The sequence below is a fragment of the Lutibacter sp. B1 genome, from assembly GCF_012524075.1.
Classification (GTDB): domain Bacteria; phylum Bacteroidota; class Bacteroidia; order Flavobacteriales; family Flavobacteriaceae; genus Lutibacter.
This window is the reverse complement of record NZ_JAAZUI010000002.1, coordinates 1-57,671: the sequence shown is the minus strand read 5'-3', so window position 1 is coordinate 57,671 and position 57,671 is coordinate 1. Positions and strand designations below refer to the sequence as shown.

Sequence of the window (57,671 nt, the reverse complement as noted above, 5' to 3'; positions counted from 1 at the left end):
GATAATATTTGAAACACTTGCCCCTAATACTTTACGCACTCCAATTTCCTTACTGCGTTGTTCAGCAGTATAGGCTGTTAACCCAAATAGCCCAAAACAAGAAATAAGTATCGCTAATATGGCAAACAGCTGTGATAATTTTTTTACCAGCATTTCATTGCTGAATTTATTGTTAAAAGTATCTTCGACAAAATTATATTCAAATGGAAATGCAGGATTGTTACTTTTTATAATTGCAGACAGTTTATCAATAGCTTTAGTAACAGGAGTGTTTTCCTTTATTTTGGTATAAATTAATTGTGCGTTTTCGGGAGCATTAAAAAACATCACCGGACCGCTTTTTCTGTACATACTTCCATATTGAAAGTCGTTTACAACTCCTATCACTTCATATTCTCTGTTTTCATTTCGTATTATACTTCCTATAATGTTTTCATTATTAATCATTTCAGCGAATGTTTGTGTAATAATCACTTTGTTTTTATCTGCCTCTGGATTCTTATAAAAATTTCTACCTTCTATTATATTAATTCCAACAGTAGGGAGGAAGTTATTATCAATCCATCTAAAAGAAATAAGTGGGTCAAAACCATCCTCTTTTCCTTTCCAGCTATAACCAGATCCATTATAACCTCCGTGTAAAATATTGTAACTATTTACACCTACATTTTCAATAAGGCCTGTGTTTAATATTTCTTGTTTAACAGCATCCATATTTTGTGCAAGATCGCCTTGTATTTTAATTGCTATTAAATTTGATTTATTAAAGCCTAAGTCTCTGTTTTTTACATATGCTATTTGTTGATAGATAATTACAGTGCTGATAATGAGTATGATTGATGCAGTAAATTGAGTGATTACCAACCCGTTTCTTATAAACTTTGAGCTACCTTTTTTGCTCTTTAATCCTTTTAAAATATTTACAGGTCTGAATGAAGATAAATACAGTGCCGGATAAAAGCCCGATAATAAACTGCACACTAGAATGATTATCAAAATTGCTAAATTATGTGAAGGCTTTAGTAGATCTATTGTTAATTCCTTATTTATAATTGAATTAAATTGAGGTAATAAAAAATAGACAAATAGAACACTTAGAGCAACAGCAATACAAGTGATGATAAATGCCTCTGAAAAGAATTGAAAAATTAAACTTTTTCTTTTAGAACCCAGTACTTTACGAACCCCCACTTCTTTAGCACGTTTTTCACTTTGTGCAGTTGTTAGGTTCATATAATTGATACTAGCAATAAGTAATATTATTATTGCAATAATGCTGAATAAGCGAACATAAACAATTCTGCCGTCTTGTTTTACACCTTCTTTAAACGAACTGTACAAACGCCAGTCATTCATACTGTGTAATATGCCATAAATTTTGCCATCGTTGTCGGTTTTAGAAGGAATTATTTTTTTGACAGCCTCATTTACAATAGTTGCATTTGCATTGCTTTGTAATTGTACAATAGTGCTGGTAGAATTATTTCCCCAGTATTTTAAATATTCTTTACCAAACTCGTATGCTTTAAAAGAAGCTAGCCAATTGTATTTTAATGTTACATTATTGGGTAAATTGGCAATCACACCGGTAATTATATGATTTGTAGTGTTATCAAATTTTAGAGTTTTTCCAACAATATTTTTGTCAGAACCAAAAAAATCTTTTGCTGTTTTTTGATCAATTACAATACCGTTTATGTTGCTCAATACATTTTTAAGATTTCCTTCAATAAAGTGAATATCAAACATTTTAAAAAAATCATCATCAACATAAGCTCCGTATTTATAGATTGATTTGTCTTCAAAAGCAACCAATTTTCTTTCTTCGTTAAAGCGACTTGAATAGTGTATACCTGGTATTTCTTCTTTTAATGTTGGAGCTAAAAGTCCCGGAGTTGCATCGAACGTAAAAATTTCACCGTTGTATTCCTGATTGGTATATACCTTATAAATATAGTCTTTGTTTGCATATATACTATTAAAATTTACTTCATCTTCCACCCATAAAAAAATAAAAGCAGCGCAGGTTATACCAATGGCAAGCCCAAAAATATTGAGTATACTATAGCCTTTGTTTTTTAATAAACTCCGAAATATGATTTTAAAATAATTTTGTATCATAATTTTTTATTTTTATTATCTACTGATATAGTATTATTGACATTTAAGGCTGAAGTAGAGGAATATCAAAAAGATGTGATATTTTTCTATTTTACTTAGTTTCTCTCAAAATAATATTACGAATTCGTTAATACTTTATTCTTACTTTCAGTAACTATTTGTCCGTCAAATAAGTTTACAATTCTGTGTGCATATTGAGAGTCTCTGTCAGAGTGAGTTACCATTACTATGGTAGTTCCTTCTTGATTGAGTTCAGTTAAAAGATTCATTACTTCAATACCGTTTTTTGAATCGAGATTTCCGGTTGGCTCATCGGCCAATATTAATTTAGGGTTTGTAACTACGGCTCTGGCAATTGCCACACGTTGCTGTTGTCCTCCGGAAAGTTGATGAGGGAAATGTTTTTTTCTGTGACCAATTTTCATTCGTTCCAACACGCTGGTTACTTTTTCTCTTCGCTCACTCTTATTCATTTTAAGATAGATTAAAGGTAATTCAACATTTTCAAAAACAGTTAATTCATCAATCAGGTTAAAGCTTTGAAATACAAAACCAATATTTCCTTTTCTAAGTTGAGTACGCTGACTTTCTTTTAGACCACTCACTTCATTATTAGCAAATTTGTAACTGCCATTGTTAGGATTGTCTAACATTCCTATAATATTTAGGAGTGTTGATTTTCCGCAACCTGAAGGTCCCATAATAGCAACAAATTCACCTTCGGTTACATTTAAGTTTACATTGTTTAAAGCAAGAGTTTCTACTTCTTCTGTTTTAAAACTCTTTTTTAGGTTTTGTATTTGTATCATTTTTAATGTTTTTACTTGTTTATTTTAATACTATTCTTTCTGCGTTACCAAAGTTATCATAATTGCTGGTGATTATTTTTTCACCGGGTTCTAAGCCTTCTAATACTTCATAAAACCTTGAATTTTGTTTTCCTATACGTATGGATCTTTTTAGAGCCTCTTTTTCATTACTGTTAACTACAAAAACCCATTGCCCTCCGGTACTTTGAAAAAAGCCTCCTTTAGGTAAAAGTAATGCATCAGATGATTCTCCTAACTGTAATTTAATGGTATAGCTTTGTCCTGTTCTAATAGTTGTAGGTTTTTCAGCGGTAAAAACTAAATCAACTTTAAAACTTCCATTGCGAACTTCAGGATACACTTTTCGCAAACGTAACGTATATTCTTTCCCATTTCGTTCTAAAATAGCTGTTAAATTTCGTTGTACACGGTCAATATAATGTTCATCAATGGTTGCTTCAATTTTATAATCAGTTAACACATTTATTTGCCCAATTCGCTGTCCTTGTGCAATATTTTGTCCTATTTCTGCATCTAAAAAACCTAATTGACCATCTGCAGGCGCTTTAACATTTAAATGATCTAAACGTTGGTACACCATAGTTAACGTTTTTTTCATACGTTCTAAATCGGTATCTAATCCTGCCAGAGAAGTTTTACGTAAAGCATCATCTTGTTCGGTTTGCAGTTTTACAATTTTATACTGTTTTTGAGACAGCTCATAATCTTCTTTTGATTTTAAATAATCCTCTTTTGAAATGAGTTCATCATTAAATAAAGCCTCATTTTGCTCAAAATTTCTTTTGAAACGTTGCAATTCGTATTCAGCGGTTGCTAACGATTTTTTACCATCAACTTGGCGTGAATCAAACGTTAGTTTTGTTGAACGTAAGTCGTTTTGTTTTAAAGCTAAATTACTTTCACTGGCTAAAATCTGTTCATATAAAGCTTGATTTTCTAATTTAAGAATGATATCACCTTTTTTTACTGTTGAACCTTCTTCAATTAATTTTTCAGTAACACGCCCACCTTCATAAGCATCCATATAAATAGTGGTAATTGGCGCAACATTACCATTTATACTTATATAGTCATCAAATTTACCTTCAAAAACTTCATTTATGGATAGTTTTTCTTTTTCTGTTCTGTAGGTAGAAACAGAATTGCCAAAAACTATTTTCCAACCTAAAAACAGTAATAAAATTCCTATAGCTAAATACCCATAGTGTTTTGGTTGTAACCCTTTTTTCTTTTCTAATTGTATATCCATTATAAGGTTTTAGTTTGCATTATTTATATTAAAAACAGGTAAACCATTGTAAAAATCTAATGTTTTTTTCTGTACTTTCATTTTTAATTTTGCCTGTAAATTTTTATTTTGAGAATTGGCATATAAATTTTTAGCCTGATATAATTCTAAAAGACTTATCATTCCTTTATCATACTTTTTTTGTGCTATTTTAAATGAAAGCTGATGTGATTCTTCACTTTTTTTAGTTTGATTGTATTCCATTTTTGAGGCTTCATAATTTTGAACTAATTCTTGTATTAATTGATGGAGTTCTTGTTTTTGAATATTTAAATTATTTTTAGCTTGTAACAATGCAATTTTTTGTTGTTTAATTTGTGAACGATTGCTCCAGCGTTCACTAATAGGAATTGTTAAATAAAAACCGATATATTGAGAAGCATTGTCTTTTATTTGCGTGTTAAACGGAATTACTTTACCTATTTCATTTATATTGGTTTCGTAATAACCGGTTCCGTAACCTGCAGAAAATGAAAGTGAAGGGTACAAGTTACTTTTGGCAATTGAAATATCTTTTTTGGCAGCATCCGTTTTAAATTCTTGTGCTTTAATACTTGGAATAAAAGTGAGTGCTTTTTGATATACAGAATCGGAATTTATGGTATTAAAATCAGATTCATTTAAAAAAGTAGTTTCATCTAACGTGTTTATTTTAATATCTTCAATAGCATTCAAATTCATTTCTTGCTTTAATTTTAGGAGTGCTGCATTCAAATTATTTTTACTTTGTATTACGGATAATTCGTCGTTAGTTAAAACAGACTCAGCCTCATAAAGATCAGATCCGGCTTTTAAACCCAGCTCAATTTGTTTTTTTACCAAATTTAAATTTAATGAAGAAATATGTAATTGTTCTAAAGCAATTTGTAATTGCTCTTCATAAAATTTCACATCATAAAAAGCCGTCATTATACTAAATGCCAATAAATATTTTTCTTGTAAACGTTCTTCTTTTACAGCTTTATACAAAAATTTAGCAGAAGCAATGGAATTTAATTTTTGAAAACCTTTAAAAATAGAAATACTTGCATCTATTGAATAATTATTAGAAAAAAAATCTGAACTAACAATTTCATTTGTATTTGGATCTACAGAACGTCCATATAAAATACTGTAACTTGAATTAGCTGAGATATTTGGAAGTAGTTCTCTATAAGATTGTTTGTATTTTTCTTGATTGGATTTAATAGTGTAATTTAAATCATTTAGTTTTAAATTATGTTCTAAAGCATAAGTTATACATTCATTTAACGACCAACTTTCCTGTCCGTAAGCAACAGTAGTTATAAATAAAAATAACACAATCAACTTTTTTAAAAATTTATCCATTTATTCAAATTATAATATAGTGGTTACTAATCTTGTGCCATAATTTTAAATTACTGATTTATAGTTTTTTAGTTCTAAATTTCAATGTGTTGTTTATCTGTTTTGTAAAAATAATTAACAATAACTGTAAAAATATTTTACAGTTTCTTTATAAGAAGAAATTGAATTAGTAGCTTTATATTTTAAATAAAATTTTGTAATGATAGATTGTAGTATCTTAATAATTGATGATAGCAAAAGTGTATTAAGTGCCTTAGAAATTTTACTTCAATTTACCTATAAAAGTGTAGATACCATAAGTAATCCAAATCAAATTTCTTCATACCCTAATTTAAAGGATATTGATATTATTTTACTTGATATGAATTTTTCTGCCGGAGTAAATTCCGGTAATGAAGGTTTATTTTGGTTGAAAGAAATTAAAAAGAAGGCTCCAAATACTTCTATAATTACAATGACTGCCTATGGAGGTGTTGATCTTGCAGTAAAAGCTTTAAAAGAAGGTGCTGATGATTTTATTTTAAAACCGTGGAATAACGAAAAATTATTACTTACCATAAAATCAGCGTATTCATTACGAAAGTCAAAAGCAGAAATCAATCAGTTAAAACAAAAGGAGAATAATCTTAAGCAGCTTATCAATCAAAAGAAAAATTTAATAATTGGTAATTCTAAAGCATTAGAACAGGTACTTAAATTAACAAGAAAAGTAGCTAAAACCAATGTGAATGTATTAATAACCGGTGAAAATGGAACGGGTAAAGAATTAATAGCACAAGAATTACATCAATTATCAGAACGTAAAAATGAAGTTTTTATAAGTGTTGATATGGGTTCTATATCCGAAACGCTTTTTGAAAGTGAGCTTTTTGGTCATATAAAAGGCTCTTTTACAGACGCAAAAGAAGATAGAGTAGGGAAGTTTGAAGCTGCAAATGGAGGCACACTTTTTTTGGATGAAATTGGTAATTTATCATTGCAAATGCAAGCAAAACTACTTTCAGTAATTCAAAATAAAGAAATTGTAAGAGTAGGTTCTAACAAAACAATTCCTGTAAATATCAGATTACTTTGCGCTACTAATTGTAGTTTAAATCAAATGGTTTCTGACGGCTTATTTCGTGAAGATTTACTTTACCGAATTAATACTATACATATTGAAGTGCCTAATTTACGTGATAGGGAAGATGATGTTTTAACTTTAGCAGAGTTTTTTCTAAATAAATTTGCCTTAAAATATGGAAAATCGGGATTACAAATCAACAATAATGCAAAAGAGAAGTTAAAAACGTATCGTTGGCCCGGTAATATAAGAGAATTACAACATACCATAGAACGTGCTGTAATTTTATGTGAAGAAAAAATACTAAGACCTGATGATTTTATATTGAACACTGCCGCTTCTAATATTCCAAATCAGTTTGAAAATATGAAACTTGAGGAAATGGAAGAGATGATGATTGAAAATGCTTTGAATAAACACAATGGTAATTATACTGCTGCTGCTAATGAATTGGGTATAACAAGGCAAACATTGTATAATAAAATGAAAAAATAAAATGATTTAAAATGGCAAGTAAAAACTATTATTTTCAATTGATACTAAGAATAGTGCTTATTAGTATTTTGGCTTTTTTGTTTGCATTTACTTGGCTTAAAAATCACTATTATTTTGCAATAGCTTCATTGATATTACTCATTGTTCAAGTTGTATTTCTTATTAAATATTTGAATAAAACAAACGTAAAAATTGCTTATTTTTTAGACTCTTTAAGAAATGAAGATTTTACCGTAAGATTTCCAGAAAAAGGAAATCCAAAATCGTTAAAACAGTTACATAAAAGTTTAAATAATGTAAACAATTTAATTAGAGAGACTCAAATAAAAAACCGAGAGCAAGAAAATTACTATCAGGAAATTTTAAAACAAGCAAAAATAGGTATACTAACATTAAATGATAAAGGGCATATACTTTATGCTAATCCTTCCGCAAAAAAATTATTTAACTGTACTCAATTAAATCATATTAGGCAATTGGAAAAAGTTGATGAAAAACTTTTTTATTTGCTGTCAGAATTAAAACCATTTGAGCGAAGGCTATTTAAATTAACGAATGAGAGAGAAACCGTACAATTATTACTAAAATCTACTGAAGTTGTTTTAAATGAAAACAACTTAAAATTAATTACTGTTCAAGATATTAATACTGAATTAGATGAAAAAGAAACAGATTCGTGGAAGAAACTTATTAAGGTTTTAACACATGAAATTATGAATACAATTACTCCAATAACCTCTATTTCTGAATCCATTTTAAATTTTTATAAAAATGAAAAAGGAACTTTAGTAGTAAGTCAAATAAATGAAAATCATATAAAAAATACGGTTAAAGGATTAGAAGTTATACATAATCAAGGAAATGATTTAATGGGTTTTGTACAATCTTACAGAAGTTTACTGAATATTCCTCATCCTGATAAAAAAATTATTAATGTTAAAAAGTTAATAGAAAAAGTAAAAATTTTAGTGAGTCAAGAAAAAGGATTTAATGCTGTTACATTTAAAATTACTGATATTTCTGAAAAATTTGAAATTTTTGCCGACGAAAAACAAATAACGCTGGTTTTGATTAATTTATTAAAAAATGCAATTCAATCTTTATATGAAAAAGAAAATGGAGTTGTTGAATTTGATTGTGGAATTACTAAGGATAAAGAAAAATATATAAAAATTAAAGATAATGGTTTTGGAATTTCAAATGAGCTCATTGATGAAATATTTGTGCCATTTTTTACCACAAAAACATATGGTTCAGGAATTGGGTTAAGTTTATCTAAGCAAATAATGCAACTTCACGGAGGAAGTTTAAAAGTACATTCAATACCTTTTATTAAAACTTCTTTTACGTTGGTTTTTTAAAAAATTAGAAAAAAAATACTACTTGATACAACAAGTGACTTTTTTTGTTAGATAGAGTTTTATCTTTATGCTATCTGAATTATTTAAAATTGTAAGAATCTTATTTTAAAACAACAGTTGTCAAAATTAATAGAAAAAAAATAGAATATATTTTTTGTTATAGGATTTAATGTTCCTTTTTTTACTTTTTAATAGATAAAAGTTATTTTTTGCTTGTGAGAAATATGATATAAATTACAATTTAAAAGTAAAATCATCCAATAATTTTTTTTCATATTTTTTTTGGTCAAATTTATAAAGAAAAGACCCTTTTCTTGAAGAGTTCATGTCTTTTTCATCTAACTTTATTAAAATATCAAGGGAATTAATTTTATTGATAAAATTTCTTTTATCAAGTTTTTTATCTAAAATAGCTTCATATAACTTTTGAAGTTGAAGCATTGTAAATTTTTCAGGTAAAAGTCCAAATCCAATAGGTTTTGTTGATGCTCTACGGCGCAGTCTTTTAATAGCACGTTCAAACATTTCATTATGATCAAAAATTAGTTGAGGTATTTTAGAAACATAAAACCATTTTGCTGAATATTTTTCTATCAACTCTTCATTATGTTCTTCAATATTAATAAGTGCATAGTAAGCTACAGAAATGGTTCTTTCAACGGGGTCGCGGTCAACTTTACTAAAAGTGTATAGTTGTTCCATGTATATATTAATAAAACCTGTTAAACGATTCAGAATTCTAATAGCTGCATTATCAAAAGTTTCACTTTTCTTTAAAAAACCACCTATTAAAGACCATTTACCTTTTTCGGGTTCAAAATCTCTTTTAATTAAAAGAATTTTTAGGCCTTTTTGGTCAAACCCAAAAATAATACAATCAACAGCAGCAATAATTTTATCTTCAGTATTATAGTTATTCAGCATATTTTTTGATAGTAAATTTTTTCAAAAGTAAATAAAAACAATAAATGTTTTACCGACATTTATTGTTTTTATTTATATTTGTAAATGTGATTTTAACACTTAAATTATTTTATTAAAAAGTTCATCAAATAAGATTTTAAGTGTTTATGATAAACTTACTGTAAAATTAAAAGTTATGATTCATAAAAATCCAATTCTTAGAATGGTTTTTTTAGTTGTTTTTATTTTAGGAAATCACATTATTTTCTCATTTACATATAACGTTTCTGCAAATTCATTGAGCATTATCAGAATTTAATCAAAAATAAAAACGATATGAAAACCAATAGAGCAATACTATTTTTAGTAATAATTATACTACTAACCTCTTGTACAACTAAAAAAGAAAAAGCACCTTTTAAAAAAGGTGAATTTAAAACATGGGCTAAAACACCACCAATGGGTTGGAACAGTTGGGACTGTTATGGTCCTACGGTTGAAGAACATGAAGTAAAAGCAAATGCCGATTATATGGCAACACATCTAAAAGAATTTGGATGGGAATACATTGTTGTGGACATCCGTTGGTTTGTAGAAAATGATAAAGCAGGCGGTTATAACCAAACAAACCCCCGTTATGTAATAGATGAATATGGACGTTATTTACCGGCTGTAAATCGTTTTCCTTCTGCTAAAGATGGAAAAGGTTTTACAGAATTGGCAAAATATATACATCAAAAAGGGTTGAAATTTGGAATACATATGATGCGAGGCATACCAAAAGTTGCGGTAGAAAATAAATTACCTATTAAGGGAACTAATGGTATTACTGCAGATCAAATATATTCCCCTGAAAATCAATGTGAATGGTTAAAAGACAACTACACAATTGTCGCCGGTAAAGAAGGCGCTCAAGCATATTACAATTCTATTTTTGAATTATATGCGGAATGGGGAGTCGATTTTATTAAAGTAGATGATTTGTCTGCTCCAATTTATCACAAAGATGAAATTGAGTTGATTCGTAAAGCTATAGACCATTGTGGACGTCCCATTGTATTAAGTACATCACCCGGTCCAACACCAATTAATTCTGCAACCCATGTTAGTGAAAATGCAAATATGTGGCGTATGGTAAACGATGTTTGGGATAGTTGGTGGCATATTCAAAATCTTTTTAAAGTGAGTAAAAAATGGTATGCATATAATACTGCAGGTACTTGGCCCGATTGTGATATGATACCTTTAGGAAGACTTTCTATAAGAGGAGAGCGAGGTGCTGACCGCATGAGTAGTTTAACAAAAGAAGAACAATATACCTTAATGACGTTGTTTACTATTTTTAAATCTCCTTTATTTTTTGGAGAAGATTTACCGAGTAATGATGCCTTTACACAATTGCTACTTACTAATAAAGAAGTTCTAAAAATGCATAGTGAGAGTACAGATGTTCGTTTACTATTTCAACAAGAAGGAAAAGTAGCTATCACTTCTAAAAATAAAAATACTGGTGAAACATATCTTTCTTTGTTTAATATTTCTGAAAAAAAATCCTTAGAGATAACCGTGAATTTAGCTGATTTATCACTTGCCAAAAATGTTAAAATAATAAATATGTGGAGTGGTGATGAAATAGGTACCTTTAAAGATTCATTTACCCAAAATATTGGTGCTCACGCTTCTGGATTATATATAATTACTGAATTAAAATGAAATCAATTTATTAGTTTTAATAAACATGAAAAAATATTATATATATAATTTATTTCTGTTATTATTTATCATAGGTTGTCAGCCAAAACCTAAAGAGGTAGATATAACTACAAATGAAACTTCAGGATATGCAATTACTCCTGTAGCTATTAGAAATGTAAAACTTACAGACAAATTTTGGTTGCCGATCATTAAAAAAGTCCAACATAAAACTATTGAATATGCCATTCAAAAATGTGAAGAAGAAGGACGTTTAGATAATTTTCTAATTGCTGGTAAAAAAATGGAAGGTACTGTAAAAGGGCATATGCCTTTTGACGATTCTGATGTCTATAAAATTATAGAAGGAGCATCCAATTCATTAATTAGTGCTCCAAATAAACCGCTAGAAAAATTATTGGATTCTTTAATTGACATTGTTAAAATTGGTCAGGAAGAAGATGGCTATTTAACAACGTGGCGTACTATTAATCCCACACAACCGCCTGCTTCTTGGGTTAAAGTGACTGAAGGAAAAAGATGGGAATATTTAAATATGAGTCATGAGTTGTATAATGCAGGTCATTTATATGAAGCTGCGGCAGTACATTACAAAGCTACCGGTAAAAAAAACTTTTTAGATATTGCTTTAAAAAATGCGGATTTGATGGTGAAAACTTTTGGAGATGGAGAAAATCAAATACACGCAGTTCCCGGACACCAAATTATTGAAACAGGATTAATACAGCTGTATCAAATAACCGCTAATGAAGCTTATTTAAAGTTAGCAAAATACTTTTTGGATTATCGAGGAGATCCTAAAAACCACCAATTATACGGAGCGTATTCTCAAGATCATATTCCGGTAATACAGCAAGATGAAGTTGTGGGCCATGCAGTTAGAGCAGTATATATGTATGCTGCTATGACAGATATTGCTGCTATAGAAAAAGACACATTGTACTTAAATGCAGTAAATAAGTTGTGGAACAATATGGTAGAGAAAAAAATGTATATAACTGGAGGAATTGGAGCTAAGCATGAAGGAGAAGCTTTTGGTGAAAATTATGAACTTCCAAATTTAACAGCATATAATGAAACTTGTGCGGCTATTGGTGATGTATATTGGAATCATCGGTTACATGATTTAACAGGAGATGCAAAATATTTTGATGTGATAGAACGCACTTTGTATAATGGATTGATTTCAGGAATCTCTTTAGACGGAACAAAATTTTTCTACCCAAATGCTTTGGAATCAGATGGTGTTTATAAATTTAATCAAGGAGCTTGTACACGTAAAGATTGGTTTGATTGTTCATGTTGTCCTACAAATTTAATTCGCTTTATTCCTTCAATTCCGGGATTGATATATTCAAAAGCAGAAAGTACTATTTATGTGAATCTTTACGCATCAAATAATGCTTCTATAGCTCTAGAAAATAATACAATTGCTATTTCTCAAACCACCAATTATCCTTGGGAAGGTTACGTTTCAATTACAGTTAATCCTGAAAAAGAATCTGAATTCACTTTAAAGTTAAGAATTCCCGGTTGGACCAGAAATGAGGTGTTGCCAAGTGATTTGTATAGTTATGAAAATAAATCAGAAGAAAAAATTGAGGTAAAAGTTGATGGAGAAATAATGCAAGTTCAACAAAATGAAGTATATATTACAATTGCAAAAAGATGGAAAAAAGGAGAAACAATCACCTTAAATTTCCCAATGGAAGTGAGAAAAGTTTTGTCAAATGAAAAAGTTAAGGATGATAATGGAAAAGTTGCTCTAGAGTATGGCCCTATTGTTTATGCTTTTGAAGAAATAGATAACAAAAATACTTTTGATAGTATTAAAATAAGTGAAGCTGATTTTTTTCAAGTAAAAAAAGAGGATAGTCTTTTAGGAGGTATTAATGTTATTCAAAATAAAACATCAAAAGCCATTCCTTATTATACTTGGTCTAACAGAGGAGTTGGAAAAATGAAAGTTTGGATTGATGTAAAAAAATAATAAAAACTTAATTATATATTAAAAATGAAACGTATTCATAAAACAGTCACAGTTGTTGTATTACTAACTGGCTTTTTTGCTTTCGGGCAACAGAAATTAGAGGTAGATATAGCAAATACTATTACTAAAATTCAACCAACAATGTTTGGAGTTTTTTTTGAAGATATCAATTTTGCTGCTGACGGTGGTTTATATGCTGAAATGATTAAAAACCGCTCTTTTGAGTTTGAAGCTCCATTAATGGGATGGATTCAGCCAAATAGTGATAAACATTCACTTAATAATGAGTCTGGAATAGCAGATATAATTAAATATGGAGGAACAGTTACCAATCATAATTTTTGTAGAGTTACTGTAAAAAACGATAAAGGTTATGTATTGATAAATGAAGGATTTCGGGGAATGGGAATTAAAAAAGAAGCACACTACAATCTTTTTTTAGAAGCAAAGAAACTACAAGGAAATATATCTAAAATTACTATTCAGTTTATTGATAAAGCAGGAAATGTATTAGGAGAAACGAGTATTATTCCAACCTCATCAGATTGGAAAAATTATTCAGCAGAACTTATTGCAACAAAAACAGAAGCTAAAGCACAATTAAAAGTTACTTTTCAAGGAGCGGGACAACTAGATTTAGATATGATTTCTTTATTTCCTCAAGATACTTGGAAAGGAAGAAAAAAAGGATTACGTAAAGATTTAGTACAATTATTATATGATTTAAAACCAGGTTTTTTGCGTTTTCCGGGTGGATGTATTGTTGAAGGAAGAACGCTAGCGAAACGTTACCAATGGAAAAAAACAGTAGGACCTATTGAAGAGAGGGAAATCTTAGTAAATAGATGGAATACAGAGTTTGCACACAAATTAACACCAGATTATTTCCAAAGTTTTGGATTGGGTTTTTTTGAATATTTTCAACTTTCTGAAGATTTAGGAGCAACACCTTTACCAATTTTAAGTTGTGGTATCGCTTGTCAATTTAATACAGGAGAATTAGTTTCTTTGGAAAATTTAGATCCTTATGTGCAGGATGCTTTAGATTTAATAGAATTTGCAAACGGAGCTGTTACTACTCCTTGGGGGAAAATAAGAAATGATATGGGGCATCCAGCACCGTTTAATTTAAAATTTATTGGAGTTGGAAATGAGCAATGGGGCCCTCAATATATTGAACGTTATAAAGTATTTTCAAAAGCAATTAAAGATAAATATCCAAACATAACAATCGTATCAGGAAGCGGTCCGTTTCCAGAAGGTGATTATTTTGATTATGGAATGAAAGAACTTAAAAAATTAAATGCCGAAATTATTGATGAGCATTATTATAAAAATCCTAAATGGTTTCGAGACAATGCAACGCGGTATGATAACTATGATAGAAAAGGGCCAAAAATATTTGCAGGCGAATATGCTGCTCAAAGTGTTGCAATTGCAAGCCCAGATAATAAAAATAATTGGGATTGTGCAGTTTCAGAAGCTGCTTTTATAACCGGATTAGAAAGAAATGCTGAAGTAGTACATTTAACTTCGTATGCGCCTTTAATGGCTCATGAAGAAGGCTGGCAATGGACACCGGACATGATTTGGTTTAATAATTTAGAATCGTATGGAACAGCCAATTATTATGTGCAAAAATTATTTTCAAATAACAAAGGAACCGATTTAATATCTATAACTAAAGAAGGAAAACCTTTGGTGGGACAAGAAAATTTATATGCATCAGCAGTAAAAGATATAATTAAAAAAGAAGTAATTCTAAAATTGGTAAATACATCAGCTGATATTCAAAATATTGAGGTTTCTTTAAAAGGGGAAAAGTTAATGTCTAAAGGAATTGCACAGGTACTTACAAGTGAAAAATTAGCAGATGAAAATTCGTTTGAATTTCCACAAAAAATAAGTCCGATAGAAAGTGAAATTAATTTAAAAAAAGAAAAAGCAAGTACAAGTTTAGCTCCTTATTCTTTGACTGTTTTAAAGTTTAAAATGAAGTGATTTTAAATTTAGAAGTTTACAAATAACGGTTTTAGAAAGTTTTAAATACCTAAGTAGTTGATTTTTGATAAAATAGTATAAATAAATGTAAAATTTATATAAGTGTTTTTTTAACACTTATGAAATAAATGTTTATCTTTATGTAAAATTTAATAAGAATTTTGAAATGAAAAATTATGTTATAGGTTTAGATTATGGTTCAGATTCTGTAAGAGCAGTGTTAATAGATACAGATAATGGAGAAGAATTAGCCTCGAGTATACATTGGTATCAATGTTGGAAAAATAATAAGTACTGTAATCCGGCTATAAATCAATTTCGACAACATCCTTTAGATCATATAGAAGGATTGGAAAATACTATAAAATCAGTTGTAAAAGAAGGAAACATAAGTCCTTCATCCATAAAAGGAATTTGTATTGATACTACAGGATCTTCACCGGTTCCAGTTGCAAAAGATGGAACTCCATTGGCGTTGGTGAAAGGATTTGAAGAAAATCCAAATGCTATGATGGTGTTGTGGAAAGATCATACAGCAATTAATGAAGCTAATGAAATAAATGAACTCGCTACAACTTGGGGAGGAGAGGATTTTACAAAATATGAAGGAGGTATTTATTCTTCGGAATGGTTTTGGGCAAAAATATTGCATGTGATTAGAGAAGATGAAGCAGTTAGAAATACAGCGTATACTTGGATGGAACATTGTGATTTAATGACATATTTGTTGGTTGATACGAAAGATTTAAAATCATTTAAAAGAAGCAGATGTGCAGCAGGACATAAGGCAATGTGGCACAAAGATTGGGATGGACTACCTCCAAAAACATTTTTAAACAAATTACATCCATATTTAGCGGCGCTTAGAGGTCATTTATATGATGAAACCTATACTTCTGATGTAATTGCAGGAAATTTAAATAAAGAATGGGCTATTAAGTTAGGCTTAACAACAGATACTATAATTGCTGTAGGAACTTTTGATGCGCATGCTGGAGCAATTGGAGCTAAAATAGACGAACAAGCTTTGGTTCGTGTTATGGGAACTTCAACGTGTGATATTATGGTAGCCTCTAAAAATATAGTTGGTACTAAAACCGTAAAAGGTATTTGTGGTCAAGTTGATGGCTCTGTAATACCTGGTTATATAGGTTTAGAAGCCGGTCAATCTGCATTTGGAGATTTATTAGCTTGGTTTAAAGATGTACTTTCTTGGCCTATTGATAATTTAGTTTTAACATCGGAGATACTTACTAAACAACAAAAAGAACAATTACAAGAAGAAATAACAGCTAATTTTATTAAAAGGTTAACTGAAGATGCTGAAAAAATTCCACTATCAGAAAGTATTCCAATAGCACTAGATTGGATTAACGGTAGAAGAACTCCAGATGCAAATCAAGAGTTAAAAAGTGCGATGTCAAATTTATCACTAGGAACAAAAGCACCTCATATTTTTAAAGCTTTGGTAAATGCAATTTGCTTTGGTTCTAAAAAAATTGTTGATAGATTTGAAGAAGAAGGTGTTAAAATTAGCAGCGTCATAGGAATTGGAGGAGTGGCTAGAAAATCTACTTTTATCATGCAGACGCTGGCTAATGTTCTAAATATGCCTATTAAAGTAGCTGCATCAGATCAAGCTCCAGCTTTAGGAGCTGCCATTTATGCCGCCGTTGCAGCAGGTATTTATAGCAATGTAATTGAGGCAAGTAAAAAAATGGGAAGTGATTTTGAAGCGGAATATTTTCCGGAAGAAGAAAAAGTTTCTGAGTATGAAAATCTAATGAAATCTTACACAGATTTAAGTGTATTTGTAGAAGAAATAACAAAAAAATAATTGTGATTATGAGTTCTATTTATAAAGAGTTGAAAAGAGAATGTTATGAGGCCAATATGCAGTTAAATGCGTTAAACCTTGTGGTATATACTTTTGGAAATGTGAGTGCTGTGGATAGAGATAAAGGTGTTTTTGCGATTAAACCAAGTGGTGTTCCTTATGAACTTTTAAAGCCTGAAGATATGGTTATTTTAGATTATGATAATACCATTATTGATGGTACAATGCGTCCATCATCAGATACAAAAACACATGCGTATTTGTATAAAAAATGGGGAGATATAGGCGGAGTAGCGCATACACATGCAACGTATTCCGTTTCTTGGGCACAATCACAATTAGATATTCCAATTTTTGGAACTACACATGCAGATCACTTAACAGTAGATATTCCCTGTGCACCGCCAATGAGTGATGAGCTTATCAAAGGAAATTATGAGCATAATACAGGGATTCAAATCTTGGATTGTTTTAAAGAAAAAGGACTTTCTTATAAAGAAGTTGAAATGATTTTGATTGGAAATCACGGTCCTTTTACTTGGGGAAAAGATGCAGCAAAAGCAGTCTATAACAGTAAAGTATTAGAAGTGATTGCGGAGATGGCTTATTTAACATTACAAATAAACCCAAATGCATCGCGATTAAAAGATTCATTAATAAAAAAACATTACGATCGTAAGCACGGTAAAAATGCCTATTACGGTCAATAAAAAATAATAAAAAATTAAAATTCATGATTGATATATCTAAAAAGAAAGTTTGGTTTGTTACTGGAAGTCAGCATTTATATGGTGATGAAATATTTAAACAAATAATAGAAAATTCAGAAAAAATTGTAAAAGGGTTAAATGACTCTCCACACATACCTGTAAAAATTGTTTATAAAGCATTAGTAACAACTCCTAATCAAATAACTGATGTTTGTTTAGAAGCTAATACAGATAAAAAATGTGTTGGTGTTGTAGTATGGATGCATACTTTTTCTCCGGCTAAAATGTGGATTTCTGGTTTGAGTAAATTAAATAAACCAATTTGTCATTTACATACACAATTTAATGCCAAAATTCCTTGGGATTCTATGGATATGGACTTTATGAACTTAAATCAATCTGCTCACGGAGATAGAGAATTTGGTTTTATGATGTCGCGGATGCGTAAAAAACGCAAAATAGTTGTAGGACATTGGGAAGAAGAGCGTGTTCAAAAGAAGTTAGGAATTTGGACAAGAGTGGTGCTTGGTTGGGATGAACTTCAAAACTTAAAGGTTGCAAGAATTGGTGATAATATGCGTGAAGTTGCTGTTACAGAAGGTGATAAAGTGGAAGCTCAAATGCGTTTTGGATTTTCGGTAAACGGGTTTGATACTTCAGACATTATTAAGAATATGAATAAAGTTTCTGAAAAGGATATATCTAATTTATTAAACGAGTATGAAACTTCTTATAATTTAATGGATTCTTTAAAAAAAGGAGGAGCTCAAAGAGAATCTTTAGTTGAAGCCGCTAAAATAGAATTAGGATTACGTGCTTTTTTAGATGGAGGTGGATTTAAAGCCTTTACAGATACATTTGAAAATTTAGGAGTGTTAAAACAATTGCCTGGTATTGCTGTTCAACGTTTAATGTCTGATGGTTATGGTTTTGGTGCAGAAGGAGATTGGAAAACTGCAGCAATGTTACGTGCTATGAAAGTGATGACGTATGGACTTGAAGGAGGAACTTCTTTTATGGAAGATTATACGTATCATTTTACACCTGAAAAATCGTATGTATTAGGGTCTCATATGCTTGAAATTTGCCCGTCAATTGCTGATGCTAAGCCATCTTGTGAAATTCATCCTTTGGGAATTGGTGGGAAAGAAGATCCTGTACGTTTGGTATTTAATTCGTCGGCAGGGGATGCTATTAATGTTTCTTTAGTGGATATGGGCAATAGATTTAGATTGATTGTAAATGAGGTGGAGGCAGTAAAACCAATGGAAGAGTTACCAAAATTACCTGTTGCACGAGTTTTGTGGGATTGTAAACCAAACTTAGAAGTGGCAATAACTTCTTGGATATTGGCAGGAGGAGCGCATCATACAGTATATAGCCAAGCGTTAACAACTGAATTTATGGAAGATTTTGCTGATATCTCAGGAATTGAGTTATTGGTTATTGATGATAAAACAACCATAAGAGATTTTAAAGATAAAATCAATTCTAATGAAGCTTATTATCATTTATTTCAGCATAGGATGTAACCAACTATTAAAATAATAATTATGAAAGTATTTAAACGATTTTTTTATGGTTTTGCCATAATCGGTTTAGTTTGCCTAAATATTCAATGTAAAAGCGAAAAAAAGAAGGGAGAAGCCGTAATTATACCTGAAGAAAAAGCAACTGTAACTATTTCAAAAGAAGCTTTTGGAACTACTCCGGAAGGGGAAAATGTTGATTTGTACACGCTTAAAAATCAAAAAGGAATTGAAATTAAGATAATGACCTATGGAGGTATTATTACTTCATTAAAAGTTCCCAATAAAAATAACATATCAGAAGATGTTGTTTTAGGATTTGACTCATTAGCTCAATACACTAAAAACAACCCTTATTTTGGAGCGTTAATCGGTAGATACGGTAATCGGATTGCCAAAGGTAAATTTACGTTAGACGGTGTTGAATATAAATTAGCAACTAACGATGGACCAAATCATTTACACGGAGGTGTAAAAGGTTTTGATAAAGTAGTTTGGAATGCTACTGAAGTACTCGGAGATAGTATTGCTTCCTTAAAACTTTCATATATGAGTAAAGATATGGAAGAAGGGTATCCTGGAAATTTAAATGTAGATGTAACCTATACTTTAACCAATGATAACATTTTAGACGTAGCTTACGAGACAACAACAGATAAAAAAACAATCATAAATCTTACACAACATTCTTATTTTAATTTATCAGGAGATTTTACAAAAACAATCTTAGATAACGAAATTACAATTAATGCCGATAAATTTATTCCGGTAGATGAAACGCTTATTCCAACAGGAGAACTTAAAGATGTAACTAATACGCCTTTTGATTTTAGGGAAGGAAAAGTTATAGGAAAAGATATTGAATTAGAAGATATACAATTAAAAAGAGGTGGTGGTTACGACCATTGTTGGGTTTTAAATAATCCAAATAAAGGAGTTAGGTTAGCAGCAACAGTTTATCATCAAGAAAGCGGACGATTGCTTGAAATTTTTTCGGATGAACCTGGGATACAGTTTTATTCCGGAAACTTTTTAAATAGCACATTTCCTAAAAAAGGAGGAGGTGTAACCGTTTACAGATCTGGTTTATGTTTAGAAACTCAACATTATCCTGATTCTCCAAATCAAAAAGATTTTCCTTCAGTAATATTAAAACCAGGAGAAAAATATAGTTCAAAAACATCATTTAAATTTTCTGTAAAGTAATAGTATGAAAACATTAGACACGTTAGATTGGGTATCCATAGGGATTTATTTCTTGGTATTAATAGGGATTGTTATTTGGGTAGTAAGAAAAAAACAGGCGAATACTGAAGATTATTTTTTAGCAGGAAGAAATGTTGGATGGTTTGTAGTTGGAGCATCAATTTTTGCTTCAAATATAGGTTCTGAGCACGTGGTTGGATTGGCAGGAGCCGGAGCAGGGAATAAATTGCCAATGCTTATTTATGAAATACAAGCATGGGTTGTACTCCTTTTGGGTTGGGTATTTTTGCCCTTTTACGCTCGAAGTGGAGTATTTACAATGCCCGAATTTCTTGAAAAAAGGTTTGATTCCAGATCTCGTTGGATACTTTCAGTATTTTCTATTATAGCTTATGTGCTCACTAAAATTTCAGTAACAATTTATGCAGGAGGTATAGTAGTATCCGCATTATTAGGTATAGATTTTTGGACAGGAGCAATTGCGACAGTTATTTTAACAGGAATTTATACAGTTTTAGGAGGTATGAGAGCTGTAGTTTATACCGAAACTTTACAAGCAATCATATTAGTTTTAGGGGCAGGGGCATTGACTTTTATAGGTTTACATCACGTTGGAGGGTGGGAAAGTATGAAAGAAACAGTAACTCCCGAATATTTAAATATGTGGCGTTCAGCTTCAGATCCTGATTTTCCTTGGCCGGCTTTATTTATTACAAGTACCATAGTTGGTGTTTGGTATTGGTGCACAGATCAATACATTGTACAGCGTACATTAACGGCAAAAAATATTAAAGAGGGTAGAAGAGGTACTATTTTTGGAGCTTTATTAAAATTACTTCCGGTATTCTTATTTTTAATTCCGGGTGTAATCGCACTTACCTTAAAAATGCGAGGTGAATTACAATATGATACTCCTGATCAGGCATTTCCTGTTTTAATGAGTAACTTATTACCTTCGGGTTTACGTGGTTTAGTAGCCGCAGGCTTATTGGCAGCATTAATGAGTTCTTTAGCTTCCGTATTTAATTCTGTTTCTACTTTATTTACAGTTGATATTTATAAGAAATTAAAACCAAAAACTCCTGAAAAGAAATTGGTTAGAACCGGCAAAATTGCAACTGTTATTGTGGTGATAATTGGTATTTTATGGATTCCGATTATGGCCAATATATCGGGTGTTTTATATGAATATTTACAAAAAGTACAATCATATATTGCTCCTCCAATTACTGCTGTTTTCTTGTTAGGAATATTTCATAAACGTATTAATGCACAAGGAGCTTACGTAACATTAGTAGCTGGTTTTATTGTCGCAGCTTTAAGAATTGTACTTGAATTGGTTAAAGGGTCTTTAAATACGAATAGTTTATTATTTAGGTTAGGTGATATGAACTTCCTTTCTTTTGGAGCATGGTTTTTCTTATTTTGTATTATTTTAATAGTTGTTGTTAGTTTATTAACTAAAGCTCCGACAGAAGAGAAAGTTGAAAACTTAACATTTAATACAATAACAGAAGAAGAAAAAGCGAATAATAAAAGTAGTTATGGTTGGATAGATGTTGTTGCTTCTGTATTAATTGTTTTAGTCGTAATTGGAGTTATGATTTTCTTTAATGGAAAATAATTTTTTTTGAATTTTGTTAATAAAAAGAGGGAGTTAATCATCCCTCTTTTTTATTTGAAAGAGTATTTATTATATTTTTATAATAAATCCACCATAAGGTATAAATTTAACTGTTAATATAGATTTATCAGTTAAAGAAATAGAGTCTTTTTTAAACCCCAATTGATCTTCATCAGTAATAATATAACCATGGTTTTTTGAAATAAATGATAAATCAATTTCAAATTCTTTATCAATATTTTCTCCATTTATACCCACTATATACCAAGTATCTCCTTTTCTTCTGGCTATAATTACATCTTTTCCAGGAAAACCATTGATGAATTTTGATTCATCCCAATTAGTTGGTATATCTTTTAAATAGTTTATTACATATTCAGGCTGTTTGGCCATACCTTCAGGAATTTCGGCAATATGTTGGATACCAGATAAAAATAATACGGGTAGCGCCAACTCAAAAGAAGGTGTAGTTCTTCGATGTATATTTGGAATTGAATCTAAAACCATTGGAGTAAAATCCATAGGATCAAATACATTTCTTGTAAATGGTAACATTGCACAATGGCTCGGTTGTAAATCTGCAGTTTCTTGGCTGAAAGTGATAAATTCTTCTCCTTTAATAGCTTCAGTAGTCATTAAATTAGGATACGTTCGTTGCCAACCTCTTGGTAAAGTTGCTCCATGAAAATTAACTAATAATTTTTGTTTTGCAGCATCTTTTAAAATATTATGATAGTAAGCAATCATTGATTGACCATCTCCTCCAAAAAAATCAACTTTTATACCAGCAATACCCATGTTGTTGAGTTTTGTAAACTCAGCAACTCTATCGTTATGTGTTAATAATTTACTTTTTGGGTGGTATGGAGTCGTGTTCCAGGATCCGGAAGAATTATACCAAAGTAATAATTTTACGTTTTTAGTGGTTGCATATTTAGCTAATTCTTTTATTTTATTATCACCTATTCTAGTATCCCAATCGGCATCAATTAAACAGTAAGGCCAGTTCATTTGCGAAGCATAATCAATAAATTTTAAAGATGTCTCATAGTTGGTAAATTCATCTTTTAATAAAACCCAGCTCCAAGAACTTAAACCACTTTTAATAAATGAAGTATCCATATCAATAGCTTTATCAGCTAAATCTGTTCCTAAAGTACTTTCTGTAATGGTATTTAAACTTCCAATTGTAATAATTCTCCAAGGGGTATACCAAGGCAATTCAGATTGTGGATTTAAAGCTCCGTTTGGAAAAATTTCTTCTTTCTGAGGAAATGTTACTTGTAATGAATTAACAGATTCATTGTACATTAATCTACTACCACAGTAATTTTCTTGTAAACCAGTTTCAGTAATTAAAACCCAGATATCATTTGTGTTAAATAAAGCAGGATATACCCAACCTTCTCCAATTGGAGATTTAGCACTTACAGGAACATTCATTGAATAATGTTCTTCATAAGAAGGGTTTGTGCTTTCCCAGCCAGTTTTTGCTTTAGACATGGGTTGTAACCAGGCTTTTGTATTTATATCAAAACTATACGTTGTTTTTTCTTCAACTATTTTTTTTATTTCAGAAGTTGATTCAGGAAAATAGTATCTTAGAGCAATTCCATCATTTGATAATTGAAAAATAATATCTATTAGATTTCCACCTTCATTTTCTAAATGAACAGTATATTGGTTTGCTGAATATGTAATATCTTTTTGCTTTCCTTGAAGTATTGAATATGAATCTTTGATTAATTTGGGTTCAGAAATATTTATAATTTTTAAATTAGAATAAAAATTTGCATCTTCTCTAATGATTCCTAATTGTGATGAATCTAAAACTATTTTATTGTTATAAATTACTTTATAATAAGGTGTTTTAAGGCTATTTAAATTGAACTCAACCTTAATTGTTTTTTCAATGTTTTCAAAAGTATAATTTTGATTTTCTTTTTTACATGAATTAATTAATATAAATATTATACTAATATAGAGTAGATTTTTCATAATTAAGTGTTTTAAAGACACTTACAAAAATACTATAATTTAATTATTCAACTATTATTGTTTTAAATATTTTTTAATTTTTATTAGTATAATTAAGCACAGATCTTTTATCTAATTTATTTAAAATTTTACAAGAAACTTGTATAATAGTTTTATTGAAAAGATAGAATTTAGATACTAAAAAAAATTAAATATAATAATGCAAATTGAAGATGATTTTAAGTTTTGTTAATCAGTTGATTAATTAATTTCTATTTTTTTAATTCTGTTTTTATTTTCTGGTATAATATGTAATTTCTCATTGTTTATATCTTCTTGAGTAGTGTTTTTAATCATATTTTACAACTTTAGTATCTCCATTTATCATTGTAACAGTTACACTATTTGTTTCTTTTGAATAGTTCATTTTTTTGATAGGTAATAGCTCTTTTTTACTCCATTTTTCACCTGATTTTTTCCATAACATTAGTGTAGCATATATGTTATTTTCTAAGTTAGGGTTAAAATTAGCACTCACATTTATTACAGAACTTTCTTCACTTGATGGATTTAAACCTTTACTTTTAACAACTTCTGTTTTAGTCCAACCTAAAAGAGGTACCATTGCCAATTGATATTTTCCGTTGTCGATAATTGTAACTTCATATCCTTTTACTTTTGTGATAGTAGTTTTAATTTCTCCATCCAATTTTGGTAAAGCATAATGTCCTAATCGCATTGGAATTACTTCTGTACTTATATTTTTGTCAACTCTTAAAATACCATTTGCTAAAGGAATATCAGCAAGGTTTAATTTAATGTTTTCATTGGTTTCAAGAACCACATTACGGTAATAGATACCATCTTCAAATTTTTTAAAAGTATATAATCTTAATGCCTCCCATTCTTGTTTTTTGTTTTTTAACACATAGTTCATTGCAACTTCACCATTAGCACCATCAGCTTGCCAAAGAAAAGCACTATTGTATGATAATCTATTATAGTTTTCAGTTGATCTGAATTTTTGCCAGTCATCTTTTACTTTTTCATGACACCATGCTCTTATTTCTGAAGCTCCAATATTTGGATAATCTGTAATTAAAATTTCAGATCCTTTTTGAAATTTAGTATATACTTCGTCTTTTTCAAATTCTTTGTCCCAAGCACCTTTATTTTCTGTAGCAGTCCAAAAAGGATTATCATCCGGAACCAGTAAGCCTAAAAATGCTTTACCCATCCAATAAACACTACCTCTACAACTATAAATTTGTACCGCAGGTTCAAAAGCACCGTAAAACCCTAAAGTTGGCACATTGTCTTTCATAAAATCAGGATGTTGTAAAAATTGTTTGAGTACACCTGATGAAATTCGTCTCATCCATCCATAATTTGTGTCTGTATCATTTTCAAATCCCATAAGAGGAAAAGGAATTATTGCACCAATTCTATAACTAATACTACGTCCCCACATAATCATTTCTCCATTTTTGCTGAACATGTATGGGTAATTGTGTTTTAAATCTTTAAAATTCTTTTTAAATTTTGTGGCATATTCCGGATAATATTCTTTTCCAAAATACTCTGACCATATCATACCATACATTTGAAAAGCCCACATACTGTAATAATCATAAGCTGGAGCGTCGTTATACCATCCATCTCCTCTGTAATGCTCTAATGATTTTTGTAAATATTCTTCCAGTAATTTTTCATTAACAGGATATCCTTGATCTTTAAAAAAACTCAATACAAAAATGTTAAAAAATTTCCAGTTAGAATCCACAGTAGGACCATCTCCATAACTTAACATTGTTTTTGCCAAAGCATCTTTTTGTGATTGTGACAATGGATCCCATAGTATTTTTGAGTTGGTTAGTAGTGAGAGTGCTAAAGCACCAAATTCTACTAAATTTTGACTCGGACCTGCGTTTTTTGGTCGTGGTACAATATAAGATTCACTATTTGGGTCAATTAATTTAACAATTTGATATCTATAATAATCGGCAACTTTTATATTGTTGACAACCAAACTAGGATTTTCTTTTAAAAGAGGAGATGCAATAAACAACGTTCTACAGAGTCCTTCTAATTTTTCGGTAGGAACTTGACTTTCACTGGTAGGATAACTTTTCCCCGGTTGTTTAGGGAATTTCATAGGATCGTCAAGAGTATTAATATAACTAAAAGCACCTTCTAATAAATAAAGAGCAGCATCTCTCCAATGCTGTTTAGTCATACCGGTATAAGGACTTAATTCATAGTCAGGATTTACAATGTTAAAGATATTGTTGTTCGCTATTTTTTGAGGGATTTCTTGTTGTGAAAATACTGGAGAAAGTAACAGTATTGATAAAATTAATGAACTTATTGTTTTCATAATGATAATTTTAGACAACTATTTTAATTTGATATTTCAGTTTTAATCCCTTTTAATGTTGGTTTCACAGGTTTTATACTGTTATCAATATTAAATTCCAATACATCAATACAAACTTCTCTATGATATCCGGCTGAATCACCCTTGTTAATTCCGTTTGGTCTGTTAAAACGATGATATACAATGTACCATTCATCACTATTTAAAATTTGAATTACACTATTGTGTCCTGTTCCATAAATACCTAGTTCAGGGTTTTTAGATAAAATTAAGTTATTTTTAGGAATTGTTAATTTCCCTGTTGGAGAACTTGAGGTAGCATATCGTACTTGATAATTTGGACTTCGTGTATCATTTTCAGACCATAAAAAATAGTACTTTCCGTTTCTATAAAATACTTCAGTACCTTCTCTAAAAGTAGCGTCAGGAGTCATTACTTTTATAGTATTTTCTTTTATTGAAATCATATCATCATTTAATTCAGCGCAAGCTAAATATCCATTTCCCCAGTATAAATAACTTTTGTTTGTAACAGGATCTGTAAATACATCAGGATCTATTTCTTGTCCGCCAATTACACCCTTAGGCTTTTTTGAAATTAATGGTTTACCGGAATCTACAAAAGGTCCTGTTGGATTATCTGAAACTGCAACTCCAATTTTTTGTGCAGCAGTAAAATAATAGAAATACTTATAAGTCTCATTTACTTTTTTTTCAGTTATTGTTGGAGCCCAAGCATTACGATTTGCCCATTTAACATCTTTTTTTAAATCTAAAATAGTACCTTCATCATTCCAATTTACCAAATCTGTTGATGAAAATGTTTTAAAATAAGTTCCAGACCAATTAGTAAATCCATCGGTAGTTGGATATAAATAATATTTTTTCGTTTTATTTGAAAATATTATTTCAGGGTCTGCATAATAACCATCTAAAACAGGATTATGATCTATATTAACGGTTACTTGATATGTTTTGGTTTCTTTATTTTTGATTGTAAAGGTGTAATTTACACTTTCTTTAGAAAAGTTTTGGGGTGTTGTAGGAGAGGAGGTAACCCCAGAAAACAATTTAAAATTAGGATTGAAATTAGTGATATCAGTTCCTTGTTTTGCAGGAATATAGATGGTTTTGTTTTCATCATCTATGATTACATTATTTTTTTTAATTTCTTCTGAATTGAACGATAGGAATACATTTTTATTAATAGTTCCCCATTTTTTAATAAGAGCCTCGGTTTCTTTTTTTGTTATTGGGATTACGGTTCCATGTCTCGGATGAAAATTCATTGAAATTTCATCATCAACTACTGAAAAGTTTAATAAATCGGTGCTTTTTGTAAATTGATATTTTCCTTTCATATACATATCGTACATCAAAATATAGGTGTCCGAATCTATTATTTTAAAAATACCGGAGCCTTCAACAGCTTCATCGGTTTGATCCATGTATCCATCAACTTGTACATAGCCTTCTGTTAATTTATCAGAAACAGCTTTCATAATGCCTTTTTTATTTTCATCTTCATTTTTAAAAAAAAGATGATATTTTCCATTATTATAAATAATATCTCCATCTATACAAGCACTGTTGGTAGGGCTATAAAATAATTGTTTTGGAGTTGTTTCTAAAGCAGTAAAATCTTTATTAGCATATGCATAATATATTTTATCAGGTTCGTCACCTGTTTTCATAGACCAGTACACCATATATTTTTTGCTTTGGGAATCGTAAATTGTTTGTGGAGCCCAAACGCGGTGTACTTTTCCAAATTCCTTAGGAAAAGTATTTGGAACGTTTATTTTAGTAGATGACCAATTAATTAAATCTGTAGATTTCATTAAAATCATGGCATAATTAGACCAACCATCTTTTGGAACATAAAGGTCTGTTACTACCATATAAAATGTTTTACCATCTTGTCCTCTTAAAATATGTGGATCACGAACTCCTCCAGATGTACTTATCTCTTTCGAATTAATAATTGGCTCATTGTTATTTAAGGCATAATAATTAAATCCATCGTTACTTAATGCATAATGAATTGATTCTTCTCCCGGCCCATTTCCTACAAAATAGGTAAATAAATAGGAATCATATTCATTTACAATATCAGATTTTGTTTTACATCCAAATAAACTTATTGTTAAAAAATAAACTGCCAAAAGTTTAAAAAGAGATTTTTTTTGTTTCTTCATATTAAAAAAAATCATTTATCAAAGAAAGTTAAATCCCATTTGTCGTGCCATTTTAAAATAGGTTTTCCATCAATAACTTTAATAGGCAGCCAAATATACCTTCCATCTATAGGGTTTTTTGGTTTCCAACGGTCTGCCATAAATATAAAAGCATCTTTTTTTCCTTGTACCGGTAAAATATATGTGCTTTGTGAATTAAATGTTAAATCGGCATCCTTGCCTATGCATGGGTTTCCTAAAGATTCCCAAGGCCCCCAAATAGAGGATGATTTAAAAGAACGTGCAGCATTTGGATCCCATCCTGTACATCCTGAGGTAATCATATAGTAAACACTATCTTGTTTAAAAATAGCAGGGGCTTCATTATGTCCTGCTGGGGCAACAGTTATCCATTTATCTGTAAAATCTAAATAATCATCGGTTAGTTCTGAAATATGGAGCGTAAGATTTTCTTCTGAAGCGTGGATGTGGTAAGCTTTTCCGTCATCATCAACAAAAATAGTCATATCTCTAGCCATTTGTCCTTTTTCAAAATCTCTTTTAACAAAAGCACCTTCTTCTACACTTTTATACCATTCTTTAGTCCACCATTTATTAGAAATAGTATCTTTTTCAGATGTTTTTTTCCATTCTTCTTTAAAATTCATCGGCCAAACTCCTACATTAGGGCGATATGATTTTAGATATTCAAAAGGGCCTGTAGGTGAATCGCTTATAGCAACACCTGTTCTGGCTGCGTTATAACCTTGTCCTTTTAGTTCTAAATGAAACCACATAACAAATTTCTTTGTTTTTTCATTAAATACTACTTTGGGACGTTCTATAACACATCCTTTTGTGATTTCAGAAATAGAATCTTCTACAACTTTTAAAGCTATTCCTTCATTTTTCCAATTGTAAAGGTCTGTTGAAGAATAACATCTTACACCAAATAAAGCAGTATTGCCTTCTCTACCTGATACTTTGTGTTCTCCAAACCAGTAGTATGTATTATTATAAAACATAATTCCTCCACCATGAGCGTTTATATGTAGACTGTCTGTATCCATCCATTTTTCACCAGAAATAAAAGATGCATTTACTTTTTTTGTTTCTTTTTTTGTGTTACAGTTTACAAAAAGAATGCAGACACATAATGTATATAATAATAGTCTAATTGAAGTTTGTTTTTTCATTTTAATAGTATTTTAGTAAGGTTTTTTTATAATATCATTACCAATAAAAATTTGATAATCTTTTATTTTTCCAGCACTGGTATTGCCAGATTTAGGTACATATCTAAAGCTTGAAATATCTTCATTTTTTCCTAAATCAATTATAAAATAATGAGGATAATCAGCTTTGTTGCTACTCCATTTAGATTGCCAATAATTAAATGTTTGTCCGTCAATTGCATTTTCAGCACTACCATTTTCTTTAAAAAGCTCTTCACTGCTTACATATGCTACAGTCCAATTTTGATGGCTGATAGGTTTGTTTTCTGCATTGTAAATATCCATTTCTGCTATAGCGGCTAAAGGTTGTTTATCAAAAGAACTAAGTGCTTCTATACAAAAGAAGCGTCCTTTTGTTATTTTTGAAAATTGAATGGTTTGCATTTTGTCTTCATTTAAAAATTGTCCTTTATGGGTTGGTGTAAGTTTATCTATATTTAATTTTACTATAGGGCGAATAGCCTTCGAAAAATCTTTGTTAGGCTGTAAATCATTCAATATTGGTTTGTCTAAACCTTTTAAAACAGTATCTTCAGGTCCAATTAAATCTAATATAAATACTTCGTTTTTACCTTTTTTTAACCAAGGTCCGGGAACATACATCGTTTGTGTAGGGCCAATATTCCAATAACGTCCAAGGCAATGTCCATTAATCCATACAACACCTTTTCCCCAGGTACTAACATCAAGAAAAATATCTCCAATTTTATCGAGTGTTATTTCACCATTCCAAATACCGGGACTGGTTTTGGTAGTATTTGTGCTTTCATATTTTAAATTTTCCAACATTTCATCTTCATAGGCAATGTTAAAAATTTGCCATTCTTTAGGTTGAAGCGATGTTTTGTTTTTGACTAAAAATTGAATAGGAGCAATCAGACCTTTTCTGTCATGTATTTCTGGTCCAAAGTTTATCCTTCCCATAGCGTGTACTAATATATCAATGGTAGTTTTCTTATCTCTTTTTGGAATTAAAATCTCAAAATTTCGTTTTCTCCTATCCATTACACCTATTTTTTTGCCATCAACAAAAACCCAAGCAAAATCATGTACTGCCTCTACTTTTAATAAGCTTTCGTCTCCGGCTTCTAATGTTGTTCTATATAAAATAGTTCCTCTTGCCTGATCGTAATATTCCATTGTTTTAGGATTGTTTGTTACAATTGGTGTTGGAAGATTATTAAAAAGAGGAGCAAAATTGGTTAATTTTACAGATGGGAATGTAATTGTTGGATTTGCTTTAGGAGGTTCCGGTAGCTCAGATTCTCCGGGCATTAAGTTTTTAGATATTAGCTCTCTTGTTTTGGTAAACTTTTCTGTAATCCAACCGGCTTCACTTACAGGAGCACCATAGTCATAACTTGAAACATCTGATTTAAAAGGTCTGTCTGCACCTGCCCAAAAGCCGAATGTTGTTCCTCCGTGTGCCATATAAATACTAAAGGAAGCATCATTTTGGAGCATATATTCCATATCTTTTAAATATTGATCTATATTACCAGAGTTATGAGGTGTACCCCAAGTATCAAACCAGCCCGAATAAAACTCGCCACACATTAGTGGCCCTTGCGGAAGAATTTCTCGTAATGTTTTAAATGCTTCTTCTGGATTGGATCCAAAATTAACTACAGGAAAAAGATCTTTACGAAACCCTTTTTTTAAGTGATATGTTGGGTTGCAAGAAAAAAGAGGGACATTAAAGCCTGCATCCACAATGGCGTTTTTTATAATTCCCATATACTCGGCATCATCAGCATAAAATCCATATTCATTTTCTACTTGTACCATAATTATGGGACCTCCATTTGTAATTTGCAAAGGAGCTAAAACTTTACCAACTTCATTTAAGTAGTTTTGAGAAGCTTTTATATATAAAGGATCTTTTGTGCGCAGTTTTATATTATCGTTTTTTAATAGCCACCAAGGTAAACCTCCCATTTCCCATTCTGCACACGTATAGGGTCCGGGGCGTAAAATTACCCACATACCTTCTTCTTGAGCAATTTTGCAAAATTGGGCAATATCTGCTTGTCCTTCCCATGTATATTCTCCGGGTGTACGCTCGTGAAAATTCCAAAATAAGTAGGCGCAAACGGTATTCATACCTAAAGATTTTATCATTTGGATTCGGTGTCTCCAGTATTCTTTTGGAACACGGGTAAAATGCATTTCTCCACAACGAATTTGATAAGGAATACTGTCTAATAAAAAATGTTCATTACCAATCTCAAAAGTATGTTTGGTTTGAGGTTTTTGACAAGAGGTGATTAATAATAGGGAGAATAGAATAGTTCCAATCAGGAACTTTAATAATTGCTTAGGCTTTAGAGGTTTCATTTTAATTCTGTTTTTTTTGATATACTCTTATATAATCAATCAAAAATTCTGCAGGCAAACTATCTTTTGTTAGATCTCCACCATTCATTCCACCAACTGCCAAATTAATTAATAGATAATGAGGCTGATGAAAAGGGTTTTTGTTATTGGTACCATTATAAGTAGTTGTTAAATCTACATCATTTATTAATTGATTGTCTACAAATAATTTTATTGAATTTTCATCCCAATCCATTCTCCATAGGTGAAATTGATTAGCCCAATCTTCTTTAAAATTACTTAATTTAACAGTTTCTGAATCCCAGACTGGTGTCCATTTTTTTTCTGACTCCCAAGCGATATTTGCTAAAATTTCCCCTTTATAATATTCCATAATATCAATTTCACCATTGGCTGGCCAATTACTTTCTAATCCTAAAGTCCAAAATGCAGGCCACATACCTTTTCCTGTTGGTATTTTAGCTCTCATTTCAAAACGTCCGTACTGCCAAGAATGTTTTCCTTTGGTAATTAAGCAACTTGAAGTGATTTTTATGGAATCTCTGTTTTTACGCCAATTTTTGTCATCGTATGATGTGAAAACGGGATTTTTTTTAACCTCTTTTTTTGCTTCAATTATAAGATTTCCATCTTTACAAAAGGCATTGTTTTTTTGATACCATTGTTCTTCTTGATTTCTTACAAAACCTAGTTCATAATCCCAATTATTTTGATTTGGAATACCATCAATATTAAATTCATCACTCCATATTAAATGATAATCATCTATTTTGTGGATAATATGCTTTTTAGAAGCACAGCCATAACTAATTAATAAAAAAAGAAAACAAGCTAAAAAACATATATTTAATAAGAATTTTTTTTTCATAATTATACTTTAAATTAATTGTTTAGAATTAAAAATCTCTTAAACCATTTTTGGTTAGTAACTTAAAGCATTTTTGATGACACTATAAAATGCTTGTGAAATATCAAAAGTATAAAGTCAGCTATATGTTTTAAATTTACTTTTTTGTAAAACTCCATATTTGACCTACGGTTCTGCCTCCATTACCATCTTTAGCTATTATTTTCCAGAAATATTCTCCAGTAATTGTTAAATCTGCATTGTATTCACTTTCCGATATATCGCTTGCTATTTTGTCTAAAGATGTATTATCATTACCAAAATAAATATCGTAAACAAGACTATCACCATCAGCATCTTGGGCAGACCATTTCAACAATATGGAATTGTCTGTTTGTTCTGAATTCAATTCTGGATACACTAGCACAGGAGCAAACGGTATATGGTTTATAACACCAGTTCCTTCTGTATAAAAATTAAAAACTTCTGAATAATCACTTGTAGCATCTTTAGTGTCTTTGGCTCTTATTCTCCAGTAGTACAGTTGCCCTTTTTCTAATGTGATTTGATTACTGGTAGCTATGGTAGTAAAGGAGTTCAACCCTTGAGTAAAATCAATATCGGTAGCAATTTGCACCTCATAGATTGGCACGTTTCCCTCATCATCAGTTGAGGATTCCCATTCAAAATTGATAGCATTCTCAATACATACCAAATTGTTGGTAGGGTAAATCATAACCGGTATACTAGGTGCTGTATTTACAATTGGTTCTGGTGGATCTATTCCATCATCATCATTGTTACAAGAAACCAATAATATATTAATACATAAAGTTAATAAGAATATTTTTTTCATTTTAAAGTTATTTTTTAATTATACGAAATGTATTAACCTCCATATTAGATTGTACTTTGATAAAGTAAATTCCAGAGGGCTCTTTTTCAATATTCACAGAGATTTTTCCATCAATGATTGGACAAGTAGAACTGGAAATGAGTTTGGACATAAAATCATAAATTTCCAGATTAATCTCTTTAGAGTCCGTTTGAATTGCAATTTCGAAATGCCCGGAAGATGGATTTGGGAATGCCACAGCATTGATGAAAGGCAAATTCTCATTTGAAAGCATCCCTTCACAATCATTAGAAGATGTAATCTCTATAAGATTATCTGCACTTGCTTGCACATCAAATTCTGTCTCGTTAGTCTGAAATTTTAGTATTCCATTTATAGCAACATAATATGGAGCAGTTCCTGAAGACACTTCTACACGTGTTTTATTTTTACCTGTCTTAAATTTACCTGCCAAGGGGTTACTTTCAATTATATCTATGAAAAAACACTGTTCAAAATTAGCTTCTGTTACCGAAATACAGATATTATATGTACCAACAGCTAGATCGGTTAATGTTAATGTGTTATTTGTAAATGCATAAGATGTTCCATTTACAGTGGCATTGTATGTTAAATCAGAATTACCTACAATTTCTATTTTTCCATTATCCTTGTCCGGACAGGTTTCTCCAAAAGCAATAATTGAAAAATTATCACTTGATGTTGTAATTTCTGTAAGTTGAGCTATTTTACTAGGTGTTAATGCATAACTATATATTTTAAACTCATCAATACTTCCATTTAAATTAGGATCAGGCCATTGAGATTTCCCTATATAATTTTGAGTTGTTTTCCCTAGCATTGAGGGGTTAATGGTTATGTTTTCATTTCTGCCTACTTCTACACCATCTATATACATAATACCTATAGAGCCTTCTAAAGTTACTGCAACATGAACCCATTTACCAGTAACAGGGCTAATGTTAGCATCTATAGCTTCTTCATCATCTCCATTTTTAAAAGCAAATCGGTATTTTCCTGTCGAAGAACTTTTAGGAGATAAAAACATGTATGTATCAGTGCCTGAGCCAAAATCAAATACACGAGCCCAATTTTGAATAGATTCCAGTTTTAACCAAGCCGAAATGGTGAAATCAGTCAAGTTTTCCATAACACCATCTTCAATATCCATATATGCCGAAGACGATCCATCTAAGAAAATACCACTATCTTGCAAACCAGGTTTCCAAACGACAGCTGAATTCAAAATTCCAGTATAATTCCCCCATTGATCATGTGGGTTAGAACCTTCATTCTCATTAAAATTGTAATAGGAGTGCTGCCCTAATTCTGGCTTAGCAACCAGAATGTCAGAATTTTCACTTTCTCCCATATCATTAAATGCCGAAATTTGGTAATAATAGGTTGTGCCATTTTCTACTGTTGCATCTATATATTTATTAGTTTCAATAGTGGCTATAATTTCAAATGTACCATTCTCTGAAATAGACCGTTTTACATAAAATTTAGCATCATACATTAAATCCCATCTTAAGATCACCTGTGCATCACCGGAACTTACCATAATATTAGAAACTGTATTTGGTGTTTCTAATGCTAAAGTCTTTACCATAATTGGTGAAGAATCTGAGCTTTCACCTCCTGTATTTACGGAGGAAATTTTGTAATAGTAGTTGGTGTCAGCATTTAAACTGTTGTCTTGATAGCTTGTTTCTGTTACATAAGAAGCTATGGTCTCATAGGTTCCATTTTCAGTAGTTGCTCTTTTTAAATTATAACTTCCAGCATTGTTTACTGCAGACCAACTTAAATTTATAATCGAAGTTGATAACGCTTCACCAGTTATGTTACTTGGAGTATCAGGAATTTCACTTTGCTGAAAAACTAATATTTCAGAATAGGTAGATGCTACATTATCCTTACCTATAACTTTAATTCTATATTCTGCCAAGGTGTGTATTACATCATTCACACTTAAAACAGTATAATCTGAAGATTCATAAAATACTGAAAATTCCGTTTCTCCTTCTAGTTTTCTTTCAATAACATATTTATTGATCAAATCATTATTAATTCCTTCCCAAGTAAGGGTTATGCTTTGAAAATCATCTGCGGCATTATAATTTAAAGACTCTTTTAAAGGAGTCCAAGTTGGAATATATTCCATAGTCGGATTATAAGCCTTTTTAGAGGCTCTATCACGATAATATTCACCCGCAGGAGTTAATACATTATAATCGTTACCACCATTAGAAGTTGAAATTATCGGTGCATTTTTTAACCACTCATAACTTTCCCAATCCGGGTTTAATTCTCTAAATTCATCGTTAATATTGGCAATCATAGCTCTAGCATTTTGTACCCAATTGTAAATAGAATAGCGCTCAACATAATCTTTACTTTCTAGAACATCTAATACTGCTTTAAGATCATTTAAATGCTTGGTAGCATTTGCATCGGTTAACTTAGTAGGGTCGTCTGGAAAATTATGATTTGTCCAATTGGCACCTATATTCCATTCGGTTAGCCACATTGGTCTGTGGTATTGGTTATACAGATAATCTAAATCTCCCGACCATTGTTCTGCAGATTTAAACCAATATGCATGTATTGGTATGAAATCTATACGATAATTTAGTGCTTCTGCTTGAGCCATAAAATCGGTAAGTTTTCCATTAAAAGGATCTGAATAAGCAGGAGCACCTACTCTTAAACCTGTTTGCATAAAATCTGGCCAACCATTTATGGATTCTTCAACAGTCATGTCTGCCTGATCAGTATGATCAGGTTCATTATATCCTAATACATGGGTAGCTCCTTGCTTAGAAATAATTTCATCCCAACCAGGCCAGTATTGTTTTTGTTTTATAGGCACATATTCTAATTCAGATGATGTGTTGCCGCCTGCAGACCAATCGTAATACCAAGTACCATTGGAGGCATTTATTTCTTCTGAGTTCCATCCTGCCCATCCTTTTTTAGTAACAAAATTGTGTAGGGTCATAATTCTGATAAAGGAAACAGTACCATTTAAATAAGGAGGCATAGCCGGTATTTCTAAATCTGCATTATCAGCTCTAAACACTCTACTATATCCTGTTCCATTAGAATTAGAAGCAAAGGTTACCATATAACCTTGTTGCAGTTTAAAAGACTTAATGTTATTATCAAAAGAACCTAAATCTTTATGTAATGTAAAAATTTCATATTGTTGTGAACTACCTCCATAGTTTTCTTCAGAAAAAACTTCTAAAGGTGATTGGGCACATACCTTAAATGTAAATGCACTTAAAAGAATTATTAGAAACGCGTAGTTTTTTATCATTTCATTTTAGTTTTAGTTATGTGTAATGTTTAAAATATCACATTATTTGAGATATTTTAGTATCCATAAATTCGTTAATTTCTTTCTTCATAGTTCATTATAATTAATATCAGCTGCCCAAATCTTTATTTTGGTTGTTAAAATTTTAGTAAAAAACCTCCAGAATACATATTATTCCGGAGACTTTTTAACTAAATAAAGTTTGACTCATTCAATATTTTAAATTATCTCACAAACAATTGAACATTGTCAAATGCAAGCCAACCATCACCTCCATCAGTAGACACGTTATCTATCATAATTCCAATATTCGCACCAACTGATTCTGCTGTAGCAGCGGTGATTAATTCAAAAGTGGGCTTTTCATCTGGAACAAGATCGAATGTTTGGGTTCCCAGCGTATTTCTAACTCCATCTCCAGTATCATAATAGAGTGTAATGATAATTTGAGAGCAGTTCCAACCATCCCAAGCTTCTACATTAACTTTAAATTCTTCTTCAGCAGCAATTACATGTTGTGTAAGGTTATATACAGAAGGGTCGCTACTCATTCTAAAAGCGTTCCAACCAGCGTCACCTTCTTCCACTCCTGAGTCAGTTGCTTGTGTATCACTATTCCATCCAGGTACATTGCTCCAGTTTTGGAGTTTCCCGTCTGCGGGAAGTGAAAAATCTCCATTCTCTACATCCACTGCAACAAATTCACCTCCTTTTTCTCCATAGAATTCTAACTCGGCAATATTACAGTAGTCAGTTGAATAAAAGTAAATAAACCTGTAAGTTCCTTCTGCTATTATTGCTGCTTCGGTTAATTCTCCAACAACTGGTTCCTCAGTAATAGTGTAAAGTGTTTCGAACGTAGCTGCAGCGGGATCTGTAAGAATTGTTTCATCATTTGACCCACGAATTTCACCACCAACTAATCTTGATGCATAATTTTCTCTTGGAGCATATTTAACAAGAGTAAGTTTAACTTCTTTTCCGAAATCATAACCAACAAATCCTATAGCATCTGCTCCATCAACAAATGTAGCCATATTTCCATCAAATGCAGCGGTTACATAAGTTTCAGGATTATCATTCCAAGAGCTTTCGTGACCAATGACCGTACCTACTAATTTGGCTAGTACTACTCCTACAGTTACTTTTTGCGTTACCACCGCAGGCGTTGTGCCATCAAATCCCGATGCTGTTAATGTAATTGTGTAGTCTCCTGCTTCATCATATAAATGAGTTGGATTTTTTTCAGTAGATCCATTACCATCTCCAAAATCCCATACAAAAGATTTTGCGTAAGTTGCTGTCGTATTAAATTTTATTTCCAACGGATTAGTAGTACTTGCTAAATAAGTAAAATTAGCTGTTGGATCGTATAGCTTAATAATGATGCCTTGTTCAACTACTGCAGGTGTAGAACCTGGTTCACCAATTGCGGTTAAGGTTACAATATATTCGCCTTCCTCGGCATAGGTGTGTGTAGGATGTGCAATTGTTGCAGTCTCTCCATCACCAAAATCCCAATTCCAAGAATCACGATCAGTGATAGTACTGGTAAATTTTACAGTAAAAGGATCTTCATCACTTATTTCAAAAGTAAATTGAGCTGTTGGGTTAACTACATTTACTGGATCATCATCATCATCACAAGAATAAAAGAGTGTTAGCAGTAATGTTACCACTATCAGACTTTGAAAATATTTTTTATGGTTTTTCATTTTTATTTTATTTTAAATGATTCAAAAAATACGCTATTTATAAATCAGTAGGAGGCATATTAGCTGTTTTTGGCCATCCAGGATTTTGATATATTGGCGAGCTTTCAACATCATTACCTTCAGATGTTATTAGAAAATGCTGAATTGCAATAGGTTGTAGGTAATGTGCCATATTCCAACTATAACCGTCATAAACAAGTTCGTTTCCTGTTTTTTCATAAGGTCTTAAATAGTCACTACGAGAAGGAGAAGAAACATTAGCTGATGCATTTTCGTAATTTAAATTAGTGTACCATTCTTGCATTGGTCCCCAAAGTTTAAATCCTTCAATATGGTATCGATTGTCAATAAGCTGATCCATAGCTCTCCAGCGTTTTAAATCCATTTCTCTAAAACCTTCTGCCATTAACTCTGTTCTACGTTCTCTACGTATATTATATAAAGTAGGATCGATAAGTTGTCCTGCAGAGTAAGCACCCCAATCTCCTTTTGCTTCTTCTTGCATATCGGTTGCTGCAATTGTAGTTTGAAAATCCGGGTTAACATTAGCTCTGTTACGAATTTCTTGCCAGTATTGAATAGCAGTACCATCTAGAGAACCATTTTTTTCGTAACAAGCTTCAATGTAATTAAGGTATGCTTCAGTTGCTCTAAATACTATGCTGGCTGTAGAACCTCCACCATTACCGGTTTGAGCTTGATCATAATTTAAACCTTTTCTTATGGTGTAACCGGTAGAATATCCTTTTTCTGATGAAGAGTTTGTAATATCTGGATATGGTTCTACAGGTGTTCCATGATCACCTTCACTAGATTCATATAAGATGTTTATTTGACCAGGTTCTTTAAGGAAAAGCCACAAACGTCCATCTCGATTCACTCTAACATCAGAAATATAATCATCTCCTTGGTAGCCAGAATTATTTGCATATATTGGTAAACCATCAGCCATTAAAAATGAGTCAACCATTCCTTTGGTTAGTCCCACTCCGCTATTACCTAACTGCGCATAAACAGGTACGTTGTGTGTTATTCCTAAGCCTTTATCATAATCTCTCCATAAAAGAACTTCCTTATAACCATCCAAATTTACATCACTAAACATATCAAAATATGGGTTTTGAGGATCTGAAGTTGATTGTTGAAGGATACCGTTGTTAACAGTTAATGGATACGAATCTGCTACTTGTTTAGAAGCATCCATAGCTTGGCCAAATAGCCAATTAATTTCAGCATCTATATCACCTGAAGGATATTCATAATTTTGATTGTAATCTTTATCTTTTCCTGGCCATCCTGGTCCATTAGGAACAAAAGCAGTATTTTTAAAATATTTAAGCCAAGTTGCTTCGTATAGTGCTACTCGTGATTTTAATAATATTGCACAATCTCTAGATAACCTATTTTTAGAACCATAGGACATTAAATCTATAGCAGCATCAAGATCTGATATAATAAAACGTGCAACATCTGTTCTAGGAGCTCTCTTGCTTGCATTAGTCAGTTCCTCTTTATCATCTGCAATTGGAGTTGTAATTATAGGGGTGTCACCTAAAACTTTCAATTTATAAAAATATTCCCATGCTCTAAAAAAGTACATCTCTCCAATGTAGTGCTCTATTTGAGATGTATTTCCAGATATTTCACCATTTTCATATTGAGGAACTACATTAGCAAGAAAATAATTACATCTTCGGATGTTATTAAAATCCCAAACACCTCCGGTTTGAGGTACTTTCCATTGTCCCGGTACATATTTATCATTATAAGTCATATCCGCCATATTATCAGTATCGGCATCTATTCCAAAAATTCCAAAGTTCCAGTCTCCATTAGAAGTTCGTCCATGAGAAGGAAGTAATTCATACATTTCTATGGCATAGGCAGCAAGTTGAGATTCTTCTTTTAAATAATCTTCAGGTATAATATCTGATTCAGGTTGTATCTCTAAAAAATCATCACTACAGCTAACTAAAAAGCCTATAAATGATAGCGTAAAAATTAATTTATAATATTTCATTTTATACATATTTTAAAAATTTAAGTTTAAACCAAAAGAAAAGGTTTTTGATAAAGGGTAGGCATTCCCATTACTTTCATATCCATCATCGATGGTTTCCGGATCAAAAATACTAGACAAATTAGTAGATGTCCAAAGGTTTTCTCCTGATACATAAAATCTTAATTTATTTATCCCCATTTTTTCGGTAATATGATTAGGTAAAGTATAACCTATTTGTAAGTTTTTAAACCTAATATAAGATGCATCTTGTAAATAACGCGTTTGAGTTTGATGATTTTTACCACTAAATAATGGGCGAGGGTAATATGAGTCTAAATTTTGCCCTAAAGGATGATCTTCATTAGCTCTATAGTAATCTTTATGTTCATTAAAACCTGTTGACCACCATATGCCCCAATCATAAGCTCCCCAAAAATAATAACTACCTTGCCAGTAATCACGTTTCATGATACCTTGAAAAAAACCTCTTACATCAAACCCTTTATAATCAGCACTTAATGTAAATGAGAATGGAAACCTTGGTGTGTTGTTACCAATTACCTTTCTATCTCCCGGATCATCTTTTGTCCAAGAACCAGAATCAATTTTGCCATCGCCATTCAAGTCTGTATACATTATATCACCGGCAGCCCATTGGCTTCCCAATGCATTTTGTCCTCCATTTGGTAAAGTTGCTAAATGATTTTCCATTTCTTCATCCGATTTTGCAATTCCTTTAGTTTCATAACCCCAAATTTCACCCATCATTTGTCCTTGTCGATAATAATCAAACGAATTTGTTTCATTAGGATATTTAGTGATTTTTGTTTTTGAATCTGAAACAGTTAATTGTACTTGGTAACCCAAGCCGTTATCTAATCGATCTTTCCATGATAAATTAAACTCAAAACCATACGTTTTTAAGTCGGTATTATTTGTTTTAGGTACTGAAGTACCTAGTAATGCTGGTAGTTCAGGTGCCGGACCTACCATATCTAACGTTTTTCTATTAAAATAATCAAAAGAAGAAGTTAGACGATTATCAAAAGCACTTACGTCTAAACCTATGTTCCAACTTTGAACAATTTCCCATCCCAAAGTTTCACTTACTAAACCAGGAGCATTACTTGTATTTGGGTTTTGTCCGTTAACTAACCAATTACCATTTGCAGTACCTACAGGCATTGTAACATAAGTAGGGTACCAGTTTTCCGTATTTTGATTTCCTAGTTCACCCCAAGATCCTCTTAGTTTAAATGTTTCTATATCATTTGTTATTGATTCCCAGAAAGGTTCTTTAGCTATGTTCCAACCAGCTGAAAAGGAAGGGAACGTTTTCCATCTTTTATTATCACGGAATCTTGATGTACCATCATGGCGTATATTGGCTTCAAAAAGGTATCGTTCCATATAGTTGTAATTCAAGCGACCAAAAAAGCCTTCTGTAGCCCAGTTGTTATAATAACCTGAAACAGTTGGAGCAACAGTTTCTCCACTGCTATCAGTTCCTGATGTTAAATCTAAAACAGGAGAAGTAGGAATAATTACACCATCTCTTTCTGCCGAAACATTTCTATTCTTATTTTTTTCAGATTGAAATCCTGCAGTAACTTTAAAATTATGTTTTTCATTTAAAGAAAAACTATAATTTGAGTAAATATTAGTATTATAATAATTTTCTTTATAAGCTTCTTCATGTACATTTGATCCCGTTGCATATAAATAAGGATTACCATCAACATCATGGTTAAACGTTTGCAAAGAATCCCAATGGCGAAAAACATTTTTTGTACTATAATTAAATTCTCCAAAAATCTCCCAACCCTCTAGTGGTTTTAAAACTAATTGAGCTTGTTGATAATTCCAATCTGTTTGAGTTTTATCACGTCCACCATCACGAAGACCTAGCGCAGGAGAAGGAGATGAGTATAAATATCCATTAGGATCGTATAGAGGTAATGTAGGCCATCCTTGTCTCGCTAAATCATTATAAAGCCCACTACTAAGCTTTGAAGGGCGTTCATAATCTTCTCGGATAAATCGATTAGATACGTTAACTGATGCCCAATCTGTAATTTTAGCATTTATTTTTGTTGTTGTAGTATATCTATTAAATTCATCTCTGTTGAATTTCATTAAGCCATCTTGGTCAAGATAATTACCGGATATATAATAACTAACTTTATCTGATCCACCTTGTATATTTAAGTTATGTTCTTGAGAAAAAGTGCTATTTCTATAAATTATATCATACCAGTCGTTATTGGCTTGTCCATAGGCATAACCGTCTGCCCAAAGTTGTGGGTTATTGGGATTTTGAATTATTTGATCTTTAGTTACACCATTTTGATAATTTAAAATAGACTGTAAACGCTCATCACTAAAAAATGGACTTTTTCCACCATTAATATTGGCGTCATTAAAAAATGTTGCAAAAGTGTAAGAGTCCATCATATTAGGAACAGTTATAGGCGAAGCAACTCTAAAGCTACTGCTATAGTTTACAGAAACCTTACCCATTTTTCCTTTTTTTGTAGTGATTAATATTACTCCAAAAGGTGCACGTGATCCATAAATAGAAGATGCAGCAGCATCTTTAAGTACAGATATGTTTTCAATGTCTTGTGGATTGATTGAATTAATATCTCCTTCCATTCCATCAATTAAAATTAATGGGTTACCAGTTGAACCATCGCCTATTGTTGCGATTCCTCTTATATTTATAGAAGGTTTATTTTCTAAACTTCCACCAGTAGAAGAAATATTTAATCCTCCAACAACACCCTGTAGCATTTGTGTAGCATTTTGAACAGGTCTTGATTCAAATGTTTCTGAATTTACTGTACCAATTGCACCAGTTAAATTTACCTTTTTTTGAGTTCCATAACCTACAACAACAACCTCTTCTAAGCTCTCTGCACTTGGTTTTAAAATGATATTTAGATTATTTTTTCCTTCAATAGATACCTCTAAAGTTTGAAAACCTAAATAAGATATTATTAAAGTTGTATCATTGTCATTAACAGTTATGGTAAATTTACCATCAAAATCTGTTGTAGTACCATTTGTGGTTCCTTTAACTACAACACTAGCGCTAGGTAAGGGATTTCCTTGGTCGTCTGTAACTAAACCATTTATAGTTTGCTGTTGTGATTTTTTTGTGTATTCAGTAACATTAGATGGGTTTGCATGAATTTGAAATAAAGAAATTAATAAAAAAAGTATTGTAAGTTTATTTTTTAAATCAAATTCTAAATCATAAAAATGTAATTTCTTTAATGTAATATAGTTTTTCATATTTGATTATATTTTGTATTATTCAAAAGTATATTCACCTTATTTTAAAAAGTTTATGTCTTTTATAAGGGAAGTTTCAGAGTTTCAGTTTTTTTATATCATAAGCTTAAATAATATTTTTTTATTTGGTTAAATTGAATTACTAAAATTATTTTATTAGATATGTATATAATACATTTATTAAACAAGAGTTTTTTTAGAATATTAAAAATTGATTACTTGTTTGAGAGTTCTTGTGTTAATGGTGAAAAATTATATTTTTTCATAGTTTAATATAACTTAAGGTATTAATGTTATTGTGTAACTATATGTATATTGTTTATTTAACAATAGATATGGCTCATGCGGAAGTGCTCCCCAGCTATTATCACCACCAACGCCCCTTTGTTTTAAATCTATATGTAAATAGATTTTGTTTTCTACAACAATATCGGTTGGATGTTTTTGTGCTTTATGTTCTCCAGGATCAAGAGTTTCTGTTGACATATTTAAAGCACTAAATCCTAAAGGTTGAATACCTTTAATTTGAATTCCTTGCCCAGTTTTATTCTTTAATGTTAACCAACGTACATCAGTTTTATATCCTGCTTCTTGAGGGCGAATGTATGTCCAAGTAAATTGATTGGATACTTTGTCTTCATATCTTCCTACAAACGAGGAAGTATTTCTATCTGAATAATTTTCCCACGGACCTCTACCATAATAATTTAAATTTTCATATGTATCTGGCAATTCAATACGCATTCCAAAACGAGGTAATTCAGGTAATTCTTTTCCTGTCATGTCTATACTTGCGGTTATTGTAATTGAACCATTATTATGAACAAGGTAATTTACTGTATAAGGAACTTCAGTTTCGGAGAGCAAATAGGTTACTATCAAAGGAAGTCCTTTTTCAGTTTTTGTTCCAATCTTTACATCTTTAACAGTTGGATTTTTATGAGCAAATCTCCATATTTTTAGTTTTCTTGGCATTTGATTTCCAAAATCATTATCAGTAGGAGCACGCCAAAAATATGGTTCAGGAAAATTAGAAATTATGGGGGTTTCGTCATTCTTTAAATTATATTTTTTAAGTTTTCCTGTATTTAAATCAAATTCACCTTCTATATTATCATTATTAAATGAAAGTGTTTTATTGTTTATAGAATATTTTAAATTTCCTTGTGTTGAAGTAGTTGAATTAAAATAGGTATTATTTCCTATTTTAAATTGCTCACGAGCAATTTCATGATTTGCAGGAATCATCTCCGTAGCATCTTTAGTATATGCATATATATCAAGATAGTATTCTTTAGATTCTAATTGTGGTAATTCTAAATCAAATTCTTTTTTTTCGTTAGGATTAGCTGATACTTCAATAGTTCCTTTTTTGATTATTTCTCCATTGCCTTTTAAAAACCATTTAAAAGTATATTTATCTAAATTGGTGAAATCGAATTTGTTTGTTATTTCCAGTTTATTTTCATTATAAAGTTTAAAATTTATATTTTGATATATTTTTTTAACTTCAGCCAATGCAGGATGAGGTATTCTGTCAGCAGTTACTAAGCCATTGGCACAAAAATTTTCATCGTTTTGTAAATTTTTACCACCTAAATCGCCTCCATAAGCCCAAAACATTCTACCATCTTCGGTTTTTGATTTTAAACCTTGATCTACCCAGTCCCAAATAAAGCCTCCTTGCATTTTTTTGCTGGTATTCATAATATCACGGTATTCTTGAAAATTACCATTGCTATTTCCCATGGCATGTGAGTATTCACACATAATATAAGGTCTCTCTTTATCAGATTGAGCATAATTTGTCATACTCTTTATACCGGGATACATTGGAGCGACAATATCTGTATTAGTATTTTCACCTGCTTGTTCAAACTGTACCAAACGCGTTTTATCTCTTTGTTTAATCCAATTATAACCATCATAAAATACTTGTCCATTTCCACATTCATTTCCCATAGACCAAATAATAATTGAAGTATGATTTTTATCTTGTTCAACCATTCTTTGCATTCTATCCATATGTGCCGGTGCCCATTGAGGTAAATATGCAGGATGTTTTGATGAATCAAACCAATTTTGCCATTCTGCTCCCATAGCATGTGTTTCAATATTAGCTTCATCAACCACATACAAACCATATTGATCACAAAGAGTATATATGTAGGGATCATGCGGATAATGACTCATACGAATAGCATTGATGTTATTTTGCTTCATTAATTTGATATCTTGTAGCATAGTTTCTCTATCAGGAACATGCCCTTTTTCTCCGTGATGTTCATGTAAATTTACACCGTTAACCATAAGAGGTTCTCCATTTACCATTAACTGTGTATTTTTTATTTCTACTTTTCTAAACCCTATTTTACCTGACAGAACTTCATTAACATTACCATTTTTTGTTAATTTTAATATATAACGATATAAATATGGAGATTCTGCACTCCATTTTTCAACATTATTTATTGTTGCAGAAAAACTAACTTTTTTGTTTGAAGAAGATATTTCTTTTTGATCTGAATAAACTTCATTTCCATCAGCATCAACAAGGACTACAGAAAGTTTTTGTTTTTTTATTTTTTCCTCATTAAATTGTTTTAAATCAACAGCAATATTAAAACTGCCTTCTTTATAAAGTTTATCTAAGCTACCTTCTACAAAATAATCCCATATAGTAGTTTTAGACACTGCTTGTATAAACACATCTCGTTCTATACCACTCAATCTCCAAAAATCTTGATCTTCTAAATAACTTCCATCATGCCAGCGAAAAACTTGTACTGAAAGTAAATTTTCACCTTTATTTAAAAAATTTGTTATATTAAATTCTGCAGCTGTTTTTGAAGCTTTGGTCATTCCTACTTCTTTTCCATTTAAGAATATTCTTGCATATCCTGATATAGATCCAAAATTTAAAATAATCTCTTTGCCTTTCCAATTTTCAGGAATGGTAAACTTTTTTCTATAACTCCCAACAGGATTGTAGTCACCATCTATAAATGGAGGATTTTTTGGGAATGGATATGTAATATTTGTGTAAATAGGTATATCATATCCTTCCAACTCCCAATTGGAAGGAACTTTTATATCTTTCCAACTTGAATCATCAAATTCTTTTAGATAAAAATCTAATGGTCTATCTGATGAGTTTTTTACAAAACTAAATTTCCAAAAACCATTTAAGCTTTTATATAAAGTTGAATTTTCGGGTAAATCTGTTATAGCTGAAGCTTCATCTTGATACAAAATAAAAGAAGATCTTCCAGATTCTTTATTACGATCAATTATAGTTGGATTTTCCCATTCATTAGGATTGTTTTGTGTATAACCAAATTGAGTATTTAAAAAAATTAATGCACTAAATACTATTGCCAATGTGTTTCTCATTTTTTGTTTATTTGTAAATTAATTGTATCCACTATATTTTTATTTACTCAACCTAAACGTACAAGTTTTTGAGTGATTTATTATTTACAGTTACTATACAATTAAGTGCTGTTTTAATAGTTTCTTTATCTTTAAATTCATTAAAATTGATATAAATGTGTGTAATACATTTAACAATATCTTAACAAAATTCATCATTTATGAGAGTAAAAAGGGGGTGTAAATTGGTAAAAAAGAGGGGGTAATTTGTTCAAATCTGTATTTTTATATTATTGTATTAGTTAATATTAGTTATAACTGAGTTAAGTGTATATTAAAAAAATATGATTTAACTAAACGAAACGTTTATTCAAGAAATAAGTGTCTTATTTTATTCATTAATTATTTATTAAATTAGAGAATTTGTTAGCTATTTTAATGAAAATCAAATAATTCATAAAATGAAGATAAAAGCCATATCAAAACTATTTTAAGTAAGGGATTAGATAGTTTTTTTGGTACAAATCTTAAAGTTTGTTTTTTCTAATTAACTCTGAAGGAAGTTTTCCAAATTGTTCTTTGAATAATTTCCTAAAATACTTGACATTACTAAATCCTACTTCATATGATGCTTGAGAAATTGTAAAATTTCCTTCTTTAATTAGTTCAGCTGCTTTATTCAATTTTACTCTACTTATAAATTGATTTATATTAAGTCCTGTAATTGCTTTTATTTTACGAAAAAGAGAGGTTCTACTCATTCCCATGCTTTTGGAGATACCCCACACATCCATTTTTTCTTGATTTAGATGTTCTAAAATAATCAATTCCAATTTATTTAAAAACTTCTTTTCCTGATCTAATAGTTTGGATTTTTCTTTAGAAAGTTCTGTTGAAATTTCTTCTTCTTTCAAGAAATATTTTCTCAATTGTTTTCTACTATCTAAAAGATTCCTGATTCTAGTTTGTAAAAGTTCACTGCTGAAGGGTTTCACGATATAATCATCAGCACCTTCTTCATATCCAACTTTAATGCTTTCAATATTACCTTTTGCCGTAAGCAATATAATTGGTATATGGGTTGTTTCCATTTTTTCTTTTAAAATATTACAGAGTTCGATTCCATTTATTTTTGGCATCATGATATCTGAAATAATAAGATCAGGTATATATTGTAAAGCTTTAGTAACTCCTTTTTCTCCATCATTGGCATAAATAAGATCATAATTATCTTCGAGTAATTCTTCTAAATAAGAAAGAATATCTGGATTGTCATCAATTACTAAAATAACTTCTCGGTTTTCATTAATATGAATATTTGATGCCTTTTTTTCTGATGAAGTTATTTTTAAAGAAGGATCCCAAGTATATAAAGTAGATACGCTCTCTTTATCAATGTTTGTTTGTGTATCCTCTTTGTAGTAGGTATCATTATTTTTGAATAATGATTTATCTCTTGGTATACTTACTATAAATTCACTTCCTTTTAGGAGTTGACTATCAATATTAATACTACCCTTATGAAGTTCTATGAGGTCTTTAGAAAGTGCTAAACCAATTCCAACTCCATCATTATTATTTTTAATAGAATTTGATTGATAGTACCTTTCAAAAACATGTTCTAATTCTTGTGGACTTATCCCAACTCCAGTATCTTTAACTTTAATTTTAAAAAAATCGTCATCATAAGTAAGAGATACATGTATTTCCCCTTTTTCTTTACTATACTTGAAAGCATTAGATAAAAGGTTATTTACAACAATATGTAGCTTTTCTATATCAAACCATGCTACAAAATTTTCTTCAGAACAAGAATAGGTTAATAAAATATGTCTTTTTTTTGCCAAAAAATAATAATTATCTACCCATTGTTTTAAACAAATAGAGAGGTTATGTTTATCAATATTTAATTTACTTAACCCTAAGTTGGATTTTCTAAATTCTAAAAGTTGATTGATAGATTGCAATAAAATATTGGCATTTTTGTGGATTAATTTTAATTTGTCCTTGTGTTTTATTGATTTCACTTCAGCAATCAAATCTTCTAATGGAGCTAGTATTAAAGTAAGTGGTGTTTTAAGTTCATGTGAAAAACTAGTGAAAAAACGTATTCTTTCTTCATTAAATTCATGTTCTAAGTGGCGTTGTTTTTTTTCAAATAAAATTGAGTTTAACAATTTTATACGTTCAGCGTAATATTTCATTATGCCCCATATGCAAACTAATAACAATAAGAGATAGCATAGATAGGCGAGAGGCGTTTTCCAAAAAGGGGGAGTAATGGTAATTAATAATTGTTTTGTTACTTCATCTCCAGATCCAAATTTTGCTTTGACATTTAAAGTATAATCTCCAGGTGGAATATTTGTTAAATTTACTTTTCCGGCACCATTCGTATTAATCCAATGATCATGATAGCCTTCTAGTCTATATGAATAGATTGTATTTTTTATAAAAGGATATTTTAATGTTACATAATCTATAGAAAAAAAGGTTTGATTATGATCTAAAGTAATGTAATCTTCATATAAAATGGATTGTTCTAAAATTCCTTTTTTATTAATTTCTGAATTGTTTTTTTTTTTGTTAAATACTTCTAAATTTTCAAAAACAATAGGGTAAGTTTCTTTTTTACTCTGAAGATTTTTTGAGTTAAAAATATTAAGACCTTTATTTCCTCCAAAATAAAGGATTCCTGATTTACTTTTTAAAGCAGATCCTATATTGAATTCACTTTGTTGAATATTATTAAAAGTATTTAAATTATATAATTCATTTGTTTGCTTGTTATAATTACTGATACCTTTAAAAGTTCCCAACCAAATGCTATTCTCATTTTCCATAACTATACTGCTCACAGTATTGTTGCTTAATCCATCATTTTCAGTAAAATTTAAAATTGTATTTTTTTTTGGATTTAACCTAATGAGACCTTCGTTGCGAGTTCCTGCTAAAATATCTCCATCCGGAAGACTAAGAATACAATAAATAATATTACTTTTTAATCCTTCTGTATTGGCTGCATTGTAATAAATAGCTTCGTCATTTTTATAGTTATATCTTAAAATACCATCTCCGTATGTAGCCATCCACAAATAACCTTTTCTATCTTCACTTATACCTCTAATATCGATTTTCCCTAACGAACTAATAAATTCAAATTGATCTTTCTTCTCTATATATTTAAACAATCCTCCACGATTGGTACCTATCCATATTTCACCATAACTATCTTCAAAAATAACCCTAACATCACTGCCTTGTTCTATTTCTCCCTGTAAATAATGTTTACAATAACCTGTATTTGGATCCATTTTGTTTAATCCGCCTTGATAGGTTCCAATCCATAATCTTTTTTTCGTATCTTCATATAAAGAAATTACGTAATTATTACTTAAGCTATATGGGATTTTTAAATTATGTCGATAATGTTTAAATTTTCCTGTTTTAGGATTAAATAAATCTAAACCAGCACCATCAGTTCCTATCCAAATTTTGCCTTCAAAACTTTCAGCTAATGCACCTATTCTATCATGTCCCAATGTTTCAGTATGGGCAATGTTTTTTCGTAAAAGTTTAATAGGTTCTCCTCTAGGATTTACAAAATTTAAGCCAGTACTAGTTCCAATCCACATATTACCATCCCAATCCATTTTTAAGGAAGATACTGTTCTATTAAATATGCTAGTGCCATCATCTCTGGGCAGATACCATTTTACCAATAAATCTGATTTTTGTGACAAAAAATCTGATTTATTGATGATATTTAATCCACCATTACGCGTACCAATCCATATTTGACCCGAATTATCTTCTTCAAAACAGACAACGTTATCATCACTCAATCCTTTTCCAACAATTAAAGATTTTTCAAGCTTTAATGTATCTCCCTTAGTTGTTATAACTTGTATACCATTTTTTGAACCAATCCATAGATTTCCATCTCTACCTGTAAAAAGAGTGTTAATTCTAGAAGAGGGAAAAGTTTTGTTTTTACCAAATGGAATACGAGTAATAGTTCTATTTTTATAATTTATTTTATTTAAACCTTTATTTGCAGTACCTACCCACAGTATTGAATCGCCTTGTTCAATTAAACTAACTATTTCATTTGATGATAAAGACGAAAGGTTTTCAGAATCATAACTATATGATTTTATTTTTCCTTCTTTATCTAAAATTTGAATGCCTTTATAATTAATTCCTAAAATAAGCTCTCCATTAGAACCATATGCCAAACAACTTATATCATTATTTAATAACCCATTGTTTTGATTTAAAACTTCAAATGTTTCTTGTTTAGGATTATAAATATTTACTCCATCTGTTGTTGCGATAAATAATTTTCCTTCATCAATAAGTTTAACCTGTTGAATATAGTTGCTACTTATATTCGAATTTTCAATCAAATTATTTTTCTTATAAGTCTTAAATTGTGTTCCATCATATCTATTTAAACCTTCTGGTGTTCCAATCCAAATAAATCCTAATGAATCTTGCTCAATACTGTTAATTGCATTATTTGATAATCCATTTTCAACATCTAGAAGATAAAAAGAAAGTTCTTCTTCAATTGGTTTAGGTTGTGAGGTAGAGTTTTGACTATATCCTATACTTAAACATAAAAGAAATAACAAGCAAATCAGGAAATTTTTTATTTGATCAAACCTATTAAAAATTGTAGAAGAGATAACTCTCCAAAAAGGCTCTGATTGTTCTATATGCAACATCTGTATTTTTCCAGTTTTTTTTAAATCTAATCTTTAAAAGAAATTAATATTTAATATAAATTTAATAAAAAAATAAGAAATATTTCTATTAGGAAGATTATCTATTCTTATATCTTAATAGTGCTTCTACCAAATAATAATCACCATAAGTAAGCGGAACATCAACTTCTGTATTTTCAGGGATATGACCAACTCCATGTTTTAATATAAAACCACCGTTTGTACCTTCTTCAGCAAGGTATTCACTGGAAGTTAGGGTGGTAAGCATAGTTTGAGCGGTTTTAAGGTATCTTTCACTTTTTTCAGCATCAACATAGTTTTGTAATTCTAATAATGCAGAAGCCATAATTGCACCGGCAGAAGAATCTCTTAGTGTATTTGGAATTCCGGGAGCATTAAAATCCCAATACGGTATTTTATCTTTCGGAAGATTTGGGTTATTTAAAATAAATTCAGCAATATGAACTGCCTGATCTAAGTACTTTTTTTCTTTAGTTTCTCTGTACATTACCGTATAACCATACAACCCCCACGCTTGTCCTCTTGCCCAAGCTGATTCATCGGAAGCGCCTTGAGCCGTACGTTTTTTCTTTACACTTCCATCATTTACATTATAATTAACTACGTGATATGAACTGTAGTCTTTACGAAAATGGTTTTTCATTGTGGTATTTGCGTGTGTAACAGCTATTTTATAATAGGTACTGTCTCCACTATGTTTAGTTGCCCAAAAAAGCAATTCTAAATTCATCATATTGTCTATAATTACAAGGTAATTATCTCCAGGAGAATCCCACGATTTTATGCAGCCTACAGTTTTATTAAATCGTGATGCTAATGATTTAGCACTGTTCATTAACACTTCTTCATATTCAGGTTTAGGATTCAATCTATAGGCGTTTCCAAAACTACAATACATCATAAAACCAAGATCGTGTGTAGAGGTATTGTACTGTTCTTTTTTTAAATCTTCTAAAACTCTATCAGCTTCATTTTTTAAAGCATCATTAGGAATTACTTCATTTAAATATAAAAGTGTACCAGGGTAAAAACCACTACACCACCAACCAGAACCGCTAGTTTCTAATTTATCGTTTTTAGCATTATAGGTTTTTGGATACTTGCCTTCTGGTAATTTTCTCATCAAATAGCTGTATTGTTTTGAGGCAAGGTTCAAAGTAGTATCAAGGTTGTTATCCAATGCTTTTTCTGTAGTACAAGAAGATGCTGTTGCAATGAGTATAGCTAACAAAAGAAAAGGTTGATATTTTGTAAACTTTTTTATAAATAAGTTAGTGAATTGTGTTTTCATGATGTTGATATTATATCGTTTTTTATTTTGGTAATGTTTTTAGTTGTAAAACACTAACCATACTAGAAGGTTCTTTTGCGATACCTTCTCCATCTATTTGCGTAACTTTTTGTAAAAAAATATCTAAACGTTTTTTATTTTTCCATAAAGAAATATCATAATTTGGCTCCCATTGACCAATTGAAAAATCGGTTAAATCTTTTATTTTCCAAGATTTGTTATTGTGTAAATCATTATAAGCTAAAGATACTTTATTTCCTCTTTCTTCATCTCTAAATAGAATATATATTAAAGGTGTTTCGTATTTATCATTAATTAAAATTTCAGGACGAGAAATAGGGATTCTTTTAGTTCCTCCACCGCCTAAATTAAAGGGTATTTTTCTAAATCCGGTATTTATTTTGCTCCAATTACCGTCTTTTAAATATACAATTTGATATTGAGGCGTTTTATTTTCACTCCAATAAGTTACAATAAAAGGATTTCCATTTTTATCAGTAGTCATAGCTGTTTGGTTGATTAAGCTACTTTTTTGTGGAATTTTCCAAGCATATTCAGCTGTTAAAGCTGTTATAGGTAATTGGTATTTTTCTCCTGTTGATTTCTCCCAAGTTTTACCACCATCTTTAGAGCGTGCATAACACAAATCGTGATTTGTAAAAACATCCCAAGTTTCTCTCCATACCCAAGAAACGTGGATAGTACCTTTTGAATCTATACAAGCTTGCCAATAAGCACTTCTAGCTTCTTCACCATCAATTAAATTATGCTGTATTTGAGTCCACTTTTTACTTTTTGAATTGTATGAATTAATAACCATATTTCCTTTTCCGGAAACTCCCGATCTATAAAAAAAAAGTAGATTTCCATCAGGTAAATTATAAAACTCTGGGTAGGTAACTCTATTTTCCTCTTTCCCTGTCATTGCCATTTTATCACTTAGTTTTAAACTCAGTGGAGTTATACTTTTAGCATAGTTAAGAGTTGTATTATGATGATCCCAACTTACGTGTAAATATCCATCATTATCTACAGCGATACTAATATCATTATGGGCATCTTTTGTGTTTCCTTTATAGTTAGTTGTATTAGTTTCCCAATTTTTTGCATTGATTTTTCTTTTTCCTAAGGTTAGAAAACTGTTTTCATTATAATAAGCTATAAATTGATGTTTTTTGTAAGTAATTAATGCATTTTTTCTAAATTTTACTGTATTTACAGAATTGTTACTCCATCCAAATCCTACTTTTGTGTCTTTAATTTTTATTTGAGCACTAGCAGATATGCATAGAAATAAGCTAAACAAAAAATATGCAAAAATTTTATTTTTATTCATTAAACTGATTAGTATAGGTTACAGAATTAAACATCTTTTCTTTTTAAAGGTTCTTCAAAGCGTAATCGATTACGCAAATTTAAATAAAACATTTATATAAAACAAATAGGTATATTTAAGAATATCTTATTTCAGAAAGGTAGAATTTAATAGTTTATGAAGTGTAATACTAATTTTTGTATTTTAATTTAAAAATATAAAAACATAAGATTCAATTTATATTTTATTTGTTTTTGAGGATGATTTTCTAATATGTAGTTTAGGTGTAAATATCACTTTTTTATCTTTTTTAATTTCTCCATTATCAATCTGTTCTAAAAATACTTGAGCAGCCATTTTTCCCATTTCTAAAGGAAATTGGTCAACAGAAGTTATTGAAAGTTCCATAAATTTTGTAAAAGGTTCATTACTAAAACCAACAACACATACATCTTCAGGAATTTTAAATCCTTTTGATTTTAATTTTTGAATTGCACCTAATGCAACAAAATCACTTGACGAAAAGATTGCATCTGGCAGGGTCTCAAGTTTTAAAAGTTCTTCTACAGCATTTTGACCAGATTCAGTACTGCTTATTGTTTGAATAACATATTTTTCATTAAAATCAATTCCATAATCAAATAAAGCTCTTTTATAGCCTTCAAATCTGTCTTTATATATTTCATAAGATAGATCTCCATATAAATGTGCAATTTTTGTACAACCTTCTTTAATTAAATGCTCAGTAGCCATATAGCCACCTTTAAAGTCATTAATTGTCACATAACTAGTGCCTTTAATATTTATCTTTTTATCAAAAAATATTAGAGGAATATTTTTTTCAGGAATCTTATAAATGATATGATCTTTTTCATTTGATATGTTTGAAATTGACATTAAAATACCATCAACTTGAGCATTTATTAAAGCATTTATATTTTTAATTTCTCTTTCAGCTTCATTATAAGTTTGACAAATTATTACTTGGTAATCATGAGGATATAATTCTTCTTCAATTCCTCTAATAACATAAGAAAAAAAACTCCTATTAACATGAGGAACAATAACACCAATAGTTTTACTTTTGCCACTTTTAAGAGCTAAAGCTAATTTATTTTGTTTATAATTCATTTCAATTGCCGTATTCATAACTAGTTCACGAGTTTTTGCACTTATTCTAGGACTATTATTTAGTGCTCTTGATACTGTTGCGGCTGTGATATCTAATTTTTTAGCAATATCATAAATAGTTACTTTTTTATTCATAAAATAATTTTAGTAGTTACAAAAATAATAAATTTTACATGTATTTATGTAATCGATTGCGCAAATATTCGAAATTAAATGCTAATAGAATATAAAACTACAATATTTTTAAAGAATAATTTAAATGATTATGCTACAAAATTTTAATAAACAATTAATTAAAATATATCTTAAACTATTTGATAAAACACGTATTCTTTTATAAGAATATTTGGTGATTAAACAGGAATTATATAAGTTTGCGTAATCGATTACTTTAGTTTTTTGTAATAAAATTTGATATTATTGTATTCTTAAAAAAAATATGTAGAGTAATTAAACTTATTAAATAAATATAGTGTTAAATTTTTTTGAATTTAACATAAATAATGATGAAAAATTTAAATTTTATATTACTATTTTTTTTTGTAAGTATTGTTGCTTGTAAAAAACACTATAAAGAAAATGAAATTAGTATTATATCTGATGAAAAAACAGAAATAAATACATATGCTGAAATTTCAATTAAAAAAGGTGGTGTTTGGGGAGAGCAGAATTATGAAGGAGGAGTGTTTAAAAATGTGAAAAATTTAAAAGTACCCGAAAATCATATAATTAATTCTACTTTTATCCGATACGAAGGTCCTGGTTGGGAAAGTAATAAGGTAGCTTATAGATTATATTTAGATTCAAGAAATGCTATTGATATTTTTGGAAAACAAACAGATAGTTTAGTATTGTCAAAAATTGGTCAAGACGGTTTTGGTTCTTATCATAATTTGAATGATTGGGGAATGGATATTCTCAAAGTAGGTGAAGGATTAGGAATCGGTTCAATAGGTAGATATGCAGGTGCTAAAGTATTGCATTTTAATAAAGTTGACTCAACTTTTGTAGATGTAGAGAATTCGCTTAAAAATTCAGCTATAAATGTCAATTATTATGGATGGAAAACGTTAAATGATAAAGTTGATTTAACATCAAAGCTTTTTATAGTTCCAAACCAACGTTTTACAAAACATACTATACAATTATCTAAAAGTATTTCAGGTATTTGTACAGGTATAGTTAAACATGATGTTGAATTTATTCAAAAAATGAGCGAAAACCAAGAATGGGGATACATAGCAACTTATGGAAAACAGACGTTAGTGCCTGATAATTTGGGAATGGCTATTTTTTATGAAGCAGAAACTGTTGAAGATATAATTGATTCGGAATTTGATTATCTTATAGTTTTTAAACCCAGTACCGAAAAAATTTCATTTTACTTTTTAGGAGCATGGGAGAAAGAAAAGGGTGGGATAAAAACAAAAGAAGATTTTTTGTCTTATTTAGATGAAAAACTGGAAGAACTAAACGATAATAATAAAATATAATTACGAAAAAAATAGAATTTTGTTTTAAATAGAACTATTAAATTAATGAAAGAAACAGACTTATCACAGGGTGAATATGAAGTTATAATAGACTCTCCTGGAAGGATAAATATTATAGGAGAACATACTGATTATAATAATGGATTTGTATTACCAACAGCAATTGACAAAAA

Annotated in this window: 33 protein-coding genes (1 of these 33 running past the window's edge); 12 read left to right on the top strand and 21 right to left on the bottom strand. The window is 30.3% G+C overall.

Annotation, left to right across the window (positions count from 1 at the left end):
• The 4 genes from HGB55_RS01725 to HGB55_RS01710 form a co-directional block, all read right to left on the bottom strand.
• On the bottom strand, positions 1–2,121 hold the 5' portion of the coding sequence (locus HGB55_RS01725) for an ABC transporter permease (protein ID WP_168814059.1). 237 nt of this gene lie to the left of the window's left edge; the window shows 2,121 of its 2,358 coding nt (coding positions 1–2,121); its start codon is at positions 2,119–2,121; its stop codon lies beyond the left edge, outside the window.
• A gap of 116 nt (positions 2,122–2,237) precedes the next feature.
• Positions 2,238–2,930 carry an ABC transporter ATP-binding protein gene (locus HGB55_RS01720; protein WP_168814058.1) on the bottom strand — a complete coding sequence of 231 codons (693 nt, stop codon included), beginning with the start codon at positions 2,928–2,930 and terminating at the stop codon, positions 2,238–2,240.
• 19 nt (positions 2,931–2,949) lie between these two features.
• Positions 2,950–4,200, bottom strand: a complete 1,251-nt coding sequence (locus HGB55_RS01715) for an efflux RND transporter periplasmic adaptor subunit (protein ID WP_168814056.1) — start codon at positions 4,198–4,200, stop codon at positions 2,950–2,952.
• Positions 4,201–4,209: 9 nt separating this feature from the next.
• Positions 4,210–5,568, bottom strand: coding sequence for a TolC family protein (locus HGB55_RS01710; protein WP_168814054.1), 1,359 nt, complete (start codon positions 5,566–5,568; stop codon positions 4,210–4,212).
• Positions 5,569–5,767: 199 nt separating this feature from the next.
• Here HGB55_RS01710 and HGB55_RS01705 point away from each other — a divergent pair, with 199 nt between their 5' ends.
• Positions 5,768–7,126 carry a sigma-54 dependent transcriptional regulator gene (locus tag HGB55_RS01705; protein ID WP_168814052.1) on the top strand — a complete coding sequence of 453 codons (1,359 nt, stop codon included), beginning with the start codon at positions 5,768–5,770 and terminating at the stop codon, positions 7,124–7,126.
• An 11-nt stretch (positions 7,127–7,137) separates the two neighbouring features.
• Positions 7,138–8,487 (top strand): PAS domain-containing sensor histidine kinase, encoded by a 1,350-nt coding sequence (locus HGB55_RS01700; protein WP_168814050.1) that lies wholly within the window; start codon positions 7,138–7,140, stop codon positions 8,485–8,487.
• A 234-nt stretch (positions 8,488–8,721) separates the two neighbouring features.
• Here HGB55_RS01700 and HGB55_RS01695 read toward each other — a convergent pair whose 3' ends face one another.
• A complete protein-coding gene (locus HGB55_RS01695) occupies positions 8,722–9,411 on the bottom strand; it encodes an NUDIX domain-containing protein (protein ID WP_168814048.1) in 690 nt (229 codons plus the stop codon).
• A 315-nt stretch (positions 9,412–9,726) separates the two neighbouring features.
• Between HGB55_RS01695 and HGB55_RS01690 the strand changes: the two genes are divergently transcribed.
• The 8 genes from HGB55_RS01690 to HGB55_RS01655 all read left to right on the top strand — a co-directional run bounded on the left by HGB55_RS01690 (position 9,727) and on the right by HGB55_RS01655 (position 22,000).
• Complete coding sequence (locus tag HGB55_RS01690) at positions 9,727–11,103, top strand: glycoside hydrolase family 27 protein (protein ID WP_168814046.1); 1,377 nt, start codon at positions 9,727–9,729, stop codon at positions 11,101–11,103.
• Between the two features lie 25 nt (positions 11,104–11,128).
• A complete protein-coding gene (locus HGB55_RS01685; RefSeq protein ID WP_168814044.1) occupies positions 11,129–13,093 on the top strand; it encodes a glycoside hydrolase family 127 protein in 1,965 nt (654 codons plus the stop codon).
• 24 nt (positions 13,094–13,117) lie between these two features.
• Entirely contained in the window at positions 13,118–15,094 is a 1,977-nt protein-coding gene (locus tag HGB55_RS01680; RefSeq protein ID WP_168814042.1) for an alpha-L-arabinofuranosidase C-terminal domain-containing protein, read from the top strand.
• Positions 15,095–15,260: 166 nt separating this feature from the next.
• Positions 15,261–16,931, top strand: coding sequence for a ribulokinase (locus tag HGB55_RS01675; RefSeq protein WP_168814040.1), 1,671 nt, complete (start codon positions 15,261–15,263; stop codon positions 16,929–16,931).
• Between the two features lie 8 nt (positions 16,932–16,939).
• Positions 16,940–17,641, top strand: a complete 702-nt coding sequence (locus tag HGB55_RS01670; RefSeq protein ID WP_168814038.1) for an L-ribulose-5-phosphate 4-epimerase — start codon at positions 16,940–16,942, stop codon at positions 17,639–17,641.
• A 23-nt stretch (positions 17,642–17,664) separates the two neighbouring features.
• Complete coding sequence (araA, locus tag HGB55_RS01665; protein ID WP_168814036.1) at positions 17,665–19,173, top strand: L-arabinose isomerase; 1,509 nt, start codon at positions 17,665–17,667, stop codon at positions 19,171–19,173.
• Between the two features lie 21 nt (positions 19,174–19,194).
• Positions 19,195–20,376, top strand: coding sequence for an aldose epimerase family protein (locus HGB55_RS01660; RefSeq protein WP_168814034.1), 1,182 nt, complete (start codon positions 19,195–19,197; stop codon positions 20,374–20,376).
• 4 nt (positions 20,377–20,380) lie between these two features.
• Positions 20,381–22,000 (top strand): sodium:solute symporter, encoded by a 1,620-nt coding sequence (locus HGB55_RS01655; protein WP_168814032.1) that lies wholly within the window; start codon positions 20,381–20,383, stop codon positions 21,998–22,000.
• A gap of 69 nt (positions 22,001–22,069) precedes the next feature.
• Here the strand turns inward: HGB55_RS01655 and HGB55_RS01650 are convergent, their stop codons facing one another.
• The 16 genes from HGB55_RS01650 to HGB55_RS01575 all read right to left on the bottom strand — a co-directional run bounded on the left by HGB55_RS01650 (position 22,070) and on the right by HGB55_RS01575 (position 56,140).
• The gene (locus HGB55_RS01650) at positions 22,070–23,998 is read right to left on the bottom strand and encodes a glycoside hydrolase family 97 protein (protein WP_168814030.1); all 1,929 of its coding nucleotides are present in this window, start codon (positions 23,996–23,998) and stop codon (positions 22,070–22,072) included.
• A 328-nt stretch (positions 23,999–24,326) separates the two neighbouring features.
• Complete coding sequence (locus tag HGB55_RS01645; protein WP_168814028.1) at positions 24,327–26,354, bottom strand: DUF2264 domain-containing protein; 2,028 nt, start codon at positions 26,352–26,354, stop codon at positions 24,327–24,329.
• Between the two features lie 23 nt (positions 26,355–26,377).
• Positions 26,378–28,552 carry a family 43 glycosylhydrolase gene (locus HGB55_RS01640; RefSeq protein WP_168814026.1) on the bottom strand — a complete coding sequence of 725 codons (2,175 nt, stop codon included), beginning with the start codon at positions 28,550–28,552 and terminating at the stop codon, positions 26,378–26,380.
• 11 nt (positions 28,553–28,563) lie between these two features.
• Entirely contained in the window at positions 28,564–29,727 is a 1,164-nt protein-coding gene (locus tag HGB55_RS01635) for a glycoside hydrolase family 43 protein (RefSeq protein WP_168814024.1), read from the bottom strand.
• A gap of 12 nt (positions 29,728–29,739) precedes the next feature.
• Positions 29,740–32,103: a beta-galactosidase gene (locus tag HGB55_RS01630; RefSeq protein WP_168814022.1), complete on the bottom strand. Its 2,364-nt coding sequence runs from the start codon at positions 32,101–32,103 to the stop codon at positions 29,740–29,742.
• Position 32,104: 1 nt separating this feature from the next.
• Positions 32,105–32,971 carry a family 16 glycosylhydrolase gene (locus HGB55_RS01625; RefSeq protein ID WP_168814020.1) on the bottom strand — a complete coding sequence of 289 codons (867 nt, stop codon included), beginning with the start codon at positions 32,969–32,971 and terminating at the stop codon, positions 32,105–32,107.
• A gap of 136 nt (positions 32,972–33,107) precedes the next feature.
• Positions 33,108–33,806 (bottom strand): hypothetical protein, encoded by a 699-nt coding sequence (locus tag HGB55_RS01620; protein ID WP_168814018.1) that lies wholly within the window; start codon positions 33,804–33,806, stop codon positions 33,108–33,110.
• A 7-nt stretch (positions 33,807–33,813) separates the two neighbouring features.
• A complete protein-coding gene (locus HGB55_RS01615) occupies positions 33,814–37,131 on the bottom strand; it encodes a LamG-like jellyroll fold domain-containing protein (RefSeq protein ID WP_168814016.1) in 3,318 nt (1,105 codons plus the stop codon).
• Between the two features lie 224 nt (positions 37,132–37,355).
• On the bottom strand, positions 37,356–38,846 hold the full coding sequence (locus HGB55_RS01610) for a PKD domain-containing protein (RefSeq protein ID WP_168814014.1): 1,491 nt from the start codon (positions 38,844–38,846) through the stop codon (positions 37,356–37,358).
• A gap of 37 nt (positions 38,847–38,883) precedes the next feature.
• The gene (locus HGB55_RS01605) at positions 38,884–40,866 is read right to left on the bottom strand and encodes a RagB/SusD family nutrient uptake outer membrane protein (RefSeq protein WP_247649171.1); all 1,983 of its coding nucleotides are present in this window, start codon (positions 40,864–40,866) and stop codon (positions 38,884–38,886) included.
• 12 nt (positions 40,867–40,878) lie between these two features.
• Positions 40,879–44,145 (bottom strand): TonB-dependent receptor, encoded by a 3,267-nt coding sequence (locus HGB55_RS01600; RefSeq protein ID WP_168814010.1) that lies wholly within the window; start codon positions 44,143–44,145, stop codon positions 40,879–40,881.
• A gap of 279 nt (positions 44,146–44,424) precedes the next feature.
• A complete protein-coding gene (locus tag HGB55_RS01595; protein ID WP_168814008.1) occupies positions 44,425–47,538 on the bottom strand; it encodes a glycoside hydrolase family 2 TIM barrel-domain containing protein in 3,114 nt (1,037 codons plus the stop codon).
• Positions 47,539–48,044: 506 nt separating this feature from the next.
• Positions 48,045–52,247, bottom strand: a complete 4,203-nt coding sequence (locus HGB55_RS01590) for a hybrid sensor histidine kinase/response regulator transcription factor (protein WP_168814006.1) — start codon at positions 52,245–52,247, stop codon at positions 48,045–48,047.
• Positions 52,248–52,344: 97 nt separating this feature from the next.
• Positions 52,345–53,559, bottom strand: a complete 1,215-nt coding sequence (locus HGB55_RS01585; RefSeq protein ID WP_168814004.1) for a glycoside hydrolase family 88 protein — start codon at positions 53,557–53,559, stop codon at positions 52,345–52,347.
• A gap of 22 nt (positions 53,560–53,581) precedes the next feature.
• Positions 53,582–54,895, bottom strand: a complete 1,314-nt coding sequence (locus tag HGB55_RS01580; protein WP_168814002.1) for a BNR repeat-containing protein — start codon at positions 54,893–54,895, stop codon at positions 53,582–53,584.
• 216 nt (positions 54,896–55,111) lie between these two features.
• Positions 55,112–56,140 (bottom strand): LacI family DNA-binding transcriptional regulator, encoded by a 1,029-nt coding sequence (locus HGB55_RS01575; RefSeq protein ID WP_168814000.1) that lies wholly within the window; start codon positions 56,138–56,140, stop codon positions 55,112–55,114.
• 371 nt (positions 56,141–56,511) lie between these two features.
• Between HGB55_RS01575 and HGB55_RS01570 the strand changes: the two genes are divergently transcribed.
• Both HGB55_RS01570 and HGB55_RS01565 read left to right on the top strand, forming a co-directional pair.
• Positions 56,512–57,498 carry a DUF4861 family protein gene (locus HGB55_RS01570; RefSeq protein WP_168813998.1) on the top strand — a complete coding sequence of 329 codons (987 nt, stop codon included), beginning with the start codon at positions 56,512–56,514 and terminating at the stop codon, positions 57,496–57,498.
• Positions 57,499–57,543: 45 nt separating this feature from the next.
• The coding region (locus HGB55_RS01565; protein ID WP_168813996.1) for a galactokinase family protein at positions 57,544–57,671 on the top strand (128 nt) is incomplete at its 3' end.

What these genes read in the sequence shown, in the direction of transcription:
- HGB55_RS01675 (WP_168814040.1), top strand. Translation starts at nt 15,261, where the DNA reads ATGAAAAATTATGTTATAGGTTTAGATTATGGTTCAGATTCTGTAAGA.
- HGB55_RS01635 (WP_168814024.1), bottom strand. Translation starts at nt 29,727, where the DNA reads ATGAAAAAACAAACTTCAATTAGACTATTATTATATACATTATGTGTC.
- HGB55_RS01660 (WP_168814034.1), top strand. Translation starts at nt 19,195, where the DNA reads ATGAAAGTATTTAAACGATTTTTTTATGGTTTTGCCATAATCGGTTTA.
- HGB55_RS01590 (WP_168814006.1), bottom strand. Translation starts at nt 52,247, where the DNA reads ATGTTGCATATAGAACAATCAGAGCCTTTTTGGAGAGTTATCTCTTCT.
- HGB55_RS01595 (WP_168814008.1), bottom strand. Translation starts at nt 47,538, where the DNA reads ATGAGAAACACATTGGCAATAGTATTTAGTGCATTAATTTTTTTAAAT.
- HGB55_RS01610 (WP_168814014.1), bottom strand. Translation starts at nt 38,846, where the DNA reads ATGAAAAACCATAAAAAATATTTTCAAAGTCTGATAGTGGTAACATTA.
- HGB55_RS01685 (WP_168814044.1), top strand. Translation starts at nt 11,129, where the DNA reads ATGAAAAAATATTATATATATAATTTATTTCTGTTATTATTTATCATA.
- HGB55_RS01695 (WP_168814048.1), bottom strand. Translation starts at nt 9,411, where the DNA reads ATGCTGAATAACTATAATACTGAAGATAAAATTATTGCTGCTGTTGAT.
- HGB55_RS01620 (WP_168814018.1), bottom strand. Translation starts at nt 33,806, where the DNA reads ATGAAAAAAATATTCTTATTAACTTTATGTATTAATATATTATTGGTT.
- HGB55_RS01630 (WP_168814022.1), bottom strand. Translation starts at nt 32,103, where the DNA reads ATGAAACCTCTAAAGCCTAAGCAATTATTAAAGTTCCTGATTGGAACT.
- HGB55_RS01615 (WP_168814016.1), bottom strand. Translation starts at nt 37,131, where the DNA reads ATGATAAAAAACTACGCGTTTCTAATAATTCTTTTAAGTGCATTTACA.
- HGB55_RS01575 (WP_168814000.1), bottom strand. Translation starts at nt 56,140, where the DNA reads ATGAATAAAAAAGTAACTATTTATGATATTGCTAAAAAATTAGATATC.
- araA (WP_168814036.1), top strand. Translation starts at nt 17,665, where the DNA reads ATGATTGATATATCTAAAAAGAAAGTTTGGTTTGTTACTGGAAGTCAG.
- HGB55_RS01705 (WP_168814052.1), top strand. Translation starts at nt 5,768, where the DNA reads ATGATAGATTGTAGTATCTTAATAATTGATGATAGCAAAAGTGTATTA.
- HGB55_RS01570 (WP_168813998.1), top strand. Translation starts at nt 56,512, where the DNA reads ATGAAAAATTTAAATTTTATATTACTATTTTTTTTTGTAAGTATTGTT.
- HGB55_RS01720 (WP_168814058.1), bottom strand. Translation starts at nt 2,930, where the DNA reads ATGATACAAATACAAAACCTAAAAAAGAGTTTTAAAACAGAAGAAGTA.
- HGB55_RS01680 (WP_168814042.1), top strand. Translation starts at nt 13,118, where the DNA reads ATGAAACGTATTCATAAAACAGTCACAGTTGTTGTATTACTAACTGGC.
- HGB55_RS01625 (WP_168814020.1), bottom strand. Translation starts at nt 32,971, where the DNA reads ATGAAAAAAAAATTCTTATTAAATATATGTTTTTTAGCTTGTTTTCTT.
- HGB55_RS01710 (WP_168814054.1), bottom strand. Translation starts at nt 5,568, where the DNA reads ATGGATAAATTTTTAAAAAAGTTGATTGTGTTATTTTTATTTATAACT.
- HGB55_RS01670 (WP_168814038.1), top strand. Translation starts at nt 16,940, where the DNA reads ATGAGTTCTATTTATAAAGAGTTGAAAAGAGAATGTTATGAGGCCAAT.
- HGB55_RS01580 (WP_168814002.1), bottom strand. Translation starts at nt 54,895, where the DNA reads ATGAATAAAAATAAAATTTTTGCATATTTTTTGTTTAGCTTATTTCTA.
- HGB55_RS01640 (WP_168814026.1), bottom strand. Translation starts at nt 28,552, where the DNA reads ATGAAGAAACAAAAAAAATCTCTTTTTAAACTTTTGGCAGTTTATTTT.
- HGB55_RS01715 (WP_168814056.1), bottom strand. Translation starts at nt 4,200, where the DNA reads ATGGATATACAATTAGAAAAGAAAAAAGGGTTACAACCAAAACACTAT.
- HGB55_RS01605 (WP_247649171.1), bottom strand. Translation starts at nt 40,866, where the DNA reads ATGAAATATTATAAATTAATTTTTACGCTATCATTTATAGGCTTTTTA.
- HGB55_RS01655 (WP_168814032.1), top strand. Translation starts at nt 20,381, where the DNA reads ATGAAAACATTAGACACGTTAGATTGGGTATCCATAGGGATTTATTTC.
- HGB55_RS01645 (WP_168814028.1), bottom strand. Translation starts at nt 26,354, where the DNA reads ATGAAAACAATAAGTTCATTAATTTTATCAATACTGTTACTTTCTCCA.
- HGB55_RS01585 (WP_168814004.1), bottom strand. Translation starts at nt 53,559, where the DNA reads ATGAAAACACAATTCACTAACTTATTTATAAAAAAGTTTACAAAATAT.
- HGB55_RS01690 (WP_168814046.1), top strand. Translation starts at nt 9,727, where the DNA reads ATGAAAACCAATAGAGCAATACTATTTTTAGTAATAATTATACTACTA.
- HGB55_RS01600 (WP_168814010.1), bottom strand. Translation starts at nt 44,145, where the DNA reads ATGAAAAACTATATTACATTAAAGAAATTACATTTTTATGATTTAGAA.
- HGB55_RS01700 (WP_168814050.1), top strand. Translation starts at nt 7,138, where the DNA reads ATGGCAAGTAAAAACTATTATTTTCAATTGATACTAAGAATAGTGCTT.
- HGB55_RS01650 (WP_168814030.1), bottom strand. Translation starts at nt 23,998, where the DNA reads ATGAAAAATCTACTCTATATTAGTATAATATTTATATTAATTAATTCA.